General features: G+C 56.1%; 49 protein-coding genes and 3 tRNA genes (1 of these 52 cut by a window edge). 20 read left to right on the forward strand and 32 right to left on the reverse strand.

Features of this window, described 5'->3' with window-relative positions; all coding sequences use genetic code 11:
- Both QP109_RS03590 and QP109_RS03595 read right to left on the reverse strand, forming a co-directional pair.
- A protein-coding gene (locus tag QP109_RS03590) for a pyrophosphate--fructose-6-phosphate 1-phosphotransferase (RefSeq protein ID WP_101628666.1) crosses the window boundary here: on the reverse strand, nt 1-273 show its start. Its footprint begins 945 nt before the window's first position; the window shows 273 of its 1,218 coding nt (coding positions 1-273); it begins with the start codon at nt 271-273; the stop codon falls past the left edge of the window.
- A gap of 123 nt (nt 274-396) precedes the next feature.
- Nucleotides 397-1,215, reverse strand: coding sequence for a lysophospholipid acyltransferase family protein (locus QP109_RS03595; RefSeq protein WP_101628667.1), 819 nt, complete (start codon nt 1,213-1,215; stop codon nt 397-399).
- A 49-nt stretch (nt 1,216-1,264) separates the two neighbouring features.
- Here QP109_RS03595 and QP109_RS03600 point away from each other — a divergent pair, with 49 nt between their 5' ends.
- The gene (locus tag QP109_RS03600; protein WP_285023336.1) at nt 1,265-2,011 is read left to right on the forward strand and encodes a 3'-5' exonuclease; all 747 of its coding nucleotides are present in this window, start codon (nt 1,265-1,267) and stop codon (nt 2,009-2,011) included.
- Between the two features lie 149 nt (nt 2,012-2,160).
- Here the strand turns inward: QP109_RS03600 and trpD are convergent, their stop codons facing one another.
- The 6 genes from trpD to QP109_RS03630 all read right to left on the reverse strand — a co-directional run bounded on the left by trpD (nt 2,161) and on the right by QP109_RS03630 (nt 7,567).
- Complete coding sequence (gene trpD, locus QP109_RS03605) at nt 2,161-3,222, reverse strand: anthranilate phosphoribosyltransferase (protein WP_101628669.1); 1,062 nt, start codon at nt 3,220-3,222, stop codon at nt 2,161-2,163.
- Nucleotides 3,219-3,614: a response regulator gene (locus tag QP109_RS03610; RefSeq protein WP_006681198.1), complete on the reverse strand. Its 396-nt coding sequence runs from the start codon at nt 3,612-3,614 to the stop codon at nt 3,219-3,221. Before QP109_RS03610 ends, trpD begins: the two co-directional genes overlap by 4 nt.
- A gap of 120 nt (nt 3,615-3,734) precedes the next feature.
- A complete protein-coding gene (locus tag QP109_RS03615) occupies nt 3,735-4,727 on the reverse strand; it encodes an FKBP-type peptidyl-prolyl cis-trans isomerase (RefSeq protein ID WP_270772947.1) in 993 nt (330 codons plus the stop codon).
- A 13-nt stretch (nt 4,728-4,740) separates the two neighbouring features.
- Nucleotides 4,741-5,094, reverse strand: coding sequence for an iron-sulfur cluster insertion protein ErpA (erpA, locus tag QP109_RS03620; RefSeq protein ID WP_101628672.1), 354 nt, complete (start codon nt 5,092-5,094; stop codon nt 4,741-4,743).
- Between the two features lie 113 nt (nt 5,095-5,207).
- Nucleotides 5,208-6,194: a glycerate kinase gene (locus tag QP109_RS03625; RefSeq protein WP_285023339.1), complete on the reverse strand. Its 987-nt coding sequence runs from the start codon at nt 6,192-6,194 to the stop codon at nt 5,208-5,210.
- The gene (locus QP109_RS03630; protein ID WP_285023341.1) at nt 6,191-7,567 is read right to left on the reverse strand and encodes a M20/M25/M40 family metallo-hydrolase; all 1,377 of its coding nucleotides are present in this window, start codon (nt 7,565-7,567) and stop codon (nt 6,191-6,193) included. The genes QP109_RS03625 and QP109_RS03630 overlap by 4 nt, the downstream gene beginning before the upstream one ends.
- A gap of 101 nt (nt 7,568-7,668) precedes the next feature.
- Here QP109_RS03630 and QP109_RS03635 point away from each other — a divergent pair, with 101 nt between their 5' ends.
- Entirely contained in the window at nt 7,669-8,262 is a 594-nt protein-coding gene (locus QP109_RS03635; RefSeq protein WP_101628689.1) for a DUF3043 domain-containing protein, read from the forward strand.
- A 105-nt stretch (nt 8,263-8,367) separates the two neighbouring features.
- On the opposite strand, the gene QP109_RS03640 is transcribed toward QP109_RS03635, so the two are convergent.
- The 8 genes from QP109_RS03640 to QP109_RS03675 form a co-directional block, all read right to left on the reverse strand.
- Nucleotides 8,368-9,243 (reverse strand): TrmH family RNA methyltransferase, encoded by an 876-nt coding sequence (locus tag QP109_RS03640; RefSeq protein WP_270772939.1) that lies wholly within the window; start codon nt 9,241-9,243, stop codon nt 8,368-8,370.
- Nucleotides 9,240-10,298 (reverse strand): quinone-dependent dihydroorotate dehydrogenase, encoded by a 1,059-nt coding sequence (locus QP109_RS03645; RefSeq protein WP_101628676.1) that lies wholly within the window; start codon nt 10,296-10,298, stop codon nt 9,240-9,242. The genes QP109_RS03640 and QP109_RS03645 overlap by 4 nt, the downstream gene beginning before the upstream one ends.
- A gap of 18 nt (nt 10,299-10,316) precedes the next feature.
- Nucleotides 10,317-10,832, reverse strand: a complete 516-nt coding sequence (locus QP109_RS03650; RefSeq protein ID WP_285023345.1) for a hypothetical protein — start codon at nt 10,830-10,832, stop codon at nt 10,317-10,319.
- 384 nt (nt 10,833-11,216) lie between these two features.
- Nucleotides 11,217-11,378 carry a MetS family NSS transporter small subunit gene (locus tag QP109_RS03655; protein WP_270772935.1) on the reverse strand — a complete coding sequence of 54 codons (162 nt, stop codon included), beginning with the start codon at nt 11,376-11,378 and terminating at the stop codon, nt 11,217-11,219.
- Nucleotides 11,375-12,997, reverse strand: a complete 1,623-nt coding sequence (locus QP109_RS03660) for a sodium-dependent transporter (protein WP_285023347.1) — start codon at nt 12,995-12,997, stop codon at nt 11,375-11,377. Before QP109_RS03660 ends, QP109_RS03655 begins: the two co-directional genes overlap by 4 nt.
- Nucleotides 12,998-13,211: 214 nt before the next feature.
- On the reverse strand, nt 13,212-14,147 hold the full coding sequence (locus tag QP109_RS03665) for an AEC family transporter (RefSeq protein ID WP_285023350.1): 936 nt from the start codon (nt 14,145-14,147) through the stop codon (nt 13,212-13,214).
- Nucleotides 14,148-14,308: 161 nt separating this feature from the next.
- The gene (gene glf / locus QP109_RS03670) at nt 14,309-15,451 is read right to left on the reverse strand and encodes a UDP-galactopyranose mutase (protein ID WP_285023351.1); all 1,143 of its coding nucleotides are present in this window, start codon (nt 15,449-15,451) and stop codon (nt 14,309-14,311) included.
- 150 nt (nt 15,452-15,601) lie between these two features.
- Complete coding sequence (locus QP109_RS03675) at nt 15,602-16,618, reverse strand: glycosyltransferase (protein ID WP_285023353.1); 1,017 nt, start codon at nt 16,616-16,618, stop codon at nt 15,602-15,604.
- Nucleotides 16,619-16,819: 201 nt separating this feature from the next.
- Here QP109_RS03675 and QP109_RS03680 point away from each other — a divergent pair, with 201 nt between their 5' ends.
- The 4 genes from QP109_RS03680 (at nt 16,820) to QP109_RS03695 (ending at nt 19,732) form a co-directional block, all read left to right on the forward strand.
- A complete protein-coding gene (locus tag QP109_RS03680; RefSeq protein ID WP_285023355.1) occupies nt 16,820-17,764 on the forward strand; it encodes a ketopantoate reductase family protein in 945 nt (314 codons plus the stop codon).
- 69 nt (nt 17,765-17,833) lie between these two features.
- Nucleotides 17,834-18,664, forward strand: a complete 831-nt coding sequence (locus QP109_RS03685) for an HAD family hydrolase (RefSeq protein ID WP_285023356.1) — start codon at nt 17,834-17,836, stop codon at nt 18,662-18,664.
- Between the two features lie 169 nt (nt 18,665-18,833).
- On the forward strand, nt 18,834-19,064 hold the full coding sequence (locus tag QP109_RS03690) for a PTS sugar transporter subunit IIB (RefSeq protein WP_101628683.1): 231 nt from the start codon (nt 18,834-18,836) through the stop codon (nt 19,062-19,064).
- 137 nt (nt 19,065-19,201) lie between these two features.
- The gene (locus tag QP109_RS03695) at nt 19,202-19,732 is read left to right on the forward strand and encodes a PTS sugar transporter subunit IIA (RefSeq protein WP_285023357.1); all 531 of its coding nucleotides are present in this window, start codon (nt 19,202-19,204) and stop codon (nt 19,730-19,732) included.
- Nucleotides 19,733-20,209: 477 nt separating this feature from the next.
- On the opposite strand, the gene malQ is transcribed toward QP109_RS03695, so the two are convergent.
- Both malQ and QP109_RS03705 read right to left on the reverse strand, forming a co-directional pair.
- Nucleotides 20,210-22,366 (reverse strand): 4-alpha-glucanotransferase, encoded by a 2,157-nt coding sequence (gene malQ / locus QP109_RS03700; RefSeq protein ID WP_285023359.1) that lies wholly within the window; start codon nt 22,364-22,366, stop codon nt 20,210-20,212.
- A 92-nt stretch (nt 22,367-22,458) separates the two neighbouring features.
- Complete coding sequence (locus QP109_RS03705) at nt 22,459-22,713, reverse strand: PTS sugar transporter subunit IIB (protein WP_101628686.1); 255 nt, start codon at nt 22,711-22,713, stop codon at nt 22,459-22,461.
- Nucleotides 22,714-22,931: 218 nt separating this feature from the next.
- On the opposite strand from QP109_RS03705, the gene QP109_RS03710 reads away from it, so the two are divergent.
- Nucleotides 22,932-23,891 carry an acyl-CoA thioesterase gene (locus QP109_RS03710; RefSeq protein ID WP_285023360.1) on the forward strand — a complete coding sequence of 320 codons (960 nt, stop codon included), beginning with the start codon at nt 22,932-22,934 and terminating at the stop codon, nt 23,889-23,891.
- Between the two features lie 150 nt (nt 23,892-24,041).
- On the opposite strand, the gene QP109_RS03715 is transcribed toward QP109_RS03710, so the two are convergent.
- Nucleotides 24,042-24,179, reverse strand: coding sequence for a hypothetical protein (locus tag QP109_RS03715; protein ID WP_165778251.1), 138 nt, complete (start codon nt 24,177-24,179; stop codon nt 24,042-24,044).
- Between the two features lie 585 nt (nt 24,180-24,764).
- Between QP109_RS03715 and QP109_RS03720 the strand changes: the two genes are divergently transcribed.
- The 3 genes from QP109_RS03720 to QP109_RS03730 all read left to right on the forward strand — a co-directional run bounded on the left by QP109_RS03720 (nt 24,765) and on the right by QP109_RS03730 (nt 29,820).
- On the forward strand, nt 24,765-26,516 hold the full coding sequence (locus QP109_RS03720; protein ID WP_285023361.1) for an RNA/DNA-binding domain-containing protein: 1,752 nt from the start codon (nt 24,765-24,767) through the stop codon (nt 26,514-26,516).
- 258 nt (nt 26,517-26,774) lie between these two features.
- Nucleotides 26,775-29,543: a class I SAM-dependent DNA methyltransferase gene (locus QP109_RS03725; protein ID WP_285023362.1), complete on the forward strand. Its 2,769-nt coding sequence runs from the start codon at nt 26,775-26,777 to the stop codon at nt 29,541-29,543.
- Between the two features lie 130 nt (nt 29,544-29,673).
- Nucleotides 29,674-29,820: an IS3 family transposase gene (locus QP109_RS03730; protein ID WP_285023363.1), complete on the forward strand. Its 147-nt coding sequence runs from the start codon at nt 29,674-29,676 to the stop codon at nt 29,818-29,820.
- Nucleotides 29,821-29,868: 48 nt separating this feature from the next.
- Here QP109_RS03730 and QP109_RS03735 read toward each other — a convergent pair whose 3' ends face one another.
- Both QP109_RS03735 and QP109_RS03740 read right to left on the reverse strand, forming a co-directional pair.
- Nucleotides 29,869-31,980: an LPXTG cell wall anchor domain-containing protein gene (locus QP109_RS03735; RefSeq protein ID WP_285023365.1), complete on the reverse strand. Its 2,112-nt coding sequence runs from the start codon at nt 31,978-31,980 to the stop codon at nt 29,869-29,871.
- Nucleotides 31,981-32,027: 47 nt separating this feature from the next.
- Nucleotides 32,028-32,378: a transposase gene (locus tag QP109_RS03740; RefSeq protein ID WP_285023366.1), complete on the reverse strand. Its 351-nt coding sequence runs from the start codon at nt 32,376-32,378 to the stop codon at nt 32,028-32,030.
- Nucleotides 32,379-32,647: 269 nt separating this feature from the next.
- On the opposite strand from QP109_RS03740, the gene QP109_RS03745 reads away from it, so the two are divergent.
- Entirely contained in the window at nt 32,648-33,559 is a 912-nt protein-coding gene (locus QP109_RS03745; RefSeq protein ID WP_285023368.1) for a GIY-YIG nuclease family protein, read from the forward strand.
- 252 nt (nt 33,560-33,811) lie between these two features.
- Nucleotides 33,812-34,645, forward strand: a complete 834-nt coding sequence (locus tag QP109_RS03750) for a hypothetical protein (RefSeq protein WP_285023369.1) — start codon at nt 33,812-33,814, stop codon at nt 34,643-34,645.
- A 24-nt stretch (nt 34,646-34,669) separates the two neighbouring features.
- Here the strand turns inward: QP109_RS03750 and QP109_RS03755 are convergent, their stop codons facing one another.
- The 4 genes from QP109_RS03755 to orn form a co-directional block, all read right to left on the reverse strand.
- The gene (locus QP109_RS03755) at nt 34,670-35,605 is read right to left on the reverse strand and encodes a nucleoside hydrolase (protein WP_285023370.1); all 936 of its coding nucleotides are present in this window, start codon (nt 35,603-35,605) and stop codon (nt 34,670-34,672) included.
- 111 nt (nt 35,606-35,716) lie between these two features.
- Nucleotides 35,717-37,399: an energy-dependent translational throttle protein EttA gene (gene ettA / locus QP109_RS03760; RefSeq protein ID WP_285023372.1), complete on the reverse strand. Its 1,683-nt coding sequence runs from the start codon at nt 37,397-37,399 to the stop codon at nt 35,717-35,719.
- 140 nt (nt 37,400-37,539) lie between these two features.
- Nucleotides 37,540-38,268, reverse strand: coding sequence for a single-stranded DNA-binding protein (locus tag QP109_RS03765; RefSeq protein WP_285023374.1), 729 nt, complete (start codon nt 38,266-38,268; stop codon nt 37,540-37,542).
- Nucleotides 38,269-38,461: 193 nt separating this feature from the next.
- Nucleotides 38,462-39,088, reverse strand: coding sequence for an oligoribonuclease (orn, locus tag QP109_RS03770; protein ID WP_285023375.1), 627 nt, complete (start codon nt 39,086-39,088; stop codon nt 38,462-38,464).
- A 351-nt stretch (nt 39,089-39,439) separates the two neighbouring features.
- On the opposite strand from orn, the gene ilvA reads away from it, so the two are divergent.
- Nucleotides 39,440-40,741 (forward strand): threonine ammonia-lyase IlvA, encoded by a 1,302-nt coding sequence (ilvA, locus tag QP109_RS03775; protein WP_285023377.1) that lies wholly within the window; start codon nt 39,440-39,442, stop codon nt 40,739-40,741.
- Between the two features lie 95 nt (nt 40,742-40,836).
- Here ilvA and QP109_RS03780 read toward each other — a convergent pair whose 3' ends face one another.
- From QP109_RS03780 to rpmF, 3 genes are all read right to left on the reverse strand, one after another.
- Nucleotides 40,837-41,265: a winged helix-turn-helix domain-containing protein gene (locus QP109_RS03780; protein WP_285023378.1), complete on the reverse strand. Its 429-nt coding sequence runs from the start codon at nt 41,263-41,265 to the stop codon at nt 40,837-40,839.
- Between the two features lie 314 nt (nt 41,266-41,579).
- Nucleotides 41,580-41,652, reverse strand: a tRNA-Arg gene (locus tag QP109_RS03785).
- Between the two features lie 320 nt (nt 41,653-41,972).
- The gene (rpmF, locus tag QP109_RS03790; RefSeq protein WP_006681230.1) at nt 41,973-42,143 is read right to left on the reverse strand and encodes a 50S ribosomal protein L32; all 171 of its coding nucleotides are present in this window, start codon (nt 42,141-42,143) and stop codon (nt 41,973-41,975) included.
- A gap of 276 nt (nt 42,144-42,419) precedes the next feature.
- Between rpmF and QP109_RS03795 the strand changes: the two genes are divergently transcribed.
- On the forward strand, nt 42,420-43,061 hold the full coding sequence (locus QP109_RS03795; RefSeq protein WP_285023379.1) for an IMPACT family protein: 642 nt from the start codon (nt 42,420-42,422) through the stop codon (nt 43,059-43,061).
- Between the two features lie 46 nt (nt 43,062-43,107).
- Here QP109_RS03795 and QP109_RS03800 read toward each other — a convergent pair whose 3' ends face one another.
- A complete protein-coding gene (locus QP109_RS03800; RefSeq protein ID WP_285023381.1) occupies nt 43,108-43,236 on the reverse strand; it encodes a hypothetical protein in 129 nt (42 codons plus the stop codon).
- Between the two features lie 76 nt (nt 43,237-43,312).
- Between QP109_RS03800 and cysK the strand changes: the two genes are divergently transcribed.
- From cysK to QP109_RS03815, 3 genes are all read left to right on the forward strand, one after another.
- Nucleotides 43,313-44,245 carry a cysteine synthase A gene (gene cysK / locus QP109_RS03805; protein WP_285023382.1) on the forward strand — a complete coding sequence of 311 codons (933 nt, stop codon included), beginning with the start codon at nt 43,313-43,315 and terminating at the stop codon, nt 44,243-44,245.
- Nucleotides 44,246-44,425: 180 nt separating this feature from the next.
- Nucleotides 44,426-45,034, forward strand: coding sequence for a serine O-acetyltransferase (gene cysE, locus QP109_RS03810; protein WP_285023383.1), 609 nt, complete (start codon nt 44,426-44,428; stop codon nt 45,032-45,034).
- 178 nt (nt 45,035-45,212) lie between these two features.
- Entirely contained in the window at nt 45,213-45,704 is a 492-nt protein-coding gene (locus QP109_RS03815; RefSeq protein ID WP_006681234.1) for a GNAT family N-acetyltransferase, read from the forward strand.
- Nucleotides 45,705-45,825: 121 nt separating this feature from the next.
- On the opposite strand, the gene QP109_RS03820 is transcribed toward QP109_RS03815, so the two are convergent.
- Both QP109_RS03820 and QP109_RS03825 read right to left on the reverse strand, forming a co-directional pair.
- Nucleotides 45,826-46,788: an Fpg/Nei family DNA glycosylase gene (locus QP109_RS03820; RefSeq protein ID WP_285023385.1), complete on the reverse strand. Its 963-nt coding sequence runs from the start codon at nt 46,786-46,788 to the stop codon at nt 45,826-45,828.
- 220 nt (nt 46,789-47,008) lie between these two features.
- Nucleotides 47,009-49,939: a leucine--tRNA ligase gene (locus QP109_RS03825; protein ID WP_285023387.1), complete on the reverse strand. Its 2,931-nt coding sequence runs from the start codon at nt 49,937-49,939 to the stop codon at nt 47,009-47,011.
- 118 nt (nt 49,940-50,057) lie between these two features.
- Here QP109_RS03825 and QP109_RS03830 point away from each other — a divergent pair, with 118 nt between their 5' ends.
- On the forward strand, nt 50,058-50,498 hold the full coding sequence (locus tag QP109_RS03830) for an HIT family protein (RefSeq protein ID WP_285023388.1): 441 nt from the start codon (nt 50,058-50,060) through the stop codon (nt 50,496-50,498).
- A 35-nt stretch (nt 50,499-50,533) separates the two neighbouring features.
- On the opposite strand, the gene QP109_RS03835 is transcribed toward QP109_RS03830, so the two are convergent.
- A complete protein-coding gene (locus QP109_RS03835; protein ID WP_285023390.1) occupies nt 50,534-51,313 on the reverse strand; it encodes a metal-dependent transcriptional regulator in 780 nt (259 codons plus the stop codon).
- Between the two features lie 97 nt (nt 51,314-51,410).
- Here QP109_RS03835 and QP109_RS03840 point away from each other — a divergent pair.
- Nucleotides 51,411-51,483: transfer RNA gene (locus QP109_RS03840), tRNA-Lys, on the forward strand.
- 35 nt (nt 51,484-51,518) lie between these two features.
- Nucleotides 51,519-51,591: transfer RNA gene (locus tag QP109_RS03845), tRNA-Lys, on the forward strand.

Here is a 51,591-nt window from a genome sequence, read left to right on the forward strand (position 1 = left end):
ACGCTCGACGAGGTTCTTCGCGTTGGTCAGCTTGACGCGCGAGTTACCAATCGGGGAGCCACCGAAGCGGTGAAGGACAGCAGCATGCTTACGAGCTTCTTCGTCAACGACAACGAAGTTGCCGGTCAGCAGACCGTGGTAGCCGTTCTGGTACGCGATGATCTCGATCGAAGGATCGATTTCGTTGTAGCGCTCAATGAGGCCACCAACAGCGGAAGAAAGACACGGAGCGAAGCCACCGGCGGTGAGCAGAGCGACGCGACGAACCGACATGGAAACACCTTTCAGCGTTGGAACAAGTGCGGTCGGACGACACGCACCTCAAACACCACTAGTTTAAAGCCACAGTGGAGTTGGTATGGGGGTCGCCCGTCCCATGGACGGGCGCACACGCATTTATTCTGCGTTTTCACCCTTGTTAGGATCCGTTTCGCTGGATTCTTCTTCGGGTCGATGAGGTACCTCGACGATCGGAGCGGTACGCCCACCAGGACCGGGTCGACCATTCGTGGGAACTGGGCCGTCGAACTTTCCGTCGGCGGCAAGCTTCGCCTTCACGTCTGCTGCATAAAGGTCAACGTATTCCTGACCCGAGAGCAGCATCAGGTTGTACATGATTTCGTCCGTGATGGCGCGCAGGACGAAGCGGTCCTTGTGGAGGCCCTTGTAACGGGAGAAATCCAGGGGTTCGCCGATGACCATGCCAATGTTGGTTCGCGACGGGATCTTCTGGCCGATCGGCTGAGCAGCGTGCGTGCCAATCATCGCGACGGGAATAACTGGAGCCCCGGACAGCAGGGCAAGTCGAGCAACACCCGTCTTACCGCGGTAGAGACGGCCGTCGGGCGAACGGGTTCCTTCGGGGTAAATGCCGAAGAGTTCACCGCTGGCGAGGCGGTCAAGACCGGCCTTCAAAGCACCTTCGGATGCGCGACCTCCCGAACGATCAACGGGAATTGTGCCAACGGCGCGCATGAATTCCTTCGTGACCCAGCCCTTTGCACCGGTACCCGTAAAGTAGTCGGCCTTACCCATGAAGACGACCTCACGGTCGAGCATCATTGGCAGGAAGACGGAATCCCACACCGCGTTGTGGTTTGAGGCAAGAATTGCCGGCCCGGAGGTCGGGATATTCTCTTTGCCACGAATCCACGGCTTGTATGCCGCCTTCAGGATCGGACTTCCGGTTGCCTTCAATGCTTGGTAGAACGCCACGGCCCCTCCACGAGGTTCGAAGGTGAAAACACGAACTATGCTTAACTCTATGCCCACTTCACGCGATATGCCGGCAGGCAACGACGCTATCTCAGATTCAACGGACAGGCGTGCGAATATCGTTGCACAGGTGCGCACGTATCTGAGCCAAGCACGTCAGATACGCGACGGCGCATCGCCCATAATCAGCGGGCTGTCTTTCGCTGATACGACGTACGTTGTCGTTGATCTTGAGACGACGGGGCTTGACAACGATGACCAGATCACCGAAATTGGTGCGCTTAAAGTCCGCGGTGGCCAGGTACTTTCTACTTTCCAGTCGATGGTGAACCCACTGCGTCCTATCCCTGAAATCGTCACGACTTTGACAGGTATTACCAATGAAGACGTGGAGGGTGCTCCGACTGTTGACCAGGTCCTCCCCCAGTTCTTGACGTGGATCGACGACGGTGAGCCCGCGCAGGTTTTCGTTGCTCAGCACGTTCCTTTTGATCGCGCTTTCCTGCTAAGAGCATGTCAGCAGGCTGGTCTTAAATGGCGACCTCTGCCCTATTTCGACACGTTGACTCTTGCCAGGATTCTGCTTCCAAAGCCTGAGGTTCCCAGTCATTGCCTGGGTGCTCTAGCCGATTATTTCGATGCTCCCGTAGTGGAAGCACACCGTGCTTTGGCTGATTCCTACACGACGTTGCATGTACTGGACGGGCTTACGCACATACTCGAAGACATGGGAGTGACCAGTAGCGACGATATTGCTCTCTTGTCGACGCCACGCGAAGAATTGGGTGCCTACTAGTACGTCGGGGTACGAGGCACATCATTGAGCTTTCCCCTTAACAAAGCCACAAGGTAAGGCGACAGAACCGAAAAACCGGGCGGACACCTGATGGTGTCCGCCCGGCCTCGTACATTCTTCATCGCCCCAAGGTGCATGATGGGCACAATTCAGGCTGACGTGAGCTCGATCCAGCGGCTCAGCAAATTCATCGCACGACCATCATTCATGGCATCGCGTGCCATCTGGATACCAACACCGAAACGCTCGACCAGCGAGCCGTCGTCAGGACGCACGCCCTGAGCCTTGCCGTATGCGATCAAACCACCCGCGGTGTTCAGCGCAACTGCGTCACGAACAGCCTTTCGGCCACCGCCGAGCAGGATTTCTCTCACGACAACAGCGTTATCATCTGGGTCGCCACCGCGAAGGTCTCCGATTGCTGCTGGATCCATGTCGAAGTGTTCGGTCGGGTCGAACTCACTATGAGTGACTTCGCCGTCGCGGACCTCCCAGATCTCGTTCACGTCAACCGTGGAGAGTTCATCCAAGCCGGTTTCCTTGCCTCGGAACACTAGAGCAGACGCGCCACGATCAGCAAGAACGCCGGCGATCAGGCGAGCATTCGTCGGATTCGACGAGCCGATCGCATTCGAGGTCACCTTCGCGGGGTTCGTCAGCGGGCCAAGAATATTGAATGCTGTCGGGAACGCCAAGGAACGACGAACAGGAGCGGCAAAACGCATCGACGGGTGAACCTTGTTCGCGAATAGGAACGCGATGTTCAGTTCATCGAAGATCTCGCGCATGCGTTCGGTCTCGTGGTTCAGGTTCACGCCCAAGGCTTCCATCACGTCGGCGCTACCCGACTGAGAGGTCGAGGCGCGGTTACCGTGCTTGATCAGCGGAGTACCAAGGGAGGCCAAAACGATTGCTGACATGGTCGAAATGTTGACGGTCTTGTAGCCGTCACCACCCGTACCGACAATATCAAGAGCATCGGTGGGCAGGTCAACGCTGACCGCATGGTCCTGCATAGCGTCGGCAAGACCACGGATCTCGGACACCGTTGGCTTTTTGATGACCATAGCGGTCAGGAAGGCTGCCAGGCGTGATTCACCAAGCTCGCCACTCATCACCTGGTCCATCATCCAGTAGGAGCTGTCATAATCCAGGTCCTTACCCGAAATAATGTCGGCGATCAGTCGAGCCCATTCGAAAGATTGACTCACTGACGCGCCTTGCGCAGAAGGTCTGCAACGGTTTCCTGCAGCTCGATCGGATCAAGCGGATCCGAAATAGTTGCCGCAGCACCCGCCCAGGTAGCAAGCCAGGAATCCTGCTGACGTGCGGTCAGGAAGATGATCGGCGGAACTTTCTCTACCGTGTTCTTCAGTTCCTGAGCGACGGACATGCCACCTTCCTTGGTGGTTTCAGCATCCAGGATCAGAAGATCGAAATCGTTGTTTTCCACCAGTTCCTTGGTGCCGAAGGGGGTTGCAGCTTCGGACCATTCAATGGTCGGCAGATCCTTCGCAGCACGAATACCAACACCGTTGACAACAGCATGGCGCTTATCAATGTCGGCGCTAAAAACCAGGATGCGTGCGGTCATTTCGCTCACGATCTTCTCCCAATGGTTGGATGCCTTACGGCTTCGAAACTTTAACCGGGTCTATTGTATGCGCTAGTGGGCGGTCCACCGCTCGGTGAAGCGCCCACTAGAACGAGTTGCGTCAGGCTATCAGCGTGCCTTCATCACTCCGATAACGTCCAGAACGAAAACCTGGGGGGTGATCGTCTGCGTTGAGCCCGACTGAGCACCGGACTGGGCAGACTGCTGAGCAGCTGCGCTTGCACCGGCGATGTACAGGAAACGAGTACCGACAGTCTTCCCTACCACTTTCAGCTGGGCGGCATCCGCGGTGTACTTTTTGTTGGTGTCAGACCACGTCGACTGGACCTGGGAGGCATTACCAAACGGGGCGCCCAAACCGCGGTAGAGAACAATGTCGCCGTCTTCGATGGTCTCACCGACACCGGTGTAGATATCAATCGATGCGTCTTCGGTGGGGGCAGGGCTTCCTTCGGTGAAGGACAGAGTAGGTTCGACCGCTGGGTCACCTTCAACGCTGATGCCGGCAGGCAGTTCGTTACCGGTAGCGGTAGCCTTCTTCAGGCTTTCCTCGTCGATAGAAACGTTCGACGTGGAATCAAGCAGGTCCACAACGAAAATCAGCGTGGAGTTGGCGGGAATCGATGAGGAATCCTTGTTTCCGTACGCCCAGGTTGCGGGAACAACCAGCTCAACGCGGTCGCCAACGTGCTGGGTCGCTAGGCCGTAGGTCCATCCGGGGATCACCTGGTTCAGACCGAAAGCGATCGGCTTACCGGTTTCGAAGGAGGACTCAACCTTGGTGCCGTCCCAGAGAGCGAGCTCGTAGTTGACGTAGACGGTGTCGGTGAGCTGAACTTCAGCGCCGTCACCTTGAACGAGGGTCTTGACATAGACCTTGTCGGTCGGAGCGTCGCCTTCGCCGGCGGAGATTTCGGTGTCTTCACCGTATCCGCCCGTTGTAGCCGGGAAGTTGAAGTCGCCGTCACGTTCAACCTCGGGGATTGATGTGCCTGATTGGGCTGAGGCAGACTGCGAGTCGTCAGTAGAACCGCACGCTGCAAGACCAAGGGAAACGGTGATGGCGAGGACGGCTACGGCCGCCTTATGCATAATCTTCATATTTTCTTTCGGCTCAGTGGAAGGATTCACCACATGCGCAGGTGTTCCGCGCGTTCGGGTTGTCGATGGTGAAGCCCTGACGTTCAATCGAGTCTGCGAAGTCGATCGTTGCACCGTTGAGGTACGGGACCGACATGCGGTCGACAACAACCTCAACACCGTCGAAGTCACGCACAGCGTCGCCGTCGAGCAAACGGTCATCGAAGTAGAGCTGGTAGATCAGGCCGGAGCAACCACCGGGCTGAACGGCGATGCGCAGGCGAAGGTCGTCGCGCCCTTCCTGTTCGAGCAGGCTCTTCACCTTGGCTGTTGCAACGTCCGTCAACGTCACTTCGTGTGCGGGTGCTTCGATGTCGGTGTCAGACATGACGCTCCATTCGTTTGAAAAAACTCATTGACAATTGTTTAGAGTACGTGCGTTCGTCGCGTTGTGCCACGGCAAGGGCGCCCATGGACGTTACGGGTGAGAAAACTAACCGACTATCGCGCCCACGTGCGCGCGATTCGTTCTCCTGCTTCACCCAGGGTAAGCGCCCCTTCGGTAAGGAATTGCCCATGTAGACCCCACTGGGCGCGTTCGTGCGCGGCAAGTGACGATTCGCTTCCGAGTGCCACAACCGGTAAAGCGTAAAGCCCTGCCACATCCGTGATCACATCCAGTGATGCGTCAGCGAGCGACGGTGAATGCAAGCGCGGTTCGGCGACGATGACGAGGTTCGCATCTGCGAGCGCAGAATCAAGGTCGCAAATGGCGCGCAAGAATTGGCCTGTGGGAACAATTCGTCCCCCCAGTGCTCCAACAATCGCGCCGATTCCACCGGCTGCACCGGATCCGGGAGCCGTGCCCCAGTTGGTGGGAGCGGCCTCGTCCCCCATGGGGGACGCCAAAAGGTTACGCTTCGCCTTCGTTGAAAGAACGCGGGTCAGCATCGAGGTGAGCTGCCGGTTTTGCGATGTGCGAGCCTCAAGGTCGACGCCGAGCGCCAGCACGGATGACAGTCCCAGCAGTGGCCTCATCGACGAGGCCGCGACCACCACATCACGACCGGCGATTGCGGCGCGGGCAATATCGAGCGCACGTCGCAACCGGTCTTCAAGATCCGGACCATCGCTCAAATCGATGTTGGACAGGGCGCTTAAAAACCCGAATCCGCAGTCAACGTCAATCGAATGGGCGCCTTCAATAAGCGGGGTGAGCCCGCCATCAAGGGCATCGAGCGTACGCTGACCCGCGTCGAACGTAGATTCTTCGTGGATGGGAACGGCGATCGGTGCCCAGCCGGTGGCCTGCGCTTGCACGAGTGCTTCGGTGAAAGCAACGCCAGCTCCAAAAGGAATAAGGCGAATATTCCAGTCGGGTTTGCGCGCGCTAAACCCGTCAGCGCAGGCATTTAAAGCAGCCAGCGTTGACGGGTATGCGGGGTCGCCTCCGGTCCAGTGCCCGGCGATGACCAGTGTTGGACTCACAGTTGGGGCAGACGCGTCAGGAGTAGCGCTTCAGCAAGAATCGCTGCGCGCAGGTCCGGGATCGACTGCGACTCGTCTTCGGAATGCGCGTTCGTGAGCGGATCCTCAACGCCGGTCACGACCACCTGAGCGTGAGGGAACAGGCGCTGAAAGTCGGTGATGAACGGAATCGAGCCACCCACACCGATGTTCACAGACTTCACGCCCCACGCATCCGACAAAGCCTCGTGCAGAAGCTTCGTGACGGGTGAATCCATATCCGCCTGGTAGCCGTTTCCGGCTTCGTTGCGGGTGATCTCAAGGTGGGCGCCGAACGGTGCGTGCGACTCGAGGTGCTCGACAAGACGATCCATGGCCTCAACCGGATCCTTGCCCGGGACAACGCGCATCGACAGGCGGAAGCGAGTGTGCGGAGCTATCGTATTCGACGAGTTCGACACGGGGCGCGCGTCAAAACCGATGACGGAAACGCTGGGCTTGGTCCACACACGGGCGGCCAGATCGCCACTACCGGCAAGCTGAACGCCATCAAGCAGGCCAGCCGCTGCGCGGAACTCATCTTCTGGCCAATCCACGTCAGCCTTATCGGAGCCACCAAGACCCTCGACAACCAGATCACCCTTCTCGTCGTACAGGGATGAGATGAGCATGGCAGCGCAGGTCACCGAGTCCAGCATCGGGCCACCGAACATGCCGGAGTGAACCGCGTGGTCAGCGACAGTCAGATCGACGGTGCACACGGAGTTGCCACGCAGGGTCGAGGTGACGGCGGGCTCGCCAACCTTCCAGTTATCGGAGTCGGCGACGACGATGACATCAGCCTTCAGCTTGTCCTTGTGGGTTTCAAGGAAGGTCGTAAACGACGGGGAACCGATTTCTTCTTCGCCTTCGATAAAGACAACAACATTCACCGGCAGGCGATCCTTCAACAGGGACATCGCACCGAAGTGAACGATGACGCCGGCGCCGTCATCCGAGGTGCCTCGACCGTAGATGCGATCCCCGCGAACCTCGGCAACAAACGGGTCAGATGCCCAGCGGGACACATCGCCGGTCGGCTGAACATCATGGTGAGCGTAAAGCAGAACCGTCGGTGCGCCCTCAACCTTCGGACTGGTCGCCACGATGGCGGGTTTGCCTTCCACGCCTTCAGGCGTGGTGACGCGAAGAACCTCAGCGTCAAAACCGAGCGATGCGAAGCGCTCACACACGTGTGCGGCGCTGCGGGCCAGGTCTTCCTGGTGCGCAGGATCGGAAGAAACCGAAGGAATTGCAACCAAGGTCTTCAACTCGTCAAGGAAAGAATCGAAGGAGGAATCGAGCAAGGAATTGAGTTCATCTCGCGACGGCGCGAGTGCAGATGTTTCAGACATGACTCTTACATTAGTGGACGAAATGAGCCTTTGGCGCTTTCATCAGTTAGCCTGTGTACGTATTTCATGCACTCATCACTGGCATTCAAAGGGGATTACAGGTGTCCGAAGCCGAAAAGCAGAACGAAACGACCGGCAAGAAGGGACGTCCCACTCCGAAGAGGAAGGACGCTCAGGCACGTAATTCTCACCCGTTGGTTCCCGCGGATCGTAAGGAAGCAAAGCGTCAAGCACGCGCCCAACGCGATGCACAGTTCAAGCGTGAGCAGATGGCATTGGAGACCGGCGACGAACGCTACCTGCCCCTCCGCGACAAGGGTCGCGTGCGTCGTTTCATTCGCGATTACGTCGATGCGCGCTGGTCCTTCTCTGAGTTCCTTCTTCCCGTGATGGTGATCTTCCTGATCGCGATGATGGGTGTTTCCCTGATCCGTTCGCTTCCGGCTAACGTCACGAGCATCATGATGATCTCGGTGACTGTCGCGCTCTACAGCCTGTTCCTGATCTCGATCATCGAAGGCGTTGTTGTGTGGCGCAAGCTGAAGCGTCGCATCGGCGAGCGCTACCCGAACGATCAGATAGCACCGCGTTCGTGGTACTACTGCTTCTCACGCATGATTATGGCTCGCCGTTGGCGTAGCCCTCGTCCGCAGGTTGCGCGTGGCGAATTCCCGGGTAAAAAGAAGACCAAGTAACCCGGTTACTTCCGCTTAAAGTCGAGGTCACGCCCGGTGGCCTCGACTTTTTAGTATCGCTTCTGCCACTTCGCCGGTTGCGTATGGCGGTTCCTCGTTTGTGTTTTACGAGGCCGCCTGGCCGACGTGGCGAGTTGCCCAGAATACGACTGCGGAGGCTGCTGCGACGTTCAGCGAGTCGACTCCTCCAGCCATTGGGATACGCACGACGGTGTCGGCGTTCGCGATAGTGCGCGGTTTCAATCCGTCGCCTTCTGTTCCCATGACCATCGCGACCTTGGCGTCTGGCGCGGTGCAGGCGTCGGATTCAACAAACTCGTCCAAGCTGACTGAGTCGTCAGACAGTGCGAGTGCTGCAACGTGGAAGCCAGCATCGTGCAGTTCATCCATTGCGGGCCACTTTTCCATGCGGGTCCACGGCACTTGGAAGACCGTGCCCATTGAGACTCGGACCGATCGCCGATAGAGCGGGTCAGCGCAACTGGGTGTCACCAGAACGGCATCGACGCCAAGAGCGGCCGCGGATCGGAAAGCTGCACCGACATTCGTGTGATCAACGAGGTCTTCAAGAATGACGATGCGACGTGCGGACTCACCGTTACGGGCAGTTTTCAAAAGATCACTGACTGGCTCCAACACCGGGCGTTGCATCGCTGCCAGTGCGCCTCGATGCAGATGGAAACCGGTGATGGTTTCTAAAAGAGCCTCGTCCGCCATGAAAATCGGGATGTCTGCCCCGTCGGGCGACCCCGTTGCTTTCTCGATCAGCGGAGCAAGATCACTCATCCATTTTTCAGCCATAAGGAACGACCGCGGATGATGACCGATTTCTAGGGCACGCATAATCACGTTCGTTGACTCTGCCATGTAGAGTCCGCGTTCGGGTTCAAGAGCGGCACGAAGCTTGACGTCTTTCAGCTTCGTGTAATCGGCCAGACGAGGATCTTGGTCAAGATCAGCCGATTGAAGAGGAATAATCACGGACGCACCTTCGCCAATTCCCTGTTCACTTCACCCGGCCATGATGGGCCCTCGTAGATGAACGCGGTGAAGGCTTCGACAAGATCGGCACCCGCACTCAGCATGGCGCGCGCATCGTTCGAAGTGAAGATCCCGCCGGCTCCGATCAGAATCTGCTCATCATCGAGGTTCGAGGCAACAAGACGAACAACGTCTAGGGCGCGCTCACGCAATGGAGCTCCGGATACACCACCATCACCCAGATCGTGGTTGATGGTCGTGTTCGTGGCGACCACACCAGCCACACCCAGTTCGCGCGTGAGCGCACAGATGTCGACGATATCTTCATCAGCCAGATCGGGAGCAATCTTGACGAACAGAGGAATCGGACGATCCGTGGCTTCCTCGCACCCTTTTCGGGCTGCCTGCAGGATCAGACGAAGCGAATCAACGGATTGAAGATCGCGAAGCCCAGGAGTGTTCGGTGAGGACACATTGACGATCACAAAATCAACCCACGGTGAAAGCTGGCGAGCGCAGTATTCGTAATCTGCCGGGGCGTCTTCGGCGGGAGTCACCTTGTTTTTCCCAATATTGGCGCCAACAATCGCGGCGCGACCCGCCTTTGTTGAACGCAGTTTCTTCAAGCGCTCACCCGCAGCGTCGGCACCTTCGTTATTGAATCCCATGCGATTACGAAGACCCTGAGATTCCATCAGACGCCACAAGCGAGGTCCTTCATTGCCGGGTTGGGCCTTCGGGGTGATCGTACCGACCTCGACGAATCCGAAGCCCAAAGCGGTCAGTCCAAGAACCGCACAAGCATCTTTGTCCATTCCTGCTGCAAGACCCAGGCGGTGACGTACAAGACGCCTGCCGATGTAGACCTTGCGACGCTCTGGAAGCAAATCTTCATCGATATCGTCGAAATGACCGATCGTCGCTCGCATTAAACCGCGGGTAAGTGCACACTTTCCTGCATATTCAATAGCGGTGATACCCAAATGATGAGCCATCTCGGGATCGGTGCGATGAATGAACGTTTTAAACAACCACGAGTACGTCTGACGGATCATGCCTTAAGCCTATGTGTTTCAGTCCCACCATATCCACCACCCATTTCGTGATTGAAAATCGGTGGGGACTAAGAGGAATTCATCAGGATCCCCTTGAGCGCTGGTCAGCCCGTATTTTTCACGAAGAATCGGCCAACACAATGCCAACGAACGTGCGTATGGAGCCTGCGCAGAGCAGTCGGACGTGGAAGGCAGATAGATTCCATCAATGCTGATCCGTTCGTCAAAACGAGGTGCACACACAACGTATCCGCTCAAATAGACTCCCAGATTGTTCGCGCACGCTTTCAATAGATCACACACCTGCGGTCCGGAGTTTTGTGATTCCTCCAGGTTTGCTTTGGGAAGCAGGGACAGAAGCTCGGTAGCAACTTGGGATCCGATCATGTCAAAACGTGCAAACTCATCGCTCAAAGCGGGAAGACACATATAGGGCGATAACAATTCATAGAGTCCCGTTTCGTGAACCCAATGGCTCGGACCATACAGTCCCTCATACCCCGACATTGGTTGAAGAGTATTCAGCGTCATCATGCAATCCTTTCTTCGTTGGAAACGACTGCTTTTACTGAACGCCGAACCGGCTTTCGGTGCATCTTCATTCCCTCGATTCTGTGGATAAGTGCCCCTTCATCATTTTTGTGGATAACTCCCCCGGACTGGCCAACACGATAACGCCATCGACTACGACCCCAAACATCACAACGAATCCCTACACATCCGCACAGGCTGGGCAGGCCACTCAACCACCCCGACACGCCCAGAAAAAACACACAATTCGGGCATTAGCCACACATTTTGGTATCAACCCAAAAATCGGGTGGAATGCAATAAAAGCGGTGGCCGGTGATGAATGTTCATCACCGGCCACCGTCGTCGATCAAGCCAAGCGCCACGCAGGGCACTTTCACGACTTCATCATTCGTTTGTTGTCGAGTCCTTCGGGTCTACCGACTGAGCTGGAGCCTCGGCCTCGTCCCCCGGAATTGGAAGGACGCGGAGAAGCACGACGGAGGCAACAAGACCACCCCACACAAGAAGGATCGTCACCAGGAACATGACGGTTGCAGCTGCGCTCACGATGCACCTCCTTCACGGGTTACATCAGCGGTTTCGGCGCCGGAAACGGTCGCATTAACCAAAGCTTCTTCGTCTTCTTCAACAAGGTGAGTAACCGTTTTTGCATCGACACCGTGATGGCTCCAGGGCAGAAGCGTCAGGATTGCAGACACGATGATCGCGAACGCAACCGAGCCCCAACCGAAGATCAGGACGAAGCTCGTCTTGTAACCGCCGTAGCCTTCCTGGATGTAGCCGACGATCGCAGAGAAAAGCATGAAGATCAGTACTGCGGGGATAATGACGCCGACCAGTGCATCCCAAGCCTTCGGCACCTTGACGCTGGACACCGAGTTCAGGTGTGTGCGCAGACCCTTCAAACGCGGAGCGAAGAGCGCTACCAGGATTGCCATCGAAACAGCAGTCGACACGACACCGATGTTATTGATGAAAGTATCGACGATATCCAGGTTGTTCAGACCCGAGCGGGTACCGAACAGAGACAGCGAGATAATCATTGCGGGAACGCCGAGAACCATGGAGGCCTTAATCGGCGAGAAACCGAACTTATCCTGCAGACCGCCGGACACAACCTGAAGTAGCGACAGTAGGGAGGTAATACCGGCAAGCACCAAGGAAGCGAAGAACAAGACGCCGAACAAGGAACCACCGGGCATCATCGAAACGATCTGCGGGAAGGTCACGAAAGACAAAATCGGGCCTGTCAGGCCTTCCAGTTCATTCACGCCCACACCTTGCGATGCTGCCATGAAGCCAAGAGCAGAGAAGACGCCGATACCGGCGAGGATTTCGAACGAGGAATTCGCGAAACCTGCGACCAGAGCGGTGCCGGTCAAGTTCGTCTTCGGCTTCAGGTAGGACGCATATGTCAACATGATGCCGAAGCCCACCGACAGCGAGTAGAAGACCTGTGAGAAGGCTGCGAGCCACACGTGGGGGTCGGACAACTGTCCCCACTGCGGGGTGAAGAATGCGTTCAGACCATCGATCGCGCCATTAAGGAAGATTGCGCGAAAAACCATGACCAGGAACAGGACAACCAGCAACGGAAGGAAGACCTTGTTTGCTGCTTCAACGCCCTTGGACAGGCCACGGCCGATGATCAGAAGGACGAAAAACCACACGAGTGCCAGCGGGATCATGATGGCTGCAACGGGGCTCCATGAGAAGGTTTCGCCATCAACAGTCTGCAGGAAGTCATTCAGGAAGAAACCCTGCGGGTCATCGCCCCACGACTGGTTCACCGAGTAGATCGTGTACTGAACGCCCCATGCGATCACGGCACCGTAGTACACCATAATCACGAAACAAACCAGAACCTGGAACCAGCCGATGAACTCGCCACCGGCTTTCAAGCGACGCAACGCCCACGGCGGTGAACCACGGAACTTATGGCCGAGCGAGTAGTCGAGCCACAGCATCGGAATACCGACTGCGATCAGTGCGACAAGGTAAGGAATAAGGAAGGCGCCACCACCGTTTGCGTAGGCGACACCGGGGAAACGCCAGATATTTCCCAGACCGATTGCGGAGCCGATCGCGGCAAGGAGGAAACCGGTCTGACCGGTCCAGGTATCCTTGCGGTCCGGCTGCTCGGCCGTAGGTGTTTGAGTTGACATGGGTACTCCCTATAGACAGGATTCCCATTCAATGTAACGGCCACGCGCAAAGTGCCGGCAAAATGTCCACCAGATAGACACCAAGTACGCCGCATTTTTATCCGCACCTGGGTGCGTATTTCATTTTTCGCATTGACGAGGCCCCGAACATGAACCTCGCGTCATCGGAGCGCGGTGGCGTTCAGGTGCCCTTCGATGCGCCGAAATGGCTGTCTTAGACGTCCAGCAGAGAGTGGAAGATCCAGACTGTCGCGATCGAAAGCGGAAGCGAAGCGAGCGTCGTAATCAGAACCGTTCCTTGGGCGATTCCTTCTCCCGTTCGTGCACGCAATGCTGCGATAAACGCGTTCTGAGCGGTGGGGAGGCCTGCCATAACGGTCACGACCATCAGTTCGTAGCTCGACATTCCCAGCAGGTACCCGACGCCACAAGCAACAAGGGGTTGCACAAAGAGCTTCGACATTGAGGCAAGGATTGTTGCTCCACTGAACAGGTGTGCGTGGGAGCCTCGTTGCCCCACAATCGAGGCACCGAATGCCAGAAGAATAATGGGCGGGGCGCCGTCACCAAGCATGGACGTTGACACTTCAAGCAGAATGGGAAGCTCAAACGGCAGAAGCGAGAAGACGAAACCAATCGCAGCGGCAATGACCATCGGGTTCTTGACGACCATCGCGATCACCGACGAAAACTTCGTTTTCTTCCCCGCACCAGCAATATCGGCCATGATGAAGAACATGGGGGTGAAGAAACCGAGCTGGAAGATCAGAATCGGAACGACGTGCGTTGTTTCACCGAATACGTAAACGGCAATCGGAATACCAATGTAGGCAGCGTTGTTCAGTGAGGATGACATTGCGCCCACCACCAGGTCTCCCCCACGGACGCGCATTAATCCACCGCCAATAATGACAAAGGCCAGTGCAGAGCAGGCACCGGCTGCCGCAGCAACGCCAAGATGGGATCCAAAAGCGCTGAGAACATCGGCGTTCGCAATAGCGTGGAAAAGCATTGCGGGTGCGGTAATCCAGTAGGTGATGTCGGACAGAAACTTCACTTTGGCGCCGTCGATCAATCCCACTCGGTGTGCGACCGCTCCGACTCCAATGACAAGCGCGATTGCGCAGATACTGAAAATAACGCTACCCACGTGCCAAAGGGTACGACTTCTCTGCCCTCGTTTGCCTCGACGTCCGCCCCATTTACGAGGGTTGAGGGAATACTCACCTAGGCACCCATTGATCGGTTAAACGTTTAATAGGTTCCTCGTCGCGTGTCCATCAGGCCCGAGTCGGACCTGATGGACACGCCTTACCAGCGCGAAACGACCTCATCAAAGCGGGTCAAAGCCGACGCAATCGCCATATGCATATCGAGGTACTGATACGAGCCCAGTCGCCCACCAAACAGAACCTTGTCCTCCCGCGCTGCAAGCTCGCGGTAGGTAGCCAGAGTCTGCCTGTCGGTCGGCGCTGAAACCGGGTAGTACGGCTCGTCATCAATAGTGGCGAAGCGCGAGAACTCGCGCATAATCACTGTGTTCGTCGCGCCCGTCCGGTCACGTTCAGGGTGCAGGTGAGCAAACTCGTGGATGCGCGTGTATGGAGCGGTTTCATCGGCGTAATTCATCACCGAGCACCCCTGGTAGTCAGCGGTATTGACGACTTCGGTCTCAAAATCCAGGGTTCGCCACTTGAGCTCGCCTGCCTGGTAATTGAAGTAGCGATCAATTGCACCCGTGTACACAACACCGGTTTGACCAACCGTGCGATCTTTGGAGAATTCGTGTGAATCATCGAAGAAATCGGTGCGTGTCTTCACTGTGATGCGTGGATGATCAGCCAGCCGAGCCAGCCATGCTCCGTAGCCGTCGACGGGCAGCCCCTCGTAGGTATCGCAGAAATAGTGGTTGTCGTAGGTAAAACGAACGGGAAGGCGCGAAATGATTGCAGGATCCAAGTCCTTCGGATCCATCTGCCACTGTTTCGCGGTGTATCCCTTAATAAACGCCTCGTAAAGCGGGCGACCGATCAGGCTGATCGCCTTTTCTTCCAGATTCTCAGGAGTTTTAGCACCGAGTTCTGACGCCTGATCTTCCACAAGCGCTCGGGCAGCATCTGGCCCATAGGCTGCATTGAAGAACTGATTAATCGTCCCTAGGTTGATCGGCATCGGGTAAACAACTCCCTGATGGTTTGTGTAGACACGATGCTGATAATCGTTGAACGCCGTAAAACGATTGACGTAGTCCCAGACGCGTTCATTTGACGTGTGAAACAGGTGAGTCCCGTATCGGTGCACTTCAACACCAGTTTCAGGATCAACTGATGACCATGCGTTGCCACCGATGTGCTCACGGCGCTCGATGACAGTCACGTTCATACCGCGAAGTTCGGCTGCCTGACGCGCAAGCGTGAGTCCGAAGAATCCGGAGCCGACAACGACAAGATCCATACAACCGGTCCTTTCACAGGGGCTAGAGCACGTGTGTCAACCGTGCACGCCCACAATGCAGATTGCCCCCAGTTTAGTGGCAAGAACGCAGTCTTCCGATCAATAGCACGTTGTCAGAGCACAAAGAGCGACCAGAACGGGCAAGCCTGGTCAGTTAAAGCCAATGAGCGCTCGGACAACCCCATAGCCTTTTCGCAGAACCCATTCATTCTTCATACGAATCACTCGCCCCAGAAGATCGGATTCAACACGTTTGGCCGCGACGGGATTTACTTCTTCGAGGTCCTTCCACAGCTGGTCTTTCATCGCCAAGTGCTCGTCAGTTCCCGACAGAACAGCCATGATTGTGCAGACCACGCAGTTAATGCGCAGGTAGTGGATCATGTAGTTATAGAGGTTGGCCGGAACCGTGTCCGGGTCCGGAATAGCCTTCACCATCTCACGATTAACCCGCATCAGCTGATCCAAGCGCGAAATCATCACGGGCTCGTTGACCGACTGGTCGTCGCGACCAATGAAGTAGCGGTACAGGTCGACGTCAAGGTAGCGGATCGTGCGAATCAGCGGGAACGGTGTGTGGGAGTAAATGAAGTCAACGTAAAACGTGTGCTCGGGCATGACCAGACCGGACTGACGGACAAGTTCGGTGCGCATGGTCAACGAGTGCATCATCAGGTACTGCGTGTAACGGCACTTGCGAACCTCTTCCCAGCCGATTGTGCGCCCCTGTGGCAGGACGTTGCGGTAGCGGACAACCAGCTTGTGCGCCTTACCCTGCTTTTCGTAGACGTAGTTAGTGACCAGAAGATCCAGTTCACGCCCGTTCGCACGTTCTTCACGAAGAACGTCAAGCACCTTGTTCATTGCCACGCGATCAACCCAGTCGTCAGAATCGACGACGCGAACGTGTGTGCCCGTGGCAGCTTTCAAACCGGCATTGACTGCGCCACCATGGCCTTTATTTTCCTGGTGGATAGCCCGCACGCAGGTCGGATATTGTGAAGCCCACTGATCAGCAAGCGCACCCGTGTTGTCTTTTGAGCCGTCGTTGACGATCAACACTTCCACTTCATCGTTGTAGTCAACGAGCGTCGCGAGTGCCCGATCCAGATAGTCCTGCGAGTTGTATGAGGGAACGATGACAGACAGCAAGGGCTGGGCGGACATAAGCTTTCCTTGATCGGCGTCAGGCGGGTATGCATTAAGCATAGTCGTTGAAGCGTTACGCATATCGCGCCCCTATCAGACGCAGGTGTCTGGGAATAGACGCGTGGCCTCGTATGCATACATCACCATTGCTGAGTGTTAACAGTTGAGACTTTTTCTCAAACCGGTGACGCACACCCACAAACGTGCCACCATCGAAGCATGAAGATCGCAATTATCGGTTCCGGCGGCGTAGGCGGCTACCACGCAGGTGCTCTCATGGATGCGGGCGCCGAGGTCCATATCGTCACCACTTCCCGTCACGTCGCAGCAATCAGCGACAGGGGCTTGATCGTTCACACCGAATCCGGTTCGCGTACCTATCACCCCGCTTCGGTGACCACCGACGGCACGGGCGTGGGCGTCTGCGACCTGGTGATGATCACCGTCAAGCTCACTCACTTCGAAGAATCGCTGGAAAACTGCCAGCAGATGATCGGCCCGGACACGCTGGTCCTGACCTTCCAGAACGGTGTCGTTGCGCCCGACATGGTGGCGAAACGCTTCGGAGTGGAGCACGCACTCCCCTGCGTCACCTTCATCGTTGCCTTCATCGACGGCCCGGGCGAGGTCCGTCAGATCGGTGGCCGGCCAAAGATGCTCATCGGTAGTGCACCGATTGGCTTGGACGGAACGTACCCAATCCTCGAAGAATTCAAGGACGCACTGCTTGCCAACGGCGTTGATGCGCACATATCCCCCACGATCGCACACGACCTCTGGTACAAGTACGCGGTCATCTGCACCATGGGTGGCGTGAACGTTCTGGCGAACGCGACCGTCGGCGACATTCGTTCCTTCGACGAAACCCACGCTCTCTGGGCGAAGTCCGTGAAAGAGGTCCAGTCGGTCGCGCGCGCCAACGGCGTTCATTTGACCGACGAGGACTGCGAGAAGATCGTCGGCGAGCTGGATAACTACCCGGAAGCCTCGACGTCGTCGATGCAACGCGACCTGATTGCAGGAAAGCTGTCGGAACTGGAGTACCTGAACGGCGCTCTTGTGGCGAAGGCTGACGCTGCCGGAATTGATGTTCCGTTACAGCGCCTGATTGTGACCATCGCGCGCTTGCACGCCAAGCGTGGTCGCGTTGGTCTAGCTTCCTAGCCCTCCTGCACTCTTACTTCACACGGTCGTTCGGGCATCGTGCCTGAGCGACCGGATATCCTAAGGATCATGACTTCTGCTTCCTCTTCAGCCCAGTTAATCTTCCTTGACCTTGACGGAACCCTGATCGGCAAAGACCAGACGGTCCCCGAATCCGCCCGTCAAGCGTGCGAGCAAGCCGTCGAAGGCGGCCACACCCTGTTCATGTGCACGGGTCGTTCGATCCCGGAAATCTACCCCTACCTGTGGGATTTCGGTTTTTCAGGGTGCGTTGCGGGAGCGGGAAGCTACGTGCGCGTCGGCCAGGAAGTCCTGCTGGACGAACGCGTTGACCCCGCGCTGATCGAACCGATCACCGATGTGTGGCGTCAGCTTGACGGAATGTGGATCTGGCAGGGGTCGGACGCCATGCACCCCTCCGAGGGATTCATGGAGATGTTCCTTGAAACCGCCGGAATGAAGCCCCAGGATTGGGCTCCCTACGCCGAGTCCATCGCCCCCTATCTTGGCGAGGGTCTTCCGAAGTCATCAGCGAAGTGCACGGCGTACATCCCAGCAGGTAACACGACCTACCAGCAGGTTCGCTCCCTTATCCCCGACTCGATGGATGTCACCCCCGGCTCCGTTCCCGCAGGTAACACTCTGGTTTTTGAGGTGACTCCGAAGGGAATCTCGAAGGGCACTGGCATTCAGCTGGCTGCTCGCCATCTTGGTTTCGACATCGCCAACACCATCGCCATCGGCGATTCCATGAACGACCTTGAAGCACTGAAGGTGGCTGGAAGGTCAGTCGCGATGGGCGGAGCCGACCCCGAAATCGTCGCAGCCGCAACGTTCGAAACCGCCACCTTGGAAGAAGACGGTTTGGCCCGTGCCTTCGAAAAGTTGATGCTGATCTAGTAGTCGCGGCCTCGTTCTTTCTGCGTTTCACCCAAGGGACGAAGCCGCGCTCACCACGTGAGCACTTTCCCCACTTAATGCGCGATGAACAGGGCACATTCACCCAAAGCGCGCTAAACTAAACTAAATGTGACATAGACCCTATTTGCGGTGTTTTGAGGAGGCCCACATGAGTCAGGCAGCAGACATCCTTTCAGCCCTCGGTGGCTGGGACAACATTGAGACGATCGAAGCGTGCATCACTCGTATCCGCGCAGAGGTCAAGGACGAAGACAAGATCAACGAAAAAGCCCTCTCTGACGCGGGCGCATTCGGTGTTGTCACCGTCGCAAACTCGGTGCAAGTCGTCATGGGCCCCGAAACCGAAACCATCGTCGAGGAAATCGAAAAGCTCAAGTGACCCACGCGATTATCGAAGCTGGCATCATCGCAACAATGATCGCGGTTCACTGGGCACAGTTCGTTCCTTCTTTGGCGCAAACCCGCACCACGCGGTGACCGCGCGCCTCATTCGTTGATGAACACGCATCTACTTCCATGACGTTCACGATCTACGCACCACTTTCCGGCACGGTCGAAGCTCTTTCCGCCGTGCCGGATCCTGTGTTTTCTCAAGAGATTATTGGGCCCGGTTTCGCGATTGTGCCCGAAGGCGAAGGTGCGGGTGCAACCATTGATGTTGCTGACGTGGGTGCGAGCACGGGCGATGCTGGCGCGAGTGCTGACTCGCTCTCTATCGCGAACGCTCCAATTTCGGGGACAGTTCATTCGCTTCACCCGCACGCTTTTGCGATCAAGCATCGGTCGGACACAGGAATCTTGGTTCACCTTGGTATCGATACAGTGAACTTGAAGGGTGAAGGGTTCACCGTCCACGCTTCTCAGGGCGACGCGGTAAAAGCCGGCTCACCTTTAATCACGTGGGACCGTAGCATTGCGCGCCATGCTGGCCTTGCCGTGATTGTTCCCGTCATCGCTCTGCGCCCCGATGTGTCCATGAAATTGCTGGTCAAGCCGGGTACTTTCGTTCGAGCTGGCGTTGCAATCGCCACGTGCTGGGAGCTCTAGCACTTTTCCGGTGGCACCACCTACACCCCACGCGACACAACCAAGCCCTCAGACACTGATCCATCGCGTCAGGTGCAGTCCGTGCACACAAAACACCCCAATCACCGCACCAACTACACCCCACGCGACACAACTAGGCATTTACAGGCCAAACCGTCGCGTCAAGTGCAGCCGGGAGCACAAAACCCGCCTCCTCACCGCACCAACTACACCCCACGCGACGAGACCACACATTTCAAGGCAAAAGTGCCGCGTCAGGTGCAGCCGGGGGCACAAAACCCGCCTCCTCACCGCACCAACTACACCCCACGCGACGAGACCACACATTTCAGGGCAAAAGTGTCGCGTCAGATGCAGCCGGGAACACAAAACCCGCCTCCTCACCGCACCAACTACACCCCACGCGACACTCTCACGCGTTTACAGGCCAAACCGTCGCGTCAGGTGCAGCCCGGAGCAAAAGCCCCAGCCAGTCCCCTACTTTCGAGCGCGCACCGATGCCGTCAGAACGGTGAACAGGGAGTTCAAGCGCTCATTGGTCGGAAGGTCGTCAATGTAGACCTCAACACCGTCAGAATCGCAGAGCGGAACACGCCAATTCGGATATTCCTTGTCGGTGCCCGGAAGGTTCTGAGGGCGCCGATCACCCACCGCATCCACCAGCGATGCCACAACCAACTGAGACGGGGTCTGCGCAACATACGCGTGCAGGGCTTCAACGATCTCACGCTCTGACGGGGATGCGGATTCAAGCAACCCGTATTCACGCAGTCGAGCTAGAACCTGTTCAAGTTCAAGACGGTCAGCGGCTCGCACGGATTCGACGTCCTCGACCAGCAGGCCAAGCTCGTCGCGCAAAGTGGTCTGCACACCAGCCAAGTATCCGGCGGTCGGTGGCAGGTCGTGCGTGTTTACTGCGGCAAGGCACGCGGTGCGGTACGAGCCGGGGTGAAGTGGCCACCCGCCACCGTCCTTCTCGAACCAGAGGATCGAGGTCCCTAGGATGCCTCGCGAGCTCAGGTAGTCGCGGACCCACGGTTCAACGGTTCCGAGGTCTTCACCAATAACAACTGCTCCGGCGCGTTGCGCTTCTAGGAGCACGGTTCCGACCATGGCCTCGTGATCGTAGTACACGTAGGTGCCGTTTCCGGCACCCATGCCCGCTGGGATCCACCAAAGGCGGAAGAGGCCGAGGATGTGGTCGATGCGGATGGCTCCCGCGTTGGCGAGGGCTGCGCGGACCATGTCGCGGATCGGCTTGTAGCCGGCCTGTGCCAGGGCGCGCGGCGACCATGGCGGTTCCGACCAGTCCTGTCCCTGCTGGGAGTACATGTCCGGCGGAGCACCAACAGTCATACCTTGGGCGAACACCTGGCGGTTGGACCAGGTTTCGGATCCGTGTGAGTGAACACCGACGGCAAGGTCAGCCATGATGCCGATGTCCATACCGACGTCGGTTGCGACACGTTGCGCGTCTTGCATCTGTTGGGAAACAATCCACTGGCACCATTCCCAGAATTCGATGCGGTCTGCCAGTTCAAGGCGGGCACGGTCAGCGGACGGTGATGTTGAGGATACGATCTCGTCGGGCAGGATGGGGGATTCGTTTGCTTCTGCTAGGGCGCTCCAGAGTGCGAAGTTTGCCAGATCGCGTCCACCTTCTTCGACGAAGTGGGTGAATTGCGAGGTCCGGTGGTACGAGCGCGGAATCTGGTAGACCAGTTCGAGAGCTTTACGCTTGGCTTCCCACGTGCGATCTCGGTCGACCAGCGCATCCGCGGTATCGGTAGCGTTCGCGGCTAGGCGGAGTTCTTCGATGGATCGACGAACGTCAGGTGATGCGTCGGCGAATTCGTCGATTGCTTCTGGGCGGATGTAGATGGGATTTAGCCAACGGCGCGAGACCGGCAGGTACGGTGAGTTTTCCATCGGCGTGATCGGGCTAGACGCGTGGATGGGGTTGATGAGCAGGAAGTCTGCTCCCCTGTCGGCGCATACTGATGCGAGATCGGCGAGGTCTTCAGCGTCACCCAGTCCCCACGAGCGTGCCGAACGCGTTGAGTACAGCTGTGCAGATACGCCCCAGCGTCGCTTGGAGTCAGAGAGCGGGCCGTTGTCAATATGATTGGGTGCAACAAGCAAAGTTGCGGAGTGAATTTCTCCGCCTTCAAGCGTTGCAACGATCCGGTGCCAGCCCGGTGCCAGGTGGTCGGGTGTTTCGAAAGTTGCGCGACCGATCAGCGCGTCACCGATTTGGCGCGGGGCGATGTAGCGGTCGAGTTGCGTGCAGTCACCGGATGTTCCGTCTTCGCTGATCCAGGTGACGTGCACCCAGTTGCCGTGGGGGACGTGGACGGGGAAATCACGGTGTTGTCCTTGGCGTGCCACGATCGTTGGTGGCAGTGTGGCAAGCCAGAATCGGTCTTCTGTTTCCGTCAGCGCGTGGTGGATGTCTCCGACCGTTGAGTCGGCGTCAACGTTGACGCCGAGTGCTTTGAGGACAGCGAGCAGAGAGTCAGCTGAAACGAATTTTTGTCGTCCGTACCAGTCCCAGAAGAAGGTTGCGACACCATTTTTGTCGGCGAGGGCTCGTAGCGTGTCAATATCGGACGCTGCTGGCGCACTCCAGTCCACGTGTGACTCCTTTGGTTGCGGGCGTACAGTCAAGTCTATGCGTCAGTCTTGCCCTTGGGAACCGCTGGACGGCAAAGTGGACGCGACTCTGGTTACACTTCGTTGGCAGTATCCCACTTGACGACGGTTGCCATTTTTTCGGCAATGTCATCAGATTCAGTGCCTGCGATGATTTGGACGATGTTACCGGATCGGACGACTGCCAGGACGAACGGCATGCGGAGTGCGTCTTCGTTAACGTTTGCTTGGTTTCCTACTTCGACTCGGATACGGAGGGAGCATGGCTCAATGTCGACGATGTTGGATGTGCCGCCGAGGGCGTCAACCAACGCGAGAGCCGATTCCATCTCGTTCCTTTCTTCCAAGGCATAGTCCCGTTGCGATCCGCATCACATGGTAGCCCTTTAAGGGTATGATCGCAATCACTAAACACGATCGGGCTAGTATTTTTGACTGTTTTCACGGCTTTTCTGCGGCGTCTGGTGTTGACAGTCAGCAGGTTTCTGCGCCGAAGGTGAGTGGATTGTGCGGTGGCGTGCGCGAAGTTTCAGGTGAAAATAGATACATGACTCGTCCCATTGATGTTCCGCTGATTTCTACTGAGCCTGTTGCTTCTGTATTAAGGATTTTGGCCTTGGAGGAGTCTGGTCACGATCGTTTTGTCGGTCATTCGTTGCCTCAGGTGAGGCGTGTTTATGGTGGCCAGGTTGTGGCGCAGGCGTTGGTGGCTGCCGCTGCGACGATGACTGAGGGGCGTCTCCCTCATTCGTTCCACACGTATTTCATGCGTGGTGGCGACCCGTCGATACCGTTTGAACTTGAGGTTCAGCGTCTTCGCGATGGGCGTTCGTTTTCTTCGCGTCGGGTTGTGTGTCGCCAGGGTGAGAAAGAGATTCTGGCATTGCAGGCGTCGTACGAGGGGAACGAGGCCGGCTTGTCTTTCACGTCTGACTCCCCTGCCGTGACGCCGCCGGAAGAGCTTTCGAGTGCTTTGGAGATTTTTCGGGCGATGGATCATCCGGTTGGGCGTTTTTTAGGGAAAACAACGGCATTTGATGTGCGCCATGTTCAGCAGTCGCTGTATACGCAGTCGGATGAGTCGTTGGCCAGTCGTCAGCAGTTGTGGATGAAGCCTCGTGCCGAGGTGCCTGCTGGGGCAAGCCAGCATGTTCATCGCGCTTTGTTGGCGTATGTGATTGATCAGGTGATGTTGGAGCCTGCGATGCGTGCGTTGGGGTTGTCCTGGATGACTCCTGGTATGTCAGCTGCGTCGTTGGATCATGCGATGTGGTTCCACCGCGATGTGGATATTAATGAGTGGTTGTTGTTCGATGGCGCGTGTTCGAATGTAAATTCGTCGCGTACGTTGGTTCGCTATCAGGTGTTTACGCGCAATGGGACGCTGGTTGCTGAGGCTGAACAGCAGGGTATGTTGCGCGTTCCCGGGAATGGGCAGGCTGGTTCTGGGCGCTGGGGTTTCGGTGTGGATCCGAAGACCGGTCAGATGCGTGCTGGTATGGCGTAGTTGTGTTGGCGTAGGTGCGGGACGGTTTGGAGTTGTGGAACGCAAACACCCTCAGTTGTCGCAGATATAGGTAGCGCGGAGTCACCACTGGTAACTCTGCACTACTTATTGGGGATCGAGTGAGGCTCAGTCTTCGTAGCGATGCTTGCCTTAGAGGGCGAGTATTCCTGCGCCTGCAAGGGCGTCGAAGGCGCCTGCTGGAGCAAGAACGTTGAAGTCAGAGCCACCGCTCTTTGCCAGCTTCGGTTTTTCTACAGGCACCTGAACTTCTGGGAGTTTAAGTGTCATCGGGTCAGACGGTCGAGCTGCGCTGCGAAAAAGCCGAGGCAGTTATTTTAAAATCTCATTCGCCCAGCACACCTCCGCGCTCTCGCTTTTGAGCCGTTTGATTTCCTCATGCTCTTCACACCTCAGCCCCTACCGTTCGCCCATAGCAACCAAATGCTGTTCATCCCAGCGGTGCAGCCACTCGTTTACGCCCCAGCTTCGGCGCGATCTCACAGACCGTCTGCCACTAAGAACACAAACCATCGCCAACTAAGCAACCCACGAGCATACGCACCGCCCAATCCTTAAACTCCTGAAAATACCTCTTAGCATGCCCCAAACCTCTCAAAACAGATAGAAACAAAACCCAAGACGGTTCAGTTCGTGCGGACGTCCCATCATCCACAAACGGCCTCGCGCAACATGGCGCGGGGCCTTATTTCATGCACAAAACACGCCACAAGCCCCACAATCACGCGGAAAACCAAGTTCAGCCAAACGCCAAACGAGAACAAAACCAGTAAACAAACACTTTAAATATATAAAAGTTACAAATTCTCACTTTAAACTTACAAAATTATAAGTTTAAAGTTATAAAATAGATTCATGGCTTGGAACCTAGAGACCCTCACCCAAACGGTTGATTATCTTCGCACATTTGGTAGCGACACGACACTCATCGAATGCAAGCGCGCCGCAGGCGGAACGCCAAAGCTGGGCTCAACGTTGTGCGCCTTTGCGAATATGCCAGAAGGGGGAACTATCCTGCTCGGTGTAGACGAACATGCCGGCTTCGAGATCGCCGGCGTTAGCAATCCAGCGAAACTTGAAAAGGCAATCGCGTCCCAAAATCACAACAGTGTTAACCCGGCTCCCGCGTTAGAGTTTGAGCGCATTCAATTGGCAGATCGAATGGTTCTTGCAGTCACCGTCAAGCCACTACTGGCTTCACAAAAACCTGCTACTCACAACGGCGTTGCATATTTGCGACAGGCTGATGGCGACTATCAGATGAACAGTAACGATCTGCGCATGATTCAGATTGCCGCTCTCACAGACACCGAGCGCGAGCAGTTTGATATGCAAATCATTCCTGGAACCAGCATCGAAGAACTTGATCCGCAGCTGGTGAATACCTTTCTCGCGAACGTTCGTAAACGAAGCAGTCGCCTACAAAAAATGGAAGATGACAGGCGCCTTCTGCAGCTGATTAACGTACTGGACCGCGAGGGAAACCTACGCCTGGCTGGCCTGTATGCGCTTGGCATTTTTCCACAAGGAACCCACCCCTCGTTGGGGGCAACTGCAGCCGTGCGACTTTCCAGAACAAGTTCTGGGCAGAGAACGCAAAGCCTTATTGACTTCGAGGGGCCTCTACCTGATCTTGTAAGCAGGGCTTTGGAATGGATTACGCTAAACACGCGCACGACCCAGAGATACAAGGTTGATGGGCAGATGGAGGACATGCCCGAGTTTCCACCCGCCGCCGTTCGTGAAATCGTGGCAAATGCTTTTGTTCACCGTGACCTGGGGCCTTCCTTGGACGCGGGAAAGAGAGTGGAAATCCGGGTTACAGATTTAGCTCTGATTATTGAGAATCCAGGCGGGTTAAGAGGCCTTTCGGTAGGACAACTTAGCAGCCTAGAGCTAGCAAAGGCCGCTGTAAATCAGCGTTTATACGAGATCGCTAAGAACCTTCACACAGCCGATGGTAGCCGCGTGATTGAGGGCGAGGGAGGCGGTATCCGCGAAGTACTTGCCGCCATGCAAGACGCTCGCCTGCGCCCTCCGCAGTTCATCGACACTGGCACGAAGTTCAAGGTGATTCTTTTCAGGGAGAGTCGCTTCACACCTGAGGACGAAGCCTGGCTGGAGTCTCTAGGGGTGAAGTTAGAACCCCCGCAAGAAGACCTGTTAGTAGCTTTGAAACGTGGCGAGACATATTCGGTATCGCGGTTGCAAAAGCTCTACGACACCCGCTCTGCCACCTATATTGAGCAGCTGGTAGAACGACTCGTAGAGCAAGGCGTTGTGCGCCACGAAGGACACGAATTAATACTTGCATCGAGATCAACAAAGAACAAAAGTGCGTATCCGCCTGCTTCCAAAAATGCCCCTAAACCACAGGTCAGCTCAAACCCACTTGATGGACTTAGCGTTAACTCCACGGATATTTTTGACCTTCTAAAACGGGGAGGAAACGCGACTGTTAAAGAGATCGCAAACGACGCGGAGCTTGAGATTCACCAAGTTCGATACGCTTTGCAACCACTTCTTGAAAGGAGCCTCGTTGTGATGCAAGGTGGCCAGGGAGTGCGCAGAACTACCTACCACGTAAACCCGGATGTCACTGGTTGAGCAGACGGACGTAAGACAGGAAAAAGTGACACTCAAAATACACAAAACTTGTAAACTCTGAACCTAAACCCACAATCCACGGGGTGCAAACTTAGAGTTTTATAAGTTTAAACTTACAAATTTGTAAGTTTAGTGTAAGTTTGTTTCTCACTTTCAAGCCTGTCTTGTAAATTTGCGAGGATGCACCTGCCTTGCTCTGCTTCCAAATTATTGTCCGTGGTCCCGACTAATATTGCGTTAGACACTTAGGGAGGCAATGTGGCTACCGCACTTTCACTCGACGAGATCCGCAGGCGCTGCACGAAGGTTGTTGCAGACTGGGTGGAGGAGCCCGGCGATGAGCGCCAGCAGGCGCAGTCGTTCATCAAAGACTTGCTTGGAGCGTTCGGGATCACGCAAACCAAGGCGGCTTTGTATGAAAAACGCGCTAAGCGCACCTCCACCGGTAGGCGAGGATTCATCGACGCCCTGATACCCGGCCTAGCTTTGATTGAGATGAAAACTGCGGGGCGTGATCTTGAAGCTGCGGAGGCGCAAGCCCTGGATTATATGGAAGACCTAGCCGAGGTTGAACGTCCTAGTCGCGTTATTACTTCCGATTTCAAAACGATCCGAATTCTTGATATCGAAGCCGAGGACGGGGCTGACACCGTCCAATTTCCGCTGGAAGAGCTTCCCTTACATGCGGAAGATCTGGCTTTCCTAGCTGGTTTTCAAACCCGCGCTTTTGGCTCGCGAGAACAAGAAAAAGCATCCATTCGTGCCGCGCAGATCATGGGGCGCCTGTATTCAGAACTAGAGAAAACCGGATACTCCGAGCACGAATCCTCCGTATTCCTAGTCCGCTTACTGTTTGCCCTATACGGTGACGATTCAGGCATGTGGGAGCGCGACCTGTTTTATGAGTTCTTAGAGAAGCGAACGCGCGAGGATGGCACAGACCTTGGGGCACAGCTGGTGATGCTGTTCCAGATTATGAATCAGCCGGAGGCCCTCAGGCCTGCGAACATGGATTCGCTACTTTCTCGCTTCCCGTACGTAAATGGCGGAATTTTTGGCGAATCCACATCCATTCCCTACTTTGATTCAACAATGCGCGAGCTTTTGATTGAAGCCTGCATGTTCAACTGGTCAGAAATCAGCCCCGCAATTTTCGACTCACTATTCCAGTCCGTAAAGAGTTCGAAAGCCAGGCGGCAGCTGGGTGAGCATTACACGACTGAGATCAACATTCTTAAAACCATTGAGCCTCTATTCCTTGACGAACTTCGCACAGAGTTCAAAACCTACTATCACGACGTAAAGCGGCTCGAAAAACTGCGCGACAGAATCGGGCAACTCCAGGTCATGGACCCGGCTTGCGGTTGCGGAAACTTCCTGGTGGTTGCATACCGTGAGCTGCGCCAGTTAGATTTGAAAATTCTTAAACGCCTGGAAGAGCTAGACCCAAGTGCGGGTGGAACCCTCTTTTTTGAGCGCGAGAACCTAAACGTCAAACTGGAAAATTTTGCGGGTATAGAAATTGAGGAATGGCCTGCCCGCATTGCGCAAACAGCTTTGTACCTGGTGGATCACCAAGCAAACCAGAAACTCGCAATGTCGCTGGGCGCTCCCCCAAAAACACTGCCACTGGACAAAGTTGAATGCATCCACGTGGGCAACGCGCTACGCACCAACTGGGAGCAAGTTTTCCCACCTTCAGACCGCGTGCGCATTGTTGGAAACCCGCCATTTATTGGCCAGTACCTGCAAGGTGTAGACCAAACCGAAGACATGCAACTCGTGTGGGGTGACCTGTACGACGGCTACCTCGACTACGTTACCGGCTGGTACAAAAAGGCGGCAGACTACTTCCGGTTTGTTAACAACGGCCAGTTCGCTTTTGTGTCCACCAACTCGATCACGCAAGGCCAACCCGTGCCATCCCTATTTGGCCCGCTGTTTAGCAACGGCTGGCGCATAAAGTTCGCGCACCAAACTTTCTCTTGGACATCCGAAGCTGCCGACGCCGCAGCTGTTCACTGCGTAATCATTGGCATGGAGAAGAAACGTCGCGCAAGCGCAACCCTCTACACCTACGCCGACATTAAAGGCGAACCCACCGCAGTTCCAGCCAAGAACATTAATGCCTACTTGGTGGACGCCCCCAATCTATTTGTGAAGAAGCGTTCGACCCCTTTGTCAGAGTGGGTACCTAAGGTGACCAAAGGATCACAACCAACCGACGGCGGAAATCTGGTTGTAGAAGTTGACGAGTACCCCGAAGTGAAGGCAGACTCTATTGCCTCCAAATATCTGCATAGATATGTGGGGGCACGCGAGCTACTCCATGGTGCAGACCGTTGGTGCCTCTGGCTCGAAGACGCTACCCCAGCAGATATTCAACGCTCAGGTATTTTACGTGACAGGTTGGACGCTGTTCGAGAGTTCCGTCTCGGTAGCAAAAAACAGGTGACAAAAAATCTAGCAGATAGCCCACATCTATTCGCCGAACGCAGACGATTCACGCAACCTTACCTGTGCATCCCTTCCGTTGTTTCTGAAACCCGAAACTTCTTTACTGCGGCGCGACTAGACGCGGAAACCATCTCATCGAATCTGGTCTTTAACGCTGAAGACCCCGACGGCTACCTGTTCGGAATAGTTTCTTCATCAATGTTCATCACCTGGCAGAAAGCAATCGGGGGCAGGCTCAAGTCCGACCTTCGTTTCTCAAACACCGTGGTGTGGAATAACTTCCCGTTACCGGAAGTCTCTGAAAAGCTCCGCGCCGAAATCATCGCTGGTGGCCAAGCCGTCCTCGGCGCCCGCAACCTCCACCTTGAACGTTGCCTAGCAGACCACTACAACCCACTCGCAATGAGCCCGCAGCTCCTCGCCGCACACCGACAGCTAGACAAAGCAGTAGACCGGGCCTTCCGTCAAAAACCATTCAACTCAAACGAAGAGCGCCTCGAAACCCTCCTCAAGTCCTACCTCAAACTGACAGAAAAGGACGCACTCATCAAAACCAAACGCCGCCGCTAGCCCCAGGCACCCGGACAGCTTCGGGCCAATTAATTCATGTAAGGAGGGCGACTGTCTTGTATGGCAACGATGATGACTACACCTACCATTTTAAATACCAGGTAAGTAAGGAAGAGCCCCTCAAACCGAGATGTTCTACAACACCACCTTCACATCCACTGAGCACCTGGTCAACCAGATCAAGGCATACATCCACTGGTACAACAACAAACGCATCCAGGAACGACTCGAGGGCATGACCCCGAACGAATATCGGAATCATGCCCTCGCACCCTAAAGGACTACCATTTAACTAGTCCAACATTCAGGGGACACTTCGCCTTTCCTATTCAACTCGGCGTTTTCTAGCTCCAACGAAGCCAATGCCTAGCAAAGCGATACCTGCTCCCACGGGTAATAGGGTGATGTCTGCGCCGGTATTCGCAAGCTTTTTTGCCTTTGACTGTTGACCATCGCGCTTGTTCTTTGGACTATTGCTTCCCCCACTGGACGGATCCATAGCATCAGAAAGCATTCTCATAGCCTGCAGCTCAGCGCGTAGCTTAGCTAACTTGCGCTCTAGTTCTTCGCTAGATTTGTTGGCTTTGTCAAGTTCTGATGTGGCAGATTCAAAAGCAGCTTTGGCGATTACTTCAGCATTTCTCAACTCAGATAGGTTCTGCTGCGCTTCCATTAATGCCTTGTTCTTAGCTCCCCAAGCGTCCTGGGCTTTGGCCAAGTTCAGGTTCGCTTCCTGAAGCGCTTTGTTGGCAGAGGCAACGGGCGCATTCCTGTCCATGGCATCCTTCAAATCAGAATTCGCCTTGGAAAGCGCTTGTTCTGTAGCTAGCTTTTTCTCCTTGGCTTTTTCCTCAGTTGCCTGCTCTTGTTTAAGCTGATTATCTTTCAATTCAGCATTTTTCTCAGCCTTCTGCTTGTCGTCCATCGCCGACTTCAGATTATTTTGGGCTTCAGCTAGTAGCTTATCGGATTGCTGCTTATCCTTCTCAGCTTCTTTTTCGTCTTGTACTGCTTTTTCTAGCTTCTTTGCAACTGCCTCTAGCTCATCCGCAGCATGTTTTTTATCCTCATAATTTCTTATGGCATCATCAGCTGCTTGTTTAGCTTGTTTTTTTTGTTTTTCGGCTTCATCTGCTTTTGCGAAGAGACCCTCGGCAGTGCCCGTTTCCGTCTTAAGCTTTTGATCAAGTTCTTTGACGTCAGCGTCTAGAGTTCCTATTTCAGTTTGATTTTTCAGAATTTCCTGAGTTAGGGCAGAAAATCTTTCTGTAAAATCCTTAACCTGACCTTTTAGGACTTCAGCTTCACTTTCGGCTGACTTCTTATTCTTTTCTGCTAGCTGTTTTTTATTCTCAGCATCCTTAATTTTCTTCTGTGTCTCAGGGGTAGATTGATTCTCGTCTTCGGCTATCGCTTTTTCAAGGTCTCCTTGTGCCCGCTTGATATCTTCGTCAAAAGTCCCAATTTCTTTTTGTTTCTGCTCTAGAGCAGTCTGGGCCGCCTCTTTCTTACCTTTAAACTCGTTAAGTTGCTGAAGGTTCTGTTTGTTCTCTTCCTTAAGCTCCTCAGAGCGAGTCCGTTTTTCTTCCAACTGCTTGGTCAGGGCTTCGACTGCGGACCTAGCGGATACTGCCTCTTCTACGAGCTTGTTATACTCGTTGGTCTTTTCAGTAAGTAATTCTTGCTTCTCTTTTTTGGTTTTATCAGCTTCTGCTAGTTGACTTCTCGATTGTTGCAATTCACTAGCAACATCCGGGTGCTCTTTCTGTAACTGCTTAGTGGTTTCCTTGAGCGTTTTTAGTCTCTCTTCAAGCTGACTAGACCGGGTTTTAGCGTACTCAACTTTTTTGGTAGCTAAGTCAAATGCTTTTCCAAGCTCAACAACTTTTTCGTCGGCTAGATTCTTCTCTTGCTGAGCTTTTTCTAGATTCTGTTTCGCCAAAACCTCGGCCGCAGCGGCATCCTCAGCCTCTTTTGCAGCTAGTTTCTGAGCCTCTTGTAGCTTCTTAATCTCGTCGGCAGCAGCACCCGAGTCCTTGATAGCTTTGTCCAACTTCTCTTTTGCAGCTTGAACGGCTTTTTCAGCATCTTCTTTTTTCTGCAACAAAACTTCAGTTTGCGTTTGCAAATCTTTAACTTCGGCATGTTTGGCTTCTACTGCAGAAACAGCCTTGTCATATGTTTTCTTTGCCTCATTTAATAAGGCAGTCTTTTCATCAAGATTTTTCTTAGCCTGAGCAACTTCGTTGGTAGCGTCTTTAATAGCGGCTTCCAGCTGCTCACGGGTTAATGAAGTTTTAGTATCGCTCGAAGGAATTGGGGTGGAATCCGGTGCTGGCTTATTGGCAGCGAAAGCATTCGGGGGGGTGGCAATCGTCAAACCGATACCCAGCGATAGTGCAGCAGCTAGGCACTTGGATTTTTTAGTATTCAACATGGTCTTCTCTCTTTTCTTTGCACGAGATGATCACAACGGCAATTAATCTACCTAGTTCCCTGCGTCGCGGTCAATACTTCCCAGTTTTTACCTATATATCTCGCAGGCATCTCCCAGACCCCCTCCAGTGGAAGGCCAGAAACCTTATCTGACATGACACGGTGACCTGGCTTGCGCCTAGTGGTGATGCATCGACGCCGTTTCATAAAGCCTTTCACCCCCATGAATTTCATGATGCGTGCAACCTTCTTGTGATTGCTCGGGCCGAAGTCCGTATCGTCGTTGAGGCTTGCAGCGATGCGTGTATTCGACTGGAGTTCCTTGTCCATCATCGCTGTTAAGTCCTCGATCGTCACGAGCGTTGTTGCTTGATCGACTTTAAGCTCTCCGGCATTCATGGCATTGTTGAGCGCGCTTTGATATGAAAGAGTTCGTCAGTGAGAGTCGTTGCGCCGGTGAGTAGACACGTGATCTGCTCGATTCGGTCTTCACGCAAGATGTGCCCTTCGCAGTGGTTGAGTTCACCTTTAATTCGACGGCTCACTGCACGCACTCGGCAAGCCTCCCTGTGTTCAATTCACGGGTGTCTTCAAAAACGACCCGAGAGAATCTGGCAACGAATACTCTTGAGGTGTATCTGTAGGTGTTGGTGGCAAGGCGGTGGCATGTGGCAGCTCCAAGGACTGTGCAGCTGTTCTTGATGGACGGGTCCCCGAGTGGGCGGATCAAGTGTTCATTGGACAACTGGGTCGGCAAGGTCTACCTCATCCCGCGCACCGAGATCACACGATCAAAGGATCGCCCCGAGCTAGCGCAAACCGGTATCTACCTCCTGTTTGGCACTGACGCTGAGACCGGCGAGGAGTTGCTCTACGTAGGCCAGGCCCGCGAGCGTAAGAACGGCAACGGCGTGCTGGCTAGGGTTGCAGAACACCTCAGCGAGGAGAAGCTCGACTACTTCACCCACGCGATCCTGATTATCGACTCGGACAACTCGTTCGGCCCCACCGAGATCTCCTATCTTGAGAATGCGTTCTACCAGCAGGCGTTGCTAGCTGACCGTGTCAGGGCGGTCAATGGCAATGACCCCTCTCCCGGGAATGTGACCGAGGAGAAGAAGGCTGCTCTCGACGAGTTCATTTCGATGGCGAAGATCCTGATCGGCTCACTTGGCTACCGAGTTTTCGATGCGGTCGATGATGCCAAGACCCTGACGCAAAACCCATCGGAGGCAGCGCCCCCCCGTGTGGAGCCCCTGCTGTTCCTGAAATCGGCTGGCGCGTCCGGAAGCGGTCGGCAAACGACCGACGGGTTCGTTGTTCTCGCCGGCGCCAAGCTGCGAGCAGGGATGACCCATTCTGTGCCTGAGTCAGCACGTAAGAACCGTGAGAGGCTCGCCGAACGCATCAGCGAAGGCGGCGAACTCTTGCGCGACACGTTGTTCACCTCCCCGTCTGCGGCCTCAGACTTCCTGACAGGCTCATCGACCTCAGGCAAGGTCTACTGGAAGACCGCCGATGGGGTCACCCTGCGTGACCTCGAGGCGGCAGAACTGGAAGCGGCAGCTACTGGCCTGTGATCGGTGGCTTTCACCTTCGACCTGTCCGACCCGGTGCGATAGACGTGCAACGGCAGGTCCGCGATCGTCTCAGCCAAAATCCGCACACACGAGTAACCGCGGTCATCTGCATGGCGGTGCGCTCATTGACCGCCCTCCCAGAAGATGTAGGGCCGAACAGGAACGAGTAGCCAGACGAGAGCTACGTGTTGGTGGGACAGCGCCTAAACCAATTTCGTATGGCCAGGGGGCTTCCTTTGCTAATGTGTGGTGATGGGTAAAAAGAGCGAATTTTCGCTAACTGAATTCCTTCTCGATAAGAGCCTCTCCGAAGGAGGAGAGGAAGATCACCTCAAGAAGTGGTTAGAATATAAGGCCGGACGCGGTCCTAAGGACCCGGATAACACACCTGAGGCCTATTCTTTTTACTCTTACCTATGGGGAGAGGAAATCGAGCAGCGGCAATTGGTTAACACACATCCTTTCCCTGTCTACGTACAGGGCGATTGGATGTGTTCCGTGTGGACCACCCTGCGCAGAGGCCTAAAATTAGTCGACTCGGAAGTACTCGAAGAATCTGGCATTACCCTCGGCCGAGATGGATACCCCACGCGTAAGGGATGTATCGAGAACGGCAAACTGCTGGAAAACTTCGACCGTTTTACGATTCTTAAAGACGAACATGTGCATCACTTCATCTACAACTCCTATACTCGGGCAAACCTGATTATTGTCCCCAGAGGTCTAAATCGCGAACGAGGTAAGGCCCCGACGCATGATTATTGGGATGAGGCTTTGGAGTGGCTCTTACAACAGATTTGTAACACAACTCGAGATAAGCCCTTAGGAGAATATGCTGAGCCTTTCCAACGCTTACTCGGACACTTGGGAATTGGTATAAATGGCGAAGCGTTCAAGGCGAAGCCATATAAAGCGCCATTGTTCCTTCAAGACTGGGTTACCGCCGATTGGCAGCCGAACATTCTCCCAACCAAAGAACCCGTCACGTACGAAGAATGGCTGAATCTGGTTAGGGAAATGACCTGCCGCATCATTCGCCGCCGCACAGCGATGCAAGATTATCTAGATTACCTAAAACACGAGTAGCCCACGTAGCCTCAAGGCAGGCACTCAGTAAAACCTCACCAACTGTTGAACCAAGCGCCCTGCAAGCTCGTCTTCAAGTTCGAATACGGCGCGGACGTTGCCCGATGGGTCGAGGCGTTCGATTGTTTGGCCTCGTCCTTCACCATCGGCGGTATCGACGCTGACTCGCATCTGTTCGCTCCGCTTGGCACTCAACATTCTGCTGGCGAGCGCCACTGCCATCGGATCGTGGAGTGCGCATGAACGCCGACCGAAAACGTCCGTGTAGAAGCCGAAGTACAGGTTGAGGATTTCGCCAAGCGCGCTGACGAAGGGGTGCGGGTGATCCAGTAGCACTCGTCGGTGTTCTTCGAACATCGGGTATCGCATCGTCACATCAAGAGGAACCAAGGTAATCGGCCATTTGGCATCAAAGACCCGCTGTGCCGCTTCGGGATCGTTCGCAATATTCGCCTCTGCGACAGGCGAAACGTTCCCGGGCACGCGAAGTGCGCCACCCATGATGACAAGCTCTTTCACGAGCTCCGGCAACGCCGGCTCCAATTCAATCGCGTGCGCAAGGTTCGTCAGCGGCCCGACAGCAATAACAACGAGGCTACCCGCATACTCGCACGCGAGATCGATCAGAAGCTCGGCTGCGCTCCTCGTATCAGCGACTTGGGTCGACGCGGGAAGTTCGACGTTGCCAACGCCATTTACCCCATGGATATGGGGCACTCCCCCGGCATAAGGGTGGGTAAGGAAGTCGTGTGCGCCACTCGCGACTGGGACCCCTGATCGTCCCGCTAAAGCAAGAAGGTCAAGCGTGTTCCGCGTTGCCTGTTCGGCATCAGTATTCCCAGACACACACCCAACACCCACGAGCTTCAAACTGGGGGTGGCAACGCATAGGGCTAATGCCAGCGCATCATCGATTCCCGTATCGCAGTCCAAGAACAGTGGCGTTTGACTTGGGATCATGTGTCTTTCCTTGCCTCTTACATTCCCCTAACGGGCCCCTGATGTGACCACGATATAACGAAGTGGAGCGTAGCCATTCGGCCACGCTCCACTTCCTAGGCTCTACGATTCTCAGTCGCGCGTCAGCTTACGGTGCGTGACGCGATGCGGGTTCGCCGCATCTTGACCAAGGCGTTCGATCTTGTTCTTCTCATAGGACTCAAAGTTTCCCTCGTACCAGTACCACTGAGCCGGATCCTCTTCGGTACCTTCCCACGCAAGAATGTGGGTGGCCACGCGGTCAAGGAACCAACGGTCGTGGGTGACGACCACGGCACAACCGGGGAACTGTAGAAGAGCATTTTCCAGCGAACCAAGGGTTTCGACGTCCAAGTCGTTGGTCGGTTCGTCAAGGAGCAACAGGTTACCGCCCTGCTTGAGCGTCAGTGCCAGGTTCAGGCGGTTGCGCTCACCACCGGACAGAACACCAGCAGGCTTCTGCTGGTCCGCGCCCTTGAAGCCAAACGCGGACACGTAAGCGCGCGACGGCATTTCAACGTTTCCGACCTGGATATAGTCGAGTCCGTCAGAGACGACCTCCCAGAGGCTCTTATCCGGATCAATGCCGGCGCGAGTCTGGTCAACGTAAGAGATTTTGACAGTTTCACCGATATTCAGTTCGCCACCGTCAAGAGGCTCCAAGCCAACGATGGTCTTGAACAGGGTCGTCTTACCAACACCGTTGGGGCCAATGACGCCAACAATGCCGTTACGCGGCAGGGAGAACGACAGTCCATCGATCAACGTGCGTTCGCCGAAGCCCTTTTGCAGGTTGGTTGCTTCGATGACGATTGAGCCCAAGCGCGGGCCTGGCGGAATCTGAATTTCTTCGAAGTCGAGCTTACGAGTGCGCTCCGCTTCGGCAGCCATTTCCTCGTAGCGTTCCAGACGAGCCTTCGACTTCGCCTGACGACCCTTCGGGTTCGAACGAACCCATTCGAGTTCCTCCTTCAGGCGCTTGGCAAGCTTCGCGTCCTTCTGACCCTGAACCTGCAGACGCTTTTCCTTTGTCTCCAGGTAGGTCGAGTAGTTGCCCTCGTACGGGTAGAGGTGCCCACGGTCAACTTCAGCGATCCAGCCTGCAACGTGGTCAAGGAAGTAACGGTCGTGGGTAACCGCGATAACGGCGCCAGCGTAGGTGGACAGGTGCTTTTCCAGCCAGAGCACAGACTCGGCATCCAAGTGGTTCGTCGGTTCGTCAAGCAGTAGTAGATCGGGAGCCTCGATCAACAGGCGACACAGAGCCACGCGACGACGCTCACCACCAGACAGAACATTGACAGGCTGGTCTGCCGGCGGACAACGCAACGCGTCCATCGCCTGCTCAAGCTGAGAATCAATATCCCAAGCATTCGCAGCATCGAGGGCATCCTGGAGCTTGCCCATTTCTTCCATCAGAGCATCGAAATCCGCATCCGGATTCGCCATCTCTTCAGAAATCTTGTTGAAACGATCGAGCTTCGCAAAAGTATCTGCCGCACCCATACGAACGTTCTCAATCACGTTCTTCGTATCGTCAAGCTTCGGTTCCTGCTCAAGGATACCGACGCTGTAACCCGGGGTCAGGCGAGCTTCGCCATTACTCGGTTCGTCAAGGCCTGCCATGATCTTCAAGATCGAGGACTTACCGGCACCGTTCGGACCGACCATACCGATCTTCGCGCCCGGGAAGAACGACATAGACACGTCATCGAGGATTACTTTATCCCCGTGCGCCTTACGCGCTTTGATCATCTGGTAGATGTACTCAGCCACTGGTCTCCATCCAACATGTGGTTGTGCATGACAGTAAAACTGTCCGTTATCCCCTCCATGCTAAGCCACACCCACGCCGAACCCCACACGACTGCTGAGAATTACAGCGTGGGCGTGACCATGTCCACGACCTCGCGAGCTTATTTATCCTCTGGGCACTTGTCCTTGGGATAAGTGAAGACCCCTTTCGTCTTCACCTTCGCCTGATCAACACGTCGATTCTTACCCGTCACCTTCTTCAGAGTCGACGATTGCTCTTGTCCGCACGACCCATCGCAGGCTTCATCGCCACATTCTGGGTCTGTCATTGGTGCGGAATCACCTTCGCTTTCCTCACCAATAGCGTTCGACGCAGTTAAAGGAGAGTCTTCAAAACTTGCTCCCAAGGGGTCGGACACCCCACCCCCGGAGTTCATCCTCACGTTGGCCCCAGAAACGTCAGACGTCGAAGTAAGCGTGGCCACGGCCTCGTCCCCCGAAGAAAGAGCAGAACCACCCCCTGAAGGCGAAGGCATACTCTTCCTCCACGTACTTCTTCCGCTGGTCAAGTCATGCCCGATCGCTTGAGCGTTAATAACCACTTCAGAGCGAATATTTCCGTCAGAATCCTTCCACGCATTCGCGCGAGGCCGCCCCGTTACAATCACGGGCTCACCCTTCGCCAATGAATGCAGGGCATTATCGGCAAGCCGATCCCACGCATGAACCGAATACCACTGAGTACGCCCCTGCGTCAGAACCCCGTCAGCAGACGCGAACCAGTGTGTGACCGCCAAGCGAAAACGGATCGTCAAATGGTTGTTCGCGCTCTTCGATACACGCAAGTCCGTGCCAATACGGCCTCGCAAAGTAATCGTCGTGTCGCTCATCAGTGTCTCCTTTATCCTCGCCATTGAGCTGACACGATGAGTCTGAAACTCAATTGGCGAGGGCGCTCACACGTCCCTCGCCATTTGTGGATAAGTGGCACTTGAGCGAAATTGTGGATAACTCCTATCGGCAACTGCCCCGGCTTGGCAATAACGCGACCGCAATGCTGGCGCGAAACCGGGTTAACGCAGGTCAGGCACCAATACGTGGAATTTCAAGAGCCAGAGTTTCCTTCAGCGCTTGAGCCGCAGCCTCGGAAGAAACACGGTGAGAGGGGAACAAAACGCGACGGAAATACTCAAGTTCCTGGATGGATTCCAGAATGTCCGCGAGCGCACGGTGACCACCGTGCTTGGTCGGTGCGCCGTAGAACGCGTTCGGGTACCAGCGCTTCGCCAGTTCCTTCAGGGAAGAAACGTCGATGATGCGGTAGTGAAGGTGGTCGATAACGCTGGGCATATATTCCTCGAGGAACATTTTGTCCGTGCCGACCGAGTTACCGGCAAGAAGAGCTTTTCCGGGGGTAGGAACGAACTGCTTGATGTAGGACAGAACCTGGTCTGTTGCTTCGTGGAGTGTCAGTCCGTTTTCAAGTTCTTTGAGCAATCCGGAGGTCGTGTGCATGTTGCGCACGAAGTCGTTCATTTGCTCCAGGGCAACTGCTGGGGGCTTGATCAGAACGTCGATACCTGGGTCAACTATGTTCAAGTCGGCGTCAGTGATAACAACGGCGACCTCGACTAGCGCGTCGGCTTTCACGTTGAGGCCGGTCATTTCGCAGTCGATCCATACCAATGGATCCTTCAGTTTCTTCGTCACTCGCTTATTTTACCGCGGGGTTTTGTGCCCTCTTGCGTGGGACGTGCCACCTTCATCGCGCCCCAGGACACGCCACCTTCCTCACGACCCAGGACGTGCCACCTTCGTCGCGCCCGCGCGGGGGCTCCCTCTCCCCTTTCGCACACATTGACGAGGCTCCCCTGAAGCTCGTTCCAATTCCAGCATCCTCACGGGGTAGCAGAGTATATCCCCACTGATGTATTTCCTCTGACCGCCACGTGACCACCATCGGACGCAGGTAGACAAGCGGTTTTAAACTGTATCCGTTCGCCGTACGCACCCGCGCCGGCTTGCGACCGATTCCCGGTTCCCGATCGATTGAAGGACCTGATGAGCGACACAACCGCTTCTACGTTCCACACAAATGCGACTCCTGCGGATATTGAATCCGCATCAAAGGTGTTGCGTGGCGTTGTCCACCGCACTGCGTTGGCGCGTTCTGAACGGTTGACGGACGCGATTGGTGCCCCGGTGCTGCTCAAGCGTGAAGATACGCAGAAGTGCCGTTCCTTCAAGGTTCGAGGCGCCTACGCGCGTATGTCGCTATTAACTGCAGCTGAACGCGAACGTGGCGTCGTCTGTGCCTCGGCAGGTAACCATGCGCAGGGCATTGCCTATTCGTGCGCGCACCTGAAGGTTCACGGCACGATTTATCTGCCGTCGAATACTCCTCGTCAGAAGCGCAATCGTATTGCCGCGATCGGCGGTGATTGGGTGGAGCAGGTCATCGTTGATGGCACCTTCGACAAAGCAAACGCGCTGGCACAGGAAGCTGCGCGCGCGACTGGGCGCACCTACGTTCACCCCTACGATGATCCGATGACGATCGCGGGTCAGGGCACGATCGGCGTTGAGCTGCTCGAACAGATGCCCGAGAACACGGCGGCGATCCTCGTTCCCGTCGGTGGCGGTGGATTGCTTGCTGGCATCGCGACGTGGATCCGCGCTAAGCGCCCCGAAATCAAGATCATCGGCGTCGAGCCCGAAGGGGCGGCCTCGATGCACGCTGCCCTGCATGCTGGCGAGCCAATTACGTTGGCATCGGTTGACCCGTTCGTTGACGGCACCGCTGTTGGTCGTGCGGGAGCTCTCGCCTACGACGCTACCCGCCTGTACGTCGACGATGTACTCGTTGTCCCCGAGGGCGCAGTTTGCACGGAAATGCTCGACCTCTACCAGTCCGATGGCGTCATTGCTGAGCCGGCTGGCGCCCTGGCATCGACCGCAATCCGTTCCTACCTGTCAACCCCTGAAGAGCGCGAACGCTACCTGGGTGACTCTGATGGTGCAATCATCGCGATCATCTCCGGTGGCAATAACGACCTGACACGTTACGCCGAGGTCATGGAGCGCTCGCTTCGTCACGAGGGCTTGCGCCACTACTTCCTGGTCACGTTCCCCCAGCAACCGGGGGCTCTGCGCCTCTTCCTGCAGGATGTTCTTGGCCCGCACGACGACATCGTTCACTTCGAGTACACAAAGAAGAACAATCGAGAATCTGGGCCCGCCGTTGTTGGCATCGATATTGCGGCGAAGGATGACATTGACGGGTTACGCCGACGCATGGCGGATTCTCCCCTGTACGTCGAAGAGTTGCACGCGGATTCGGAGATCTTCCGCCTGATCATCTGAGGCGTCACGCTCGTTCCGCTTGCGGGCGCTTTCGGTAGGCGTGTGGTTTTCTCTTATTCACGAGGCTGGCCACGCTTGCCTATCCTCGTGGCATATTACGCGGCCAGAGTGTGCGCCAGGGTAGCCTGGACGCGCACGCCTTCACCCGTGTTGAAGCGGTAGCCCTGGCCCCGAACTGTTGAGATCAGTTCGGGGGCCTCTGCAAGCTTTTTACGCAGGCGACGAATGTGAGCGTCAACTGTACGTGAGTCGGAGCCAAGACCAGTGCCATTCCAGACGGTAGAAAATAGTTCTTCGCGTGAAACTGCGCGATCGGAGTTCAAGGCAAGGTGAGTGAGCAACTCGCGTTCTTTGGTGCAAAGAGCAATGCGGGCACCTCGGATGGTCAGCGCACCGCGGTCGGCGTTGAACTCAACGTGAGCGGGAGCAAGGCGAAGGTTTGCAAGGATCTTAAGGAAGTCGTCGAAAGATGTTTCGGGTGTTTCATCGACGACGGCAGTTGCGGGGGTGTTGACCAGAGTCATGGTGTATCCAGATTTCTTTGGTGCCGCACGCCCAGCTTCGTTCACAAAGGGGCTTTCGATTCACTGCGGCAGTGATTGACAGGTTTTTGGGGCGTCAATCACATACACATTCGCTCACGCATAGTGGCGCCCTGGGGGCAGCACATTTCGTAAGCGAAGGTCGTCATGGTTGTAGTGTGCCGTATGGGTGTCACACTTTTCCAGAAAGTGACCACATTGTAAGACTTTGTAACACGCGCTGATTCATGACCACCGGCGCAGAAGCACAAACAAAAACGGCCTGATCATAAGCAAAACTACGATCAGGCCGGTTGCGCCCCCGACAGGACTCGAACCTGCAACCTCGGGATTAGAAGGCCCTTGCTCTATCCATTGAGCTACGGAGGCACTGCGTCAGACCAGCCTCAACGACTGCGCCGACGGAACCCAAGTTTACCGGCACCGGGCACCAACTCCCAAAGATGCCACCTCCGGGCGCCAGTCAGGGCTGACAGGGTGCAGATAAACCCGGCCCCGTCAATCATTCATCACCGTCGCCGCGCACGGTGCACCCAAGCACCTAGGACACAAAGAAGAGTGCCGGAGGTCACCCACCTCGGCACTTTCCTCACACGACAAAACGACAATCCCACTCAGTCAGGCTCAAGAAAGCAGGTACGGAAAAGGCCCGGCGCATAAGCACCGGGCCTCAACTGCAGGATCGAGGATCAGGCCTCGACGTCCAGCAGACCGTTCTTGTATGCCTTTGCCAAACGACGCGGGATACGAACCTCACGGCCAGCAACCTTGACGGTGTTGAGCTCGGTGAGATCTGCCTTCCACGCGGAGCGGCGCGTGCGGGTGTTCGCACGGGACATCTTTCGCTTCGGAACTGCCATTGAATCGTGCCTCCCCTCTCTTCTCGGTAGTCGTATGGTCGGTTGGTGGCTCAAAAATGAGCCGCCGTCCGACGCCAGAACGTCGCGAGAAGGACCCGACCGGCCCATTCCCACTGACGGCAACCCGAAAATCGTACCATGAACGCCCGTTTTGCCCCTAGTTCGATACTCTGCCTGAGATGCGATCCTCATTACATGTTCTGCACCTCTCATGCCATCAGCTAGGTTAGAGAACGGTATCGATGGTGTAGAGGTATTTGAGGAAGAGGGGTGAATATGGGAGTCATTCATACCGTGCGTTCGGGTACTCGGATTGAAAACGAAATCGAGATTAAGCGCTCCCGTTTCATCACGACTCTTGCTCGCACCGATTCCTCCGACGAGGCACGTGCCCTGATTAATGAGGTCAAGGCCGACAATCCACAGGCTCGCCACAATTGCTCTGCGTTCCTTATTCAAGTTGATGAACGTGATCCTCATCAGCATTCGAGTGACGACGGGGAGCCCTCGGGTACCGCTGGCACGCCGATGATTGATGCGCTCCGCCTAGCTGGAGTGTGGAATGTGACCGCCGTTGTCACCAGGTATTTTGGAGGAATCCTCTTAGGTGGGGGCGGCCTCGTGCGCGCGTATTCATCGTCTGTATCCAAAGCGCTCGCCCTGGCGCCGAAAGCGAAACTAGTTCCGTTGGATGTGCTGGAAACTCGGGTTTCACTTGCCCAGGCTGGCAGGGTTGAAGCTGAGTTAAGGAATGCGGGTGCGCAGATTCTTGGCATCGATTGGGGCAGCGAGGTCGCGATCCGAATTGGCACGCTTCCTGATTCTCGTGCGATTTTTGAGGCGCAGATCCTTGCTCTGACCTCAGGTGTTTCACAGTTTCAGATGATGGGCACCACGAGAGTCGAAGTGGACGAATAACCCCAATTACTTTAAGATTCAATTATGACATGCGATCACGTGACGCTCACCCAGCGCGGAACTTGCCATCCGGTCGCACCGCGTCGCCTTCTTTCGTGTTAATTGGGCGAATGACTTTTCTGGCGCCCAGCGTCGTCATTCGCCCTGACGCATGAACAAATGCGTCGTATGCCACGAAATTATTTTCTGACTTCGCACGTTGTACTTACCGTGCACTGAATTATCAGTAGTCAAGCTTTTAGGAGACTCTCATGTCGAACATTGCTTCCAACGTTGCAGAACTCATTGGCAACACTCCCCTGGTTCGCATTAATAAGCTCGCCGGCGAAGGCGTGGACGTCGTCGCCAAGGTTGAAGCATTCAACCCCGCCTCCTCCGTCAAGGACCGCATCGCAGCATCAATCATCGACGCAGCAGAAGAATCCGGCGCCTTAAAGCCCGGCGGCACCATCATCGAAGCAACCTCCGGCAACACCGGCATAGCACTGTCAATGGTCGGCGCAGCCCGCGGCTACAAGGTCGTCATCGTCATGCCAGCTTCCATGTCCATTGAGCGTCGCGTCATCGTCCGCGCATTCGGCGCAGAACTAGTTCTGACCGACCCAAAGGGTGGCGTTTCCGCAGCCGTTGCGAAAGCCGAGCGCATCCGCGACGAGCGCCCCGGCTCGATCATCGCCTCGCAGTTCGCCAACCCCGCAAACCCGGCAATCCACGTTGCCACAACGGGCGAAGAGATCTGGGAAGACACCGACGGCGAAATTGACGTTTTCGTCGCGGGCGTCGGCACCGGAGGCACCATCTCCGGTGTCGCAAAGACCCTGAAGGCCAAGAACCCAAACATTAAGGTCATCGCAATTCAGCCCGCAGAATCTCCGCTTCTCACCGGTGGCTCCACTGGCCCGCACGCAATCCAGGGTCTGATGCCGAACTTCATTCCGGACAACTACGACGCTGAGATCATCGACGAGGTCATCTCTGTTGAGAGCGCCGAAGCACTAAAGTTTGCTCGCCTGGCAGCCGCTGAAGAAGGCCTGCTGGTTGGTATTTCCTCCGGCGCAGCCCTAGCCGGTGCAACCGCTGTTGCAGCTCGCCCTGAATTTGCTGGCAAGAAGATCGTGACCCTGCTTCCTGACACCGGCGAGCGTTACCTCTCGACCGCTTTATTCGAGGAATACAAGGACTGATTTGCTTCAAGCCGACAGGACGTCGGCGAAGCGAGAAGCTGAAGAGAATGCGGGGCACGGATCATTCCTCGCCCCGCATTTTCTTTAGCCGACATTGCGCTGAGCGCTGAACGCGCGCGCTCAATCGTCCAACCTCGATAGGATCAGTTCTGTTCACTGTTATCCCCCAAAGGAACACCCATGGCGATCAACCCGCGTCGCGCATTCAAGCTTCTCAGGGAAGATTTACAGACGGCTCGCCATCGCGACCCAGCCGCCCAGTCAAGCGTTGAAGTTGCACTCACCTATCCGGGCGTTCATGCACTGTGGGCACACCGCGTTTCGCACTCCTTGTGGATTCGAGGCGTTAAATTGCCCGCTCGCATGTTGCAGTCGGCAACGCGCGTCATGACAGGTGTTGACATTCACCCCGGCGCCCAGATCGGTCGTCGCGTCTTCATCGACCACGCGACGGGCGTTGTTATTGGCGAAACCGCCGAGGTCGGCGAAGATGTCGTCATCTTCCACGACGTCACCCTGGGTGGCGTGGCCATGACGTCCGGTAAGCGCCACCCCACCGTCGGCAATCACGTGATGATCGGTGCCGGCGCGAAAGTTCTGGGTCCCATCGAGGTCCACGACGGCGCTAAAATCGGTGCGAACGCGGTCGTGGTCAAGGACGTTCCGTGCGGGAACGTTGCGATTGGCGTGCCCGCACGCCTTATCCCGAAGTCCTGCAACGACACGAAGGATGACGATCTGATCATCGATCCCGCTTACTTCTTAGAAGAGCCGGAACTCTACATCTGATCCCAGAGGGCACCTTCCCGGCGTCTCATTCTGGTTCGGGGCACCGGCGCTACGCGGGTGCCCTGCCTTGTGTGCTGAGCCGGCCTCGCACCCCTATTTGCCCAGCTAAAGCGCAACAAAGAGCACGCCAGCCACCAAAGTCCCACATAATGTGACCCACGCCACGTACACTTGGTTTATGGAACAGCGCACACTTCAAGCACCAGTTGATGCGTTGGCCGATGTCGAACGCCCCGAGGGTATCGAGATCGCAACGCTCACCCGTTACGACATTCCGATGCTCGCAGCCCTGACCCTAGACGCGTACGGCGAAGAAAACACGCCCGAGGCCATGCTCGAGATTTCGGAAGAACTCCGCATGACCTTCGAAGGGGCATTCGGTGCGACGACCGAAGATTCTTTCGTTGGCGCATGGGATGGTGGCGCACTGATCGGCGCCATCGAAGTCGTCAGAGAATCCCCGTGGGACGACGCTCCCGACGGCCCGTTCGTCGTCGACCTTGTCGTCGCCCCGGAATACCGTCGCAAAGGCATCGCAACCGCCCTCATCGCAGAGGTCGCACGTCGTTGCCAGGATTGGGGATTCGACGGCCTGTCCTTGACGATCGATTCGCGCCACATGGGAGCCGCCAGCCTCTACGACGCGCTCGGCTTCACCGACGTCAAGTAATAGGTTCGCCTACCCCGGCTTCCGCGACCGTTTCTACCCGCCAGTTTCATGGCAGGCTGGGCGGTTACTTACCTTGGTCATTTTCTCCGATTGACGAGGCCCAGCCCGCTTAACCGACGCCTTATCGCTGACAGCTGGGGCACCAGAACAGACGACGGTTCTGCATGAGCGCTTCGCGGACCGGCGTGCCACAGCGCAGGCAGGGACGCCCGGTTCGGTGGTAGACATACCAGCGTGACGCTTCCTCGTCGCCTTCGATCGGTGGGTTGGGTGCTTCGTCGGGATCCATCGTTTCGAGGCGCCCCGCAGCGAGCCCCCTATTCATGAGGTCGCAGATCAAAACCCAGAGGTCCTTCAGTCGCTTTTCGGAAATGTTCGCCCCCTTGCGATAGGGCGAAATTCCGGCGAGGAACAGGGCATCCGCACGGTAGATGTTGCCGACGCCGGCGATGATGGACTGGTCCATAACGATCTCGCCGATATTGCGCTTCTTAGAGTGCGCAACCGACGCGAATCGCTTCGCCGATTCCTTATCGTCGCGCGCTCCATCTTCCAGCGGGTCAGGACCGAGCTTGGCCTCGGCAACCTGACGTTCTTCGTCGTCGATCAGCTCGCAACGGTTCGGACCGACCAAATCGGCAACCGCGTGGTCATTAAACATGCGGAAACGCACCTGACCAACAGGGGCCGGAGGCTCCCAACTTCCAGCTTCAACCTGACCGTAGCCTTCGCCCCAGCGGGTTTCTGAGTGCCCGTCCCACTCCCCCTTCGGAACGGGAGCAACGCGACGGGCGACACCGTAGCCTTCATCAACGACAGTCTCATCACCGTTGAAGCGCCACCATCCGTACAGGCCCAGGTGAATATGCATCCAATCCTGGGGCCACACATCTGGCGCCTCGGGCGAAACGAAGCCGATAAACATGTGCTTGCCATGGACGCGCACGCGCTGAATCAGCTTCCCGTCGAGTCGCTTAGCTGAAGCGCTGAAACGCCCCTGCGGGGATGAAGCAGACACAGTTCCCCCGACGAAGAGCTCATTGAGCGTCGAGGCAAGACGACGGATGGCATCACCTTCAGGCATGAATGGCCTTTCATCTGGGATCAAACGATAACTAGGTGGTTGTGGCTGGTAGCAACCCGCTTCATGGTGTTACGAAGCGGTAAAGCTCTAGCCTTTTCGCACGCTACCGTGGCAGGCTATCGGTTCTTGGTGAGCCTCGCAGAAGATGCCACTGCTTGATAAAACACCTGCGGCGCGAAGCTCACCGCTTAGCGCCGCAGGGCTGCCATCACAATCGTGATCAGCGCGGGAGCACCACGTTGACCAGGCTCGGTTTGCGTACGATCACCTTCAGAGGTTCGCGACCTTCAAGAGCCTTGATGATCGGCGGCTGAGCCAGAGCCTTAGAACGCAGATCCTCTTCACTGATCGACGGCGAGACCTCGAGGCGCGCACGAACCTTACCGTTCACCTGAACAATCGCGGTGACACTCTCTTCGACCAGTAGCGATTCGTCGGTGACAACCGGGAAGGGTTCGCGAGCCAGTGACTCACCGTGTCCCAGACGCATCCAGAGTTCTTCGGCGATGTGTGGGGCAACCGGGGAAATCATCAGAACCAGAGGTTCGATGGCTTCACGCGGAACCGACTTCAGGCCGGTCAGGTGGTTGTTGAGGACGATCAGCTTCGAGACCGCGGTATTCACGCGCATGTTCTCATATTCGACGGTGACGTCGGCAATCGTGCGAGCAACCAGACGCTTCGTCTGAAGATCTGCTTCTTCGTCGGTGACGGTCACTTCACCGGTTTCTTCGTCCAGCGTGTTACGCCAGAGTCGTTGCAAGAAGCGCTGCGAGCCGACGACTGCACGGGTTTCCCACGGACGCGAGACGTCCAGCGGCCCCATGGACATTTCGTACACGCGGAACACGTCGGCGCCATAGGCGTCATACATTTCGTCCGGGGTGACGATGTTCTTCAGCGACTTGCCCATCTTGCCGTATTCGCGGGTCACCGGCTGCCCCTGATAGGTGAAGCCGGTTGCCTCATCGCCTTCGATTTCGTCGGCGGGCACGTACTGTCCACGCTCGTCCTTAAAGGCGTAGGCCTGAACGTACCCCTGGTTGAACAGCGTGTGGTACGGCTCTGCGTCCGGCACGTGACCCAAGTCGAAGAGAACCTTCTGCCAGAAACGCGAGTACAGCAGGTGAAGAACCGCGTGCTCAACGCCACCGACGTACAGGTCGGTGCCACCGGATTTTTTGCCTTCGCGCGGGCCCATCCAGTAGTCGAGGTTTTCAGGCGAAGCCAGCGCCTCGGAGTTCTTCGGATCGGTGTAGCGCATTTCGTACCAGCATGAGCCTGCCCACTGTGGCATCGTGTTGGTTTCGCGACGGTAGTTCTTCGGGCCATCGCCAAGATCCATGGTGACGTTCACCCATTCTTCGCTTCGGCCCAGTGGCGCTTCCGGCGCGGTGTTCGCGTCGTCAGGGTCGAAAGTGCGCGGCGAGTAATCGGATACCTCGGGAAGCTCAACGGGAAGCTGATCTTCGGGCAGAGCATGTGGCAGGCCGTCCTCATCCCAGACGATCGGGAAAGGCTCACCCCAGTAGCGCTGGCGAGAGAATAGCCAGTCACGCAGGCGGTAGGTGACGGTTCCACGGCCGAAGCCCTTGGATTCCAGCCATTCGATCATCGCAGCCTTGGCTTCATCCTTTGCCAGGCCGTTCAGACTGATCTCGTCATTCGCCGAATCAACAGCAACGCCGTCGCCGGTGTACGCCGACTCGGTCAAATCGTGGCCGTACGGATCATCAACTGCGCCGATAGTGCGAACAATGTCGAGCTCGTACTTGTTCGCGAATTCCCAGTCACGATCATCATGCGCGGGAACAGCCATGATCGCGCCGGTGCCGTAGCCCCAGAGGACGTAGTCGGCGACGAACACGGGCACCTTGTGGCCGTTGACGGGGTCAATGCCGTACAGGCCGGTGAAAACGCCGGTCTTCGTGCGTTCTTCGTCAGCGCGTTCGGTTTCCGACTTGCCTGCAGCCTGGGCACGATAGCGGGCAACCGCCTCGCGCGGGGAAGCTGCGCCATCCGTCCATGCGTCCTTCGTGCCTTCAGGCCACGAGGCCGGAACCGTGAGTGCAGCTTCGTCATCGTCGTTGCCGGCAAGCGTGCCACCAAGAATCGGGTGTTCGGGCGCAACAACCATGAAGGTGGCACCAAACAGAGTATCGGGGCGCGTCGTGTAGACCTCGAGGTTGTCGACGCTTGCGCCGACTTCGCTTGCAGCGGGAACGTCAAAGCGGACCGTCGCACCTTCGGAGCGACCGATCCAGTTGCGCTGCATCGTACGGACCTTATCGGGCCAGTCGATTGTGTCAAGGTCGTCTGCTAGGCGCTTGCCGTAAGCGGTAATGCGCATCATCCACTGGCGCAGATTGCGCTTGAACACCGGGTAGTTGCCCCGCTCGGAGCGACCTTCGGAAGTGACCTCTTCGTTCGCGAGAACGGTACCCAGGCCCGGACACCAGTTCACGGGAGCCTCGGACACATACACCAAACGGAAGTCGTTGACGACCTTCGCTTTTTCGTTCGTGTCAAGGTCTGCCCAGTTGCGGCCGTCCGGAACGCCAACCTGGCCGTTGGCAAGCTTCTCTTCGAGCTCGCCGATCGGACGCGCGGCACCGATGGAGCCATCGGGAGCGGTTGCTTCCGGGTCGAACCAGGAGTTGAAGATCTGCAGGAAGATCCACTGGGTCCAGTGCACATACTCGGTGTCGGTCGTGGCCAGCGAACGGCGACGATCGTGGGACAGGCCAAGACGACGAAGCTGGCGACGCATATTCGCGATGTTTTCCTCGGTCGTAATGCGCGGGTGCTGACCGGTCTGCACGGCGTACTGTTCTGCCGGCAGCCCGAAGGCGTCGTAGCCCATCGTGTAGAGGACGTTTTCACCCTGCATGCGACGGAAACGAGCGACCGTGTCGGTGGCGATGTAGCCCAGCGGGTGACCAACGTGCAGGCCCTTGCCTGACGGGTAGGGGAACATGTCAAGAAGGAAGAACGGCTTCTTTTCCGCTAGAGGACCTGCGAACTCACCCACCGGGTTGTCTGCGTTAAAGGTTCCTCGTTCGTCCCACCGATCCTGCCATGCGGTTTCAATCTGACCGGCAAGTTCAGCGGTATAGCGCTGTGCGGGTTCCATGTTGGAAGCCTGGCTCATCAGGGCCCTCCCCTTGATATTTCGACTTTCTTCGCTGTATCAAGGGTAGACCATTCGCGCGAAAACTCGCCTCTTCGTCCGCTAGCCACGAGGCCCCTTCTGGGGTGAGAATGGCCTCATGACTACAGTCTTTGAAAACATCATTTCCGGCGTCTGGGCAGGTCGCTTCGTGTGGACCGACGACGAATGCGTTGCATTCGCGACCATCGAACCCACCTCTCCCGGCCATGTTCTGGTCGTACCACGTACCCCGTATGAGAAATGGACGGATGCGCCCAGTAACGTCGCCACGCACCTTATGAAAGTCGCGCGCATCATCGGAATCGCCCAGGAAAAAGCATTTGGAGTCCCCCGCTCTGGCTTGGTCATCGCAGGTTTCGAGGTCCCTCACACGCACCTTCACGTGATCCCGCTACGCACAGAAGCTGATGTTCTTCTATCGAACGCAGTGAAGGCAACGGATGAGGAACTGGACAAGGCAATGACGAAACTCCGCGACACCCTCTTGTCGCAAGGGCACGGCTCTCACGTTCCTGAAAGCATGACTTCGCTGGGTTGATCTCCCAGCTAAGCTAAAACAACGCTCAATCGCCTTTAGTTCTCAAGAGGCGACACCATCACGATCGACGCAACATCACCAGCCAAGCGGGCGCTTCGACCAGCACCCACGATGGGAGCGGTCGCGTGGCCTATTTCAAGCGAAACCTGACCGGCCTGGTCAATATCGACAATACGAACCAACGCGTCGAGGCCGATGCCCTCACTATCGAGAACACGCAAGGATGCGGAGTCTTCGTCGGACAGGCGGGTGACGCGATACCACTTCCCCGCCTCAGCACCAGGAGTTTTCTTCGACGTCGCAACCAAGGGGTAAATCACGCGTTCAACCACCGACCCGTCCTCACGCGGAATCAGGTCACCGTGCGGATCACGCTCAGGCTTGCCCAGCGCTTCATCGATATGCGCAAGAAGACGATCTGAGATCGCATGCTCAAGAATCTCAGCTTCCTCGTGAACCTCGTCCCACTCGAAGTTCAGGCGATCATGCAGGTAGGTTTCCAGCAGACGGTGACGACGCACCATTGAGATAGCTAGCGCGCGCCCCTCATCCGTGAAGTGGACTTTCCGATAGGGCTCATGCGTGACCAAACCATTCGCCACCAGACGCGATACATTCTCTGACGCGGTCGACGCAACCACTCCCATCGCGCTAGCCAGGTCATTCACGCTCATGCCATGCTTGCCGGATTCTTCGCCACCCCACAAAGTCTTCAGATAGTCCTGTGCCATTCGCGACGACGACGCCCATGTTGAATCCACCGGCTGAAAGGTCGAGGAGGTCGAATCAACTGATTTCGGCGTTTTTCCGGTCATATTGAACTCCCCAAGTGTGGTGTGGTGGTCTTCTCATCTGCTATTTTTGCATTGATCTGCCCGAAGCGGTAGAGTTTCATATCGGTCACAAGACCCCGCGTCATTAGCTCAATTGGCAGAGCAGCTGACTCTTAATCAGCGGGTTGAGGGTTCAAGTCCCCCATGACGCACAACTCTAAAACAGAATATTCTGTGGCAGAGCCCCGCGTCATTAGCTCAATTGGCAGAGCAGCTGACTCTTAATCAGCGGGTTGAGGGTTCAAGTCCCCCATGACGCA

The organism is Pauljensenia sp. UMB9872 (genome assembly GCF_030212665.1).
Lineage (GTDB): Bacteria > Actinomycetota > Actinomycetes > Actinomycetales > Actinomycetaceae > Pauljensenia > Pauljensenia turicensis_B.

What these genes read in the sequence shown, in the direction of transcription:
- QP109_RS03765 (WP_285023374.1), bottom strand. Translation starts at nt 38,268, where the DNA reads ATGAGCGACACGACGATTACTTTGCGAGGCCGTATTGGCACGGACTTG.
- ilvA (WP_285023377.1), top strand. Translation starts at nt 39,440, where the DNA reads ATGAGCGACACAACCGCTTCTACGTTCCACACAAATGCGACTCCTGCG.
- QP109_RS03715 (WP_165778251.1), bottom strand. Translation starts at nt 24,179, where the DNA reads ATGACACTTAAACTCCCAGAAGTTCAGGTGCCTGTAGAAAAACCGAAG.
- erpA (WP_101628672.1), bottom strand. Translation starts at nt 5,094, where the DNA reads ATGTCTGACACCGACATCGAAGCACCCGCACACGAAGTGACGTTGACG.
- cysK (WP_285023382.1), top strand. Translation starts at nt 43,313, where the DNA reads ATGTCGAACATTGCTTCCAACGTTGCAGAACTCATTGGCAACACTCCC.
- QP109_RS03735 (WP_285023365.1), bottom strand. Translation starts at nt 31,980, where the DNA reads ATGTTGAATACTAAAAAATCCAAGTGCCTAGCTGCTGCACTATCGCTG.
- QP109_RS03795 (WP_285023379.1), top strand. Translation starts at nt 42,420, where the DNA reads ATGGGAGTCATTCATACCGTGCGTTCGGGTACTCGGATTGAAAACGAA.
- QP109_RS03645 (WP_101628676.1), bottom strand. Translation starts at nt 10,298, where the DNA reads ATGATCCGTCAGACGTACTCGTGGTTGTTTAAAACGTTCATTCATCGC.
- QP109_RS03705 (WP_101628686.1), bottom strand. Translation starts at nt 22,713, where the DNA reads ATGGAATCGGCTCTCGCGTTGGTTGACGCCCTCGGCGGCACATCCAAC.
- QP109_RS03730 (WP_285023363.1), top strand. Translation starts at nt 29,674, where the DNA reads ATGTTCTACAACACCACCTTCACATCCACTGAGCACCTGGTCAACCAG.
- QP109_RS03660 (WP_285023347.1), bottom strand. Translation starts at nt 12,997, where the DNA reads ATGTCAACTCAAACACCTACGGCCGAGCAGCCGGACCGCAAGGATACC.
- QP109_RS03750 (WP_285023369.1), top strand. Translation starts at nt 33,812, where the DNA reads ATGGGTAAAAAGAGCGAATTTTCGCTAACTGAATTCCTTCTCGATAAG.
- QP109_RS03685 (WP_285023356.1), top strand. Translation starts at nt 17,834, where the DNA reads ATGACTTCTGCTTCCTCTTCAGCCCAGTTAATCTTCCTTGACCTTGAC.
- QP109_RS03650 (WP_285023345.1), bottom strand. Translation starts at nt 10,832, where the DNA reads ATGATGACGCTGAATACTCTTCAACCAATGTCGGGGTATGAGGGACTG.
- QP109_RS03825 (WP_285023387.1), bottom strand. Translation starts at nt 49,939, where the DNA reads ATGAGCCAGGCTTCCAACATGGAACCCGCACAGCGCTATACCGCTGAA.
- QP109_RS03830 (WP_285023388.1), top strand. Translation starts at nt 50,058, where the DNA reads ATGACTACAGTCTTTGAAAACATCATTTCCGGCGTCTGGGCAGGTCGC.
- QP109_RS03690 (WP_101628683.1), top strand. Translation starts at nt 18,834, where the DNA reads ATGAGTCAGGCAGCAGACATCCTTTCAGCCCTCGGTGGCTGGGACAAC.
- cysE (WP_285023383.1), top strand. Translation starts at nt 44,426, where the DNA reads ATGGCGATCAACCCGCGTCGCGCATTCAAGCTTCTCAGGGAAGATTTA.
- QP109_RS03755 (WP_285023370.1), bottom strand. Translation starts at nt 35,605, where the DNA reads ATGATCCCAAGTCAAACGCCACTGTTCTTGGACTGCGATACGGGAATC.
- QP109_RS03680 (WP_285023355.1), top strand. Translation starts at nt 16,820, where the DNA reads ATGAAGATCGCAATTATCGGTTCCGGCGGCGTAGGCGGCTACCACGCA.
- QP109_RS03630 (WP_285023341.1), bottom strand. Translation starts at nt 7,567, where the DNA reads ATGTCTGAAACATCTGCACTCGCGCCGTCGCGAGATGAACTCAATTCC.
- QP109_RS03695 (WP_285023357.1), top strand. Translation starts at nt 19,202, where the DNA reads ATGACGTTCACGATCTACGCACCACTTTCCGGCACGGTCGAAGCTCTT.
- glf (WP_285023351.1), bottom strand. Translation starts at nt 15,451, where the DNA reads ATGGATCTTGTCGTTGTCGGCTCCGGATTCTTCGGACTCACGCTTGCG.
- QP109_RS03710 (WP_285023360.1), top strand. Translation starts at nt 22,932, where the DNA reads ATGACTCGTCCCATTGATGTTCCGCTGATTTCTACTGAGCCTGTTGCT.
- rpmF (WP_006681230.1), bottom strand. Translation starts at nt 42,143, where the DNA reads ATGGCAGTTCCGAAGCGAAAGATGTCCCGTGCGAACACCCGCACGCGC.
- QP109_RS03815 (WP_006681234.1), top strand. Translation starts at nt 45,213, where the DNA reads ATGGAACAGCGCACACTTCAAGCACCAGTTGATGCGTTGGCCGATGTC.
- QP109_RS03740 (WP_285023366.1), bottom strand. Translation starts at nt 32,378, where the DNA reads ATGAATGCCGGAGAGCTTAAAGTCGATCAAGCAACAACGCTCGTGACG.
- QP109_RS03615 (WP_270772947.1), bottom strand. Translation starts at nt 4,727, where the DNA reads ATGAAGATTATGCATAAGGCGGCCGTAGCCGTCCTCGCCATCACCGTT.
- QP109_RS03820 (WP_285023385.1), bottom strand. Translation starts at nt 46,788, where the DNA reads ATGCCTGAAGGTGATGCCATCCGTCGTCTTGCCTCGACGCTCAATGAG.
- QP109_RS03600 (WP_285023336.1), top strand. Translation starts at nt 1,265, where the DNA reads ATGCCCACTTCACGCGATATGCCGGCAGGCAACGACGCTATCTCAGAT.
- QP109_RS03720 (WP_285023361.1), top strand. Translation starts at nt 24,765, where the DNA reads ATGGCTTGGAACCTAGAGACCCTCACCCAAACGGTTGATTATCTTCGC.
- QP109_RS03780 (WP_285023378.1), bottom strand. Translation starts at nt 41,265, where the DNA reads ATGACTCTGGTCAACACCCCCGCAACTGCCGTCGTCGATGAAACACCC.
- QP109_RS03675 (WP_285023353.1), bottom strand. Translation starts at nt 16,618, where the DNA reads ATGTCCGCCCAGCCCTTGCTGTCTGTCATCGTTCCCTCATACAACTCG.
- QP109_RS03835 (WP_285023390.1), bottom strand. Translation starts at nt 51,313, where the DNA reads ATGACCGGAAAAACGCCGAAATCAGTTGATTCGACCTCCTCGACCTTT.